The organism is Cohnella endophytica, assembly GCF_003628305.1.
Classification (GTDB): domain Bacteria; phylum Bacillota; class Bacilli; order Paenibacillales; family Paenibacillaceae; genus Cohnella; species Cohnella endophytica.
Genome location: NZ_RBZM01000008.1, coordinates 288,357 through 346,027 on the forward strand (window position 1 = coordinate 288,357; position 57,671 = coordinate 346,027).

Sequence of the window (57,671 nt, forward strand, 5' to 3'; positions counted from 1 at the left end):
ATTCTCCACGGAATCGCCGAAGGCGCCGTGAAAGGTTAGGGTTCGGAGGTTAACATCATGAACGCGGAAAAGGATACTGTCGTTACCGGCTTTCTGAAAGCGGAAGGCCGCAGGCTCGTGAACGGTGAAGGACGCGAGGTTATATTGCGAGGCGTAGGCTTCGGTAGCTGGCTGTTGCCCGAAGGGTACATGTGGAAGTTTCCCGACGCGGGAGACCGTCCTCGCCGCATCGAACGAATGATCGTCGATTTGATCGGAGAGGAGAAGGCAACGCGGTTTTGGGAGACGTATTACGATCGTTACATCGCGGAGGCGGATATTCGGCGTATCGCCGAGGAGGGCTTTAACTCCGTGCGCGTGCCGATCAACTCCCGGTTTCTGTTTGCGGGAGACGGAGATGGCGAATACCATGAAGGGCATTTAGAGTTGCTCGATCGCGTGATCGGTTGGTGCAGGAAGCACGGGGTGTACGTCATTTTGGACTTGCACGGCGCCCCCGGCGGCCAGACCGGCACGAACATCGACGATTCGCCTCGCGATAAGCCGGAGCTGTTCCTAGATGAAAACAATCGTCGGCTGACGATCGCTTTGTGGCGCATGCTGGCGGAGCGTTACCGGGACGAATGGATCGTGGCGGGATACGATCTGCTGAACGAGCCGCTTCCGAATTGGTTCGCGGAGTACAACGACAGAGTCATGCCGTTGTACCGGGATATCGTTCGGGAAATCCGGGAGGTGGACGACCGGCATCTGATCATTCTGGAAGGCGTGCATTGGTCGACGGATTGGTCGATTTTCGAGCCGGGAGAGGACGGCCGCATGATCGACGACAACGTTCTGCTCCAATTCCACAAGTATTGGAACAATCCGGATACCGAAAGCATTCAAACGTACCTCGACAAACGCGACGAGTGGAACGTCCCAATCTTCATGGGCGAAGGCGGGGAAAACAACGTCGAATGGTATGCGGGAGCTTTCCGGTTGTTCGAGGACCATGGGATCTCATGGAACTTCTGGACGTGGAAGAAGCTGGACACGACTAACTCTCCATGCTCCGTGCGTTTGCCCGATGGCTGGCCGAAGCTCGTCTCGTATTTGGAAGGCGGGGAGAAGCCGAGTGCCGAGGAAGCGGAGCGGATTCTGACGGAATACTTGCGTAATCTCGCTTTGGAGCGGTGCGATTATTATCCGGAAGTGGCGAACGCGTTGCTGTTCAAGCCGGGGATTCGCATTCCCGCGATATTCTACGGCTACCGGGGAGAGGGCCTAAGCTTCGGGATAGGCAAGCATGCGGAGAAAAAGATCGGATTCCGCGACGGGGACGGCACCGATATTCGGTTCAAGACGGGCGTTCTCGAGCAACCGAATTACCAGCATGGCCGCGGGGAAGCTTGGACGCCGGACCAGTGGATGTACGTTCGTCTTGATGAAGGAGATTGGCTGGAGTACGAGGTGAACGTGGCTGAAGCTGGATCGGCGGGAATCGAGGGTGTGGAAGAGGCGGAAATGTCCCGCGGGTTGAAAATTGCGCTATCCGTCCGCTCGCCAAACGGAACGGAGCCCGAAGGCCAAGCTGCCGTTTATGTCGGTGAACGGATGATCGGAATCGCGGAGCCGGAAGATGCGACAGAAGACGTAGCGAATTCCGACGGAGCCACATGGCGGGTCGTACGCCTCCGGGAACGGATCTCGTCGGAAGCGGGAAGGTGCCGCATTGTCGTGAAAGCCGTCGGAGGTCCTCTATCGCTCGAGTGGATTCGAGTGGAGGAGTAAGTCGGTCGGCAAATATCGCATCTCTTGGATATGTCACCTTTGCCATAGGCATCGTTTTGATGATAGACTAGAACAAATTATTCTAGTCGAAGCGCTTCTATCCGCGCTGAGCAGGGAGGCCCCCGATGTCGATCGTACCGAGCCTATTGGCAATCAATCAAAAATTCGTTGAAGAAAAACGCTACAAGGATTTTCTGACGGATAAGTTTCCGGATAAGAAGCTCGCCATACTGACTTGCATGGATACAAGACTTAGCGAGCTGCTTCCGAAGGCGCTCGGACTTAAGAACGGCGACGCCAAATTCATCAAGAACGCGGGAGCCATTCTGACCCAACCATTCGGAAGCGCGATGCGCAGCATCCTCGTAGCCGTGTACGCTTTGAATGCGCATGAGGTCATCGTAATCGGCCACCATGGTTGCGGGATGACGGAGATCGATCCGGTCCAGATGGTCGACAAGTTCGTCGCGCGGGGTATCGACCCTCTCGCCATCAAGACGCTCGAGGATTCCGGCATCCGCATGGATAAATTCCTGAAAGGTTTTCAAAGGCCGGAGGAAGGCGTTATGCACAGCGTGAGAATGATCCGCAGACACCCGCTCTTCCCTAAGGAAGTTCCCGTCCACGGCTTCGTGATGGATCCCGAGACAGGAGCGGTTGAAGTCATCGTCGAAGATTATAGGGAAGAGTAGAACCATTAGAACCCGCCGGCATCTGTCTGGCGGGTTTTGTTATGCGTTCCGGCGCGTATCGTTTGCCCTCGCATAGGCAATACAAGGAATATACGAAACTAGCGAGGGAGAAATGATAGATGCACGCGATGTGGAAGGGAACCGTTCAAATCGCCAAAATTCAAATTCCGATCAAGTTGTATGCCGCAACGGAGGACAAGGAACTTTCGCTCAAGCAGACGCATTCGCTCTGCGGGGGCGGCGTGTCCCATTTGAAATATTGCCAGCTTTGCGAGAGCAAAATAGAGCAAGAAGACATCCGTAAGGTATACGACTTGGGCGGCGGCAATTACGTGGAGATTACCGAGGAGGAACTGAAGGGCATCACGCCGCAGGCTTCCAAGACGATGATTATCGAGCAGTTCGCGGACGAGACGGAGGTAGAGCGGCTTCGGCTGAAGAAGCACTACTACGTGGGAACCGACGAGGTCGGAGAAGAGGGATTCAGGCTTCTTCATGCATGTCTCGCGCAAGCGCGCAAAATCGGCATCGGATACTTGACGCTCCGCTCCGTCCAAAGTTTGGCCGCGATCTGGCCGCTTGGGGAAGGACTCGTTCTCTCGACGATGCTGTACGAGGACGAGGTCCGCGCCATGGCGCCCGTATACGCTTCTTCGCCCGCTATGTCCGGCAAATCACCCGTACCTGAAGCTCATATGCTCGTGTTTAACAAACTGATCCATGCGATGACGTCGCCGTTCGAAGGCGCTCGTTACGCCAATCATTACGATGCGGCTCTCAGAGCTCTGATCGACGGCAAAATCACGAAGCTCGCGCCGCGGGTCGCCGCGGATTCCGAGCAACCGGCGCTGCAGCGAGGGGCGTCGAACTTGGAGGATCTGCTAGCCTCGTTGACGACGAGCCTCGATTCGGTCAATGGCGGGAACGACGCGTTCACGCAGTCGGACTTTAATCAGACGCACTGAAGAAGGGTAGAGGGGCGGTTAGGCGTAGCGGCAACACTCCTGGTCACCCAACTTGCAGTACGCTGCCAGCGTGCTAAATAAGTGAAATCGTGCGGAATGTTGGCTGCAGTACGCCGACAGCGTGCTACTCCAAACAATCTGCAGAAAATGTAGGTGCACCACACCGGTAAGGGGCTGTCGCCGAGGTCGTAAAAGACCCGAGGGACAGCTTTTTTGGTTTTTCGCGAACATGCGTCAATAATGATTTTCATTCTCAATGAAAATGTAGTACAATTTAAGCAACAATCAGGGGATGAGGAGAGAAAGCAAAATGAACGATCGGGAAATTCTCGATGTGACGATTATCGGAGGCGGTCCGGCGGGATTGTTCTCCGCTTTCTATAGCGGTTTGCGAGAGATGAAGGCCAAGATTATCGAGTTTCAGCCGTTTCTCGGCGGCAAGGTCAACGTCTACCCCGAGAAAATGATCTGGGACGTCGGCGGGCTGACGCCAACGACCGGTGAACGGCTCATCGAGCAATTGATCGCTCAAGGAAAGACATTCGATCCCGAGATCGTGTTGGGAGAGAAGGTAACATCCATCTCCAAAGATTCGGAAGGGATTTTCGTGTTGCATACGTCATCGGGGCGGATGCATTACTCGAAAACCGTCATTCTCGCCGTAGGCGGCGGCATTCTGAAGCCGACAAAGCTGCAACTGGAAGGCGCGGAGAAGTTCGAGGTCGCCAACCTGCACTATACGGTGAAATCTCTGGGACGCTTCAAAGGTAAAACGGTGCTCATCTCGGGCGGCGGCAACGCGGCGATCGATTGGGCGAACGAATTGGAGCCGATCGCGGAGAAAGTGTATTTAACTTATCGGAAGGATGCGCTCAAAGGGCATGAAGCTGAAGTGTCGCGGCTTCTCGCCAGTTCCGTCGTCTGCCTGTTCAATACCGAGATCGATAAGCTGATTGCCGAAAAAGGCCAAGAAGCGATCGAGCGCGTGCTGTTGCGAAACGTCGAAGACGGAGCGCAGGTCGAACTGGCGGTCGACGAAGTCATTATCAATTACGGTTACGAGCGCGATAAAGATTTGTTGGAAAACAGCGAGGTCCAAATCCGGATGAAGAACGAGTGGGGAATCGCAGGTACTCCGATGAGCGAGACGTCGATCGAAGGTATCTACGCGGCGGGGGATATTCTCGCCCATGAAGGCAAGCTGCATCTGATCGCGGGAGCGTTCCAGGACGCGGCCAACGCCGTGAATAAAGCCAAGCAGTATATTACGCCGGAGGCGGAAGCGTATGCGATGGTATCTTCGCATAACGATAGATTCGTCGAACGGAATCGCGAGCTGAAGAAGCAATTGTTCGGGAAATAAGCCGTTACTTACAAAAGGCCGAGCAGGCATGATACCTGCTCGGCCTTTTGCTATAATACAACCAGAACATCGGAAGCAGGTGAACGAACTCCATGCTGGTCATCACGCAAGCCGAAGTAGCTGAATTGTTGCCGATGCAAGCTTGCATCGGGATTATGGAAGAAGTGTTGGCCGATCTGACGAACGGACAAGCCGTTCAGGCTTTGAGAAGCGTCGTCCCCGTACAAGGGGGCAATCTGATGGGATTAATGCCTGCCTACTTGAAGCGGGAGCATAAGGTAGGCGCCAAAGTCATTACCGTTTTCCCCGGTAATCACGCGAAGCATTTGCCTTCGCACCAAGGTTTCGTGTCGTTGTTCGACGCGGAGACCGGGAAACTCGAAGCGATCGTCGACGGAAAGAAGATCACGGCGATCAGAACGGCTGCCGTGAGCGCCGTCGCTACCAAGCTGCTCGCAAAGCCGGAAGCGACGACCCTAGCGATGATCGGGACGGGAGAGCAAGCGCGCAGCCATATCGAGGCGATGCTGCTCGTTCGGCCGATTCGGCGTATCGTCGTCTGGGGTCCGAACGCGGATCGCGCGCGGCAGTTGAAGGTAGAGACGGAAAACCGATACGGAGCCGAGATCGCCATCGAGGTGGCCGCATCGGTTCGCGAAGCCGTCGCAGAGGCGGATATCGTCTGCACGGTAACGGCTTCGACGATACCGATCTTGCAAGGCGATTGGATTCGTCCTGGCACGCATATTAACGCGGTAGGAGCTTGCAGGGCGCCTGACCGGGAACTCGATACGGAGACGGTGAAGTCGGCCCGTCTGTACGTCGACCGCAAGGAATCGGCGGTTAACGAAGCGGGGGACTATCTCATCCCGCTCAGCGAAGGCGCGATTACGGAGCAACACATCGTGGGCGAGATCGGAGAGTTGATCGTCGGGAGCATACCGGGCAGAAGCTCGGAAGACGAGATTACGCTTTTCAAAGCTCTAGGACTCGCAAGCGAAGATCTTGCGGCCGCGAGTTATATTTTGCGCGAAGCCGTTCGCACGGACAGAGGCACTTATATCCCATTTTAGGAGCGGAATCAGATGAACGAAATCGAAGGCTTGTATCCCTTTAACTTAACCCCTGAGCAAGAAGCGCGCGCGCTTCGCCTTCACGAGAGCAGCATCGTGATCGATCTGTTGTTCCAAGGGCCTCTTTCGCCCAAAGCAATTCCCGAAGCTGTCTCGGAACGCATTCGCGAGACTTGCGAGCCCTACTTGGACGACCCGATGACCTATAGCGCGATGCCGGCCAAGATCATCCACGAGATGTCTTCCCGAGGCGAGATCGCCGAATACAAGGAAGAATGGTATCGCTCCGGCATTACCGCCGGTAACCGTCAGCTCGACTTGTCCAGCATGGAAAAAATCATTACGAGCATGGGAGAGGTACAAAGGCAATTCGATGCGAACGAGTGGTTGGTGAAGGCGACCGATGCGGAACAGATTCGCGAAGCCAAGCGCAACGGGCTGAAAGCCGGCATCGTTACCGCGCAGGAGACGGACGGACTCGGCAAGAACCTCGATTTGCTGGACGGACTCTATCAGTTCGGTTTGCGCGTGCTTCAGCTTACTTACAATAACCAGAATTACATCGCGTCCGGATGCGCGGAACTGGCGAACGGAGGCGTAAGCAACTTCGGCGCCAAATTCATTCGCAGAATGAACGAGCTTGGTATCGTCGTAGATACGAGCCACTGCGGCAAACAGACGACTTTGGATGCTTGCAGGCTTTCCTCGCAGCCCGTCATCGCATCCCATACGGGAGTCGAAGCTCTCTATGGCCACATGCGCTGCAAGAGCGACGAGGAATTGAAGGCAATCGCGGCTACGGGAGGCGTAATCGGTGTCTTCGCCATGCCGTGGTTTATCCACGAGGACCCGAACGACACGACGATCGACCACGTTCTCGACCATATCGACTACGTCGTTAGGCTCGTTGGAGCCGAGCACGTAGGAATCGGAACGGATTGGCCGATGAGCGACGTGGAGTGGTCTTTGGTTTACTTCAAGGAGCATATCGCGACGAAGCTAGGCTTCGCCAAAGGGGACGGACCGTCCACCGAAACGGTAAAAGGCTTGGAGAAATATAGTTACTTTATCAATTTCACGCGTGGCTTAGTAGCCAGAGGTTATTCCGACGAAGACGTCGCGCGCATCATGGGCGGCAACTGGTTGCGCGTGTTCGAGCAAGTATGGCGCTAGGGGGAGCTAAAGGATGAGTATCGAACGGGAAACGGGAATGAAGTTTCGTTTCTATTGCGCCGGCGTATACGAGGGGACGATTCGTTTCGACGGCGAGCAAATCATGCATGCCAAGGTAGATTCCAGGCGGAGAACGCAGATGCAGGAGAACGTACTGTCTGCGCAAGCTACTTACGCCATGCCGTTTAAACATATTAAACAATCCCTGCAACATTACGTTTCCTCGGATACTTGGGGCGAGCACTTGTCTGAGATCGTTCTCGGCAATGGCGACCTGTACCGCCGGCATATCCGTTATACGGCCGACATCGACGGCACGGAACGCACATCCCAAGTCTGGGCGAGGGCGAAGGAGACGGCGCTCGACGTCGTGACCTTGGACGGCTCCTTGATCGCCTTCGTGGTGCCGAACCGCTATGGCATGGAGGTTCTCGTGTTCGAAGGATACGAGGAGCTCACTCCGCTTACAGCGTATGACGATCCACGGTTATCGAAACCGGCATACGGCGTTGAGGAGCTGGGTACCGACTTGGTTCCGATGCGCGATGGCATTCGATTGGCGACGGACGTGTACTTGCCGGAAGGCAGGCAGCCGGGTCAAAAACTGCCGACGATCCTCGTTCGAACCTGCTATGACCGAAATCTGCGGAAGGAATCGTTCAAGCGCTGGGCGAACAAAGGTTACGCCGTCGTTAATCAGGATGTCAGGGGACGAGCCGACTCCGAAGGGGAACTCGTGCCTTTCTACTACGAGCGGGACGACAGCTCCGATACGATCGACTGGATCGTCGCTCAAGATTGGTCGGACGGCAAAGTGGGCATGTGGGGCGCGTCTTATCTGGGTTACATCGTTACCGCGGCTTCGACGAGCGGGCACCCGAACCTGAAAGCGGTCGTGAACGAAGTAAACGTGGGCTCGCCGTTCGTGGACACGGTGCGCAAGGGCGGAACCGTCTGCTCCTGGCCTCTGCTCTGCTGGACGCTGGCGCAATCGGTAGGCACGCGCACGGATTTCGATATTTTTGCGGGCAAGACGGTAAGTCCGGAGAAAGCGGTCGACGCCAGGCCGATTCGCGATATCCCCCGGCAAATGATCGGCAAAACCTCCGGGCCATGGGATTTGTGGAGCGAGCATCCGGAATACGACGACTTCTGGAGAAATTGCACGTTTACGGAGAAGGGCGATCAGGTACGCGTCCCGATGTTCGTCATCTCCGGTTGGTACGACGGCGACAGCGCGGGCGTATCCGAAACATGGAGAATGCTCACGAAGCATGACGTCCCCAATCGCAAAATATGGCTAGGCCCTTGGGAGCACGGTCCCAACAGAGCGCGGGAACTGCAAGGCGTAAGCTTCGGCAACGACGCGGTCGTCTACGACTACGACGTGTCGGTGCTCCGGTGGTTCGACCGGTTCCTCAAAGACGTCCGGAATGGAATAGAGCAGGAACCGAGAGCGACGTATTACGTCGTCGGCGCGAACGAATGGCGGACATCGAACGATTGGACGCCGATAGAGGCGAAGATCGAGAGCTTTTATCTCGGAAGCGACGGGTATGCCAACTCCTCCAACGGGAACGGAACTCTAACCATAATTGCGCCGACGGGCGCCGAGTCCGACACGTTCGTCTACAATCCGGAAGATCCCGTCGCGAGCAGCGGAGAACGCGAACCGGAAAATATGCGCAAGCACGAGCTGCGGAGCGATATTCTCGTGTATACGGGGGATCGCCTGCAAGAGGATTTGACGGTGGCGGGCGAGCTGAGCTGCGAGCTGTACGCGTCGAGCACGGCGGTGGATACGGACTGGGTCGTGACGCTTAGCGACGTGGACGAGCAAGGCAACTCGATTCGTTTATCCGACTATATCGTGAGGGCGAAGTATCGGAACGGGCTCGACAAGCCCGAGTTGCTTACGCCCGGCAAGGCGGAGAAATACGAGATTTTCATGCAAAATATCGCCCATAGGTTCCGGAGAGGACACCGAATTCGGTTCACCGTAACGTCGTCGAGCAAATTCGTTTCGTTCCCGAACACGAACACCGGCCTGAATCCGTATGACGATCCGAGTCCGATCGTCGCTCGTCAGACGATCCTTCATTCCGAACGCTATCCAAGTTGCGTCAAGCTTCCGATTATACCGAATTGAACGAAGAGGGATCCTGGGTCATCTTAACCCGAGGATCCCTCTTTATTGTTATAGCTTCTTATTTTGGGAGAAACTCCACCCGCCCGATACGGGCGTGCCCTTGCCGCCTTTGGAATCCGTCGGGAAGTAAGTGAACTTCAAGGAATCGAATTTGAAGAGCAGCGTTTCGTAAGCATTATCGAAGCTAAAGCCGGCAATGAGTATAGAGTCGAGGTCAATCGTCATAATCGGCGTTGCCCCGTCGCCGAGCGGGACGAGCGCGATCTGTCCGCGTTTGATGGCCGTACCCGACAAGGACGCGAGGAAAATCGGGACGGAGGAGGCATCCGATTTTTTGGTGACGACGAATTGGTTAAGATTGGCTTTGCCGCTACCGCTTCCCGCGCCATTCGCGACCGTAATCGCGTTGGTCACGTCGAATTGGACGCCGGACAATAAGATCCAGTTCTCGTAGCCTCGCGCGGTCGACTCGCCGGATATGCCGTCCAGCTTGAGGTAAGCTTTGTAGCCGAGCGGGGGATGCGAATCGGGAGACGTCTTGGAATCGGTTGCCGCCGAAGCTGCTCCCGACATCAGGAGCAAGAGAATAACCGCGATCGCGAATTGTTTTCTAAATCGTCGCATGAACGGACCACCTTCGTCTTAGTAAGGTTTTGTAACATCCTTATTCCCAATAGGAGACTTCTAGAACGAAGCGAAGTCGCATAAAGAGGCGAGAATACCGACAAAGGCAATCAAGCCGAGGGGATTATTGTCCCTTCTCGAATTAATTCCGATAAAATCGATAGGAAATTGTTTAATATCTATTGACAGTCAAAGGGAAGGGTCTTATTATGGGGATAAGTTACAAGGAAATCACCTTAGCGGATACATTAAAGCAGAAATCTACTGGACAGCCAGAGATTCAACGAGAGCGTGCGAGCAATCGCGCCCTCGTTGAGTCTCTTTTTTTATCCGCGCAACCCAATCAGATGCTCACCGAGCGAAAAGGATGGATCACACAATGAAAAAAATCGCAGCTTCGAAGCTTGGCTTGTCCTTTATTATCGCAGCGATAGCTTTTGCCGTTCTGACGTACGCGGCCGTCTCCGCGAATAAGAAGCCGCAGGATGAACAACCTGCGGTCGCGAGCACGGCGAATGAAACCGTATCGAACGAAACCATAGCTCAGACGCAAACGCAAGCAGCGTCGACGACGGTCGAAGAGCAGTCGCAACAATCGACTGGCGACGTTCAAACTCAAGCTCCGGCAGCGGAATCCGCAGCACCGTCGGAGAATCAACCGCAAGCGTCCGCTCCGGCGACAACGGAACAGAAAAAACCAGAAACAGTCGCGGTGGTAGACAAAGCGGAAAAACCGGCTGCGACCCATACAGAAGCGAAAACGACGACTCAATCGAAATCGGCACAATCCGCGCCGGCTGCTAGCACACCGGCGAACAAAGCTCCGGTAACGAAAACACCGGAAACTACATCAGCGCCGAAACAAGAAACGAAAGCTCCTGCGGTAGCGGAAGCTCCTAAGGCCGAAACTCCGGCTCCAACGGCTCCGGTCGCAAGCGAAGAGAAAAAGAAATCGGTGACGTTCACGTCGAAGTCGAGCACTCAGCCGAAGGCTAGCACGCCTGCCGCATCTTCTTCCGGTTCTTCGTCTAGCTCCTCTTCCAACTCCTCCTCCGGTTCTTCGTCTTCCGCGACTGAAGAGGAATGCCCGACATGAGGAAAATCGCAGCTTCGAAGCTTAGCCTATCGTTAATCGTCGCCATGTTAGCGTTCGCTGTATTGACTTACGCGGTCGTATCGGCAAACAAGAAACCCCAGGAAGAACAACCTGCGATTGCGAGCTCGACGAATGAGGTCGTTTCTGCCGAATCCGTCGTGCAGACGGCTTCTACGAAAGTAGAAGGTCAACCGCAACAGACCGAAACCGTAGTTGCAGACGCGCAAATTCAAGCGCCTGCCGCTGAAACCGCGACACCGGCTGAAAGCCAACCGAAAGCATCGGCTCCTTCCGAACAAGAGAACAAGAAACCTGAGCTTGCGCCTGTCGCAGACAAATCGACCGAACAAGTCGCGACAACGAAAGCTCCGGCACAACCTAAAACGGCCGCAACGGCGCCGTCTGCTAGCGCGCCGGCCCCGAAGGTAGCTGCTAACCAAGCTCCGGTAGCCGTGCCTGCCAAGCAAGAACAAAAAGTAGGCGCCATTGCCGAGACGCCTAAATCGGTAGAGCCAGCTCCAACAGCTCCGGCAACAAGCCCTGAGCAGAAGAAGGCCGGCAATTTCGTGACGAAGCCAAGCGTGCAGCCTAAAGCGAACACGCCGGCTCCTGCGTCTTCCAGCTCTTCTTCCTCTAGTTCATCCTCCGGTTCCTCTTCCGGGTCTTCGACTTCTACGTCCGAAGAGGACTGCGCCGTGGATGGCGAAGGTTGCTAAGAAAAAATTGAGCAGCGTTATAACATACTTTTACGAGAAAGCGAGGGGTATCCTTTGAAAACAATATCGAAACCCAAACGATTATTATCGCTGCTATTGGCGGCATTCGTTGCATTGCCGGCGTTCGGCTTAAACAGCGTACAGGCGGCTGACCCGGTAACCCTATCGGCCACGAGCCCCGCTAGCCACTACGACAATTATTTTCAAGACGTTTATCCTAGCTTGAATGACGTTAATTCGCATGTATTCAAGACCGTAACCTATGAGGATCTCGTTACCCTTCTAGGGAGCAAAGGCACGTTCGCGATTCTGATCGGCGGCTCATGGAGCGACGAGACGAATGCCGACATTCGTTACATTAATGAAGTAGCAAAGGCGAACAACGTTCAGACGATCTACAACTTTGATACGAGATTGGATGGAGTTAATCCGGGATTGGATCTAGCGGTGACCCACCCGCCGTTTACGGCAACGGCAGTGAGCGGCAGCAATGCTACGACCAATTATTTCGATTACACGGAATATTACGTCGAACTGGTCAACAAATATTTAACGAATCTTACGACGCTGTCTTCCGTACCCGCTTCCTATCAGAACAAGTCCAAAAAAGTGGTGAATACCAGTACCGGTACAGAGACGACAGCTTCTACCTTAGTAGCAAGCGGCAGCGCAAAAGCGGTACAGTCGCCTTACCTGCTTATCTATAACAAGGATAATGTAGTCAACGGAGTGAGCGCGCCGGTCGTTTCTTACTTGGAGAAACATGGTTCGGGCAACGCTACGGAATACACTTGGGATAGTTATTTCAAGAATAATCCGACTAACGTAACGAATTATAAAGCTCAAGTGCAGGAGGTGTTCAACCAAGCCGCGGCTGCGGGATATGCTCCGAGCAGCTTCAATACGCTGACTAGCTGGGATTTCATCGGTCCGCAATTCAATAGTCACAGAGCCAGCGGGACGATTGAAATTTTCCCTTCGAAAACGGAAAACGGTAAAGTCGTTCCCGATCTTGGAGCAAATAACGTTAACGAGTTAGATTCAACGCTTGTCTTCGAGCATGTGACCTATCACCAACTGACCAAACTGCTGAATACATCGGGCAATTACGCAATCTTGTTCGGTGGCTCCTGGTGCCCTAACACTCAGGCGGAGATCAGGTGGATTAACCGTTATGCGAAGGCGCATAACATCGACAAAATTTATTTCTTCGATACGCGTTTGGATGCCGGCGTAGGCGTAACGATTCGCAATCCTCTTGCAAGCACGCATGATGACGGCACTACGTTACAAACGAGGGACAACGAAACGGCAAATCCGTTGGCGTACTTGTACGGCGATTTGGTTGCCAAGAATTTGAAAAACATTCAGACTACTTATCTCATAACGGGTTCATCCAGTCAGACTGTCACCTATACGGATCCGACCACTAGTTTGTCCAAGAAAGTCAACAAGCTTCAAGTTCCTTATCTTTTCACTTTCAATAAAGACAATAAGGATACTTCCAATTCGGACCCGGCTACGAATGCGGCACCTATCCTAGGGCATGTCGAAATCATGAATGGTTGGGGCAGCACTTATACCGGTACGGGAGCGATAAATTCACAGTATGCGAAATACGAAGCGGCCGTAAATTCGCTTTTCTCTAGATTGGAGGGAGCGTCTCCTTCCGGATTAACCGTAGTCGGGGCGAGCGCGCTTGCTGCCAATGACGGGCAAATCAAAGATATTTCCGGCGGAGGCATTCTGGAATACAGATTGAAGCCGGCAGACAATCAAGTAACGAGCTTTACGAACGTAGCCGGAACCGCGATTACAGGTTTACCTGTAGGAACGTACCAAGTAAGGTATGCAAGCAAGGGCTTCAATACGGGTTACAACCAGAGTACCGGAGCCGGAACGGTAACTTATGCTGCCGCCAACAGCAATTATAAGGAGATAACCATTAAAGTCTTTCAAGCGGCACCGACAGGATTAGCGGGAGTAGGGACCTCCTCGTGGGATCTCAACGACGGGAAAATTACCGGAACCGTGGCTGGATTGGAGTACAAGCTGCTGACGGCCGACAGTTACTCGGACGCGTCTTTATCGGAAATCACGGGTCTGGCTCCGGGGAAATACCAAGTTAGATTCAAAGCCAAAGACGACTACGATGCCAGCCTTCCTACCGAAGTCGTCGTAACGGGCAAACGACCGGCACCTAGTTTGACGGTTGTAGCGCCTACATCGTCGGACAACGCGGATGGAAAAATTACAGGAATCGTGGCAGGCTTGGAATACAAACTTTCTTCGGCAAGCAGCTACGCGGATGCTCCCGTTCCTGCGATTACGGGATTAGCTTCGGGAACCTATCAAGTCAGGTACAAAGCAACAGACGTTTATTCGGTCGGACCCGATGCGGATTTCGTCGTACTGAAATTCCAAGAGGCTCCAATTGGACTGCATGGCGTGAAACCGACCTCGGCCGCCAATAATAACGGTCAAATTACGATCGATCAACAAACGTCGATAGAAGGATTGACTTTTAATTCTTCGAAGGATGCCGATCCGATTGCCGTAACCGACAGAACGATTACCACGCTGCAGCCCGGAACTTACTATTTCTGGTACGCTGCCCAAAACGGGTTTGCCGCTAGCGCGCAGACCGAGGTCATCGTTCCGAGTTATGAAGAGTTGGCTCCGCCGTCCGGACTTAGCGCGGTCGGGACAACAAATCTGGTTAACAATGACGGTCAAATTACGGGCGTAGCTTCCTCGGAATATACTCTTGAAATTAAAAAACAATCGGATTCGGATTATGCGAATGCAAACATCGTCGATGGAGCGATCAAAAACCTAACGCCGGGTGTCTATCTTGTCAGATTCGGCGCCTATAACGGGTTGCTCGCAAGCCAGCCTATTGCTCTTACCGTTCAGGGTCATCAAGCGGCTCCGTCGGGGTTGTCTGGCGTAGCGCCGACTGCGGCGCTTAACGATGGGGAGATTACGGGCGCGAGTAGCGCATTGGAGTACAGGGTCAAGGATACCGGTAATTATCAGGACTCCCCAGGGTCAACCATCACGGGATTAACAGCCGGCAATTATGAAGTCAGGGTTAAACGCTCCGATCTATACCTTGCGAGCGAACCGACGATTATTAACGTTCCGGCCTATGTAGCGCCAGACACTGGCGGAGGCAATACCGGCGGCGGAAATACGGGAGGCGGCAACACGGGCGGAGGCAATACCGGCGGCGGAGGAACGACAACGCCTACGACACCGACGGATAACGGCGGGATCGTGACGACTCCGGGAACCGTAGCGGTTACCGCTCCTTCCAAAACGGACGCAACTACGGGGGATACGCTTGCGACTCTTTCCAAAGAAACGGTTTCGAGTCTCGTAAGCAATGTCAAAAAAACCGAAACCGCGGGCAAATCTTCCGTGGTGGAAGTGAAGGTCGAAACGACGGAACAGACGAAGTCGGCTCAATTGAGCTTGCCGAAATCCGCGTTTAACGATATCGCAACAGGCACGAACGCTGACGTAAAGGTTAACTATGGCAATATCGGAACGATAAGCTTCGACTCTAAGGCGATAAAAACGATTAACTCGTCTGCGGCTACCGAAGACGTAAGCATCATCATCACGAAGAGCGAATTGACGCCTGAAGGCAAAGAAGTGCTGGGCGACCGTCCCGTGTACGACTTCTCGGTGTTCGTTGGCAATGAAAAAGTATCTTCCTTCGGCGGAGGCAAAGCGAGCATCAGCATTCCATACGCGCTGAAAGCCGGAGAATCCCCGGAATCGGTCATCATCTATTATGTCACCGACGAGGGCGAGCTTCAGACGGTACGCGGACATTATAATGCTAGAACCGGCACGGTCGATTTCACTACGACGCATTTCTCTCAATACATCGTCGGTTACAACGCGATCCCTTTCGCCGACGTCTCCGGATCTTCTTGGTACGGAAAAGCCGTTAACTACTTGGCGGCACGGGATATTACGGGCGGCACGGACAGTTCTCATTTCAGCCCTGATGCCGCGCTTACCAGAGGACAATTTATCGTTTTGTTACTGAAGGCTTATGGCATTCAGGCGGCGGATGGCGGAGCTGATAACTTCGCGGACTCAGGCAGCAACAAATATTATACGAATTATCTTGCTGCGGCGAAAAAGCTGGGTATCGCCACGGGAGTCGGCGACAACCGATTCGCGCCTGACAAAGCGATTACGCGCCAAGAGCTGTTCACTTTACTCTATCGTTCGCTGGGGCTGCTTGGCGAACTTCCAACCGAGAAAACGGGAGCGACGGTAGGCGCTTACGGAGATGCGGGCCAAATAGCCGGCTATGCGCAATCGGCTGTCCAAGCGCTGGTGGAAAGCGGAGTCATAACCGGCAGCAACGCGAAGCTGAATCCGAAAGGCGTGACCACGAGAGCGCAAGCGGCTCAAGTTCTCTACAACTTGCTCTCCAAATGATGATAGGCTTGCCGGAAACGGCATGAAGCCATGGGATTGAGGGGAAATAGGGTAGCCATTACGGCTGCCCATTTTCCTATTCGCGGGATAATCGCTCAGATTGGGGGAACATGGCTTGAATTTGTTGCTGGCTTTTTCCGCTGGTTTGCTTTCTTTTTTCTCCCCTTGCGTGTTGCCTCTCATTCCGGTCTATCTTAGTTATCTGATCGGTTCTACGGCGACGGATATTCAGACCGAAGAAACGAAGAAGCTGCTATGGAGAGCGATCTTGTTCATATTGGGATTCTCGTTCGTGTTTATTCTGTTGGGCGTATCGGTCAGCTCCGTCAGTCGGCTCGTGTCGGAGCATCTCCAAATCGTCATGCGATTCGGAGGCTTACTGATTATTTTGTTCGGTTTGCAGTTAACGGGTGTTCTTAGAATCAAGCTTCTTTACTCGGACACGAGATTTGCTCCTAAACGCACCCAAGCGGGGGCGTTAGGCGCCGTCGTGCTCGGAATGGCGTTCGCGGCGGGATGGACGCCTTGCATCGGGCCTATACTGTCTTCCATTCTTATTTACGCTAGCAGCATGAGCACGATTGGCAAGGGCGTGCTTTTGCTGACCGCGTATTCGCTTGGCATGGCCGTACCATTGCTAATGTCCGCTTTGCTCGTCGATCATATGAGACGCATTTTAAGAAAGATCTCGAGATTCCTGCCGGCCATCTCCATCGTCAGCGGCGTCGTTATGATCGTAATGGGCGTACTGATGTACACGAATCGGCTGGAGTCAATCGTAGGAGCATCCGGATTGTTGAACTTGTAGAGGAGTTCTTGATAATGAAAAAAAATATGATTCTTTGGGGCGTGGCAGCCTTCCTGATTTTATCGGCGATCTATGTCACCAACCGATACAGCTTAAAAGAGAAAATGGAAACCGTGCATACGGAAAGCGTTACGGCTTCGGAGACTGTATCCTCCTCTTCGCTGCCATCCGCTTCCCCGGCTCGTCCAGCTATCGCGGCGAAGCCTGAGCTGGACGGCGCGGAAGACTTTAAGCTGGTCGATCTGGAAGGCAAGGAAGTGTCCCTGACGGATTTGCGGGGCAAGTATGTGTATCTGAACTTCTGGGCGACGTGGTGCAAGTGGTGCAAAAAAGAAATGCCCGATCTGAAAGAAGTTTACGACAATCATCAAACCGACGACATCGTATTCCTCACCGTAAACGTAGGGGAAGATCAGAGTTCTGCATGGAAATACATGAACGACAACGGATATCCGTTTAGAGTGCTGCTCGATTCGGACAAGAGCGTTACCCGAGCATACGGCATTCGTTCGATTCCGGTTTCTTTGTTCATAGATAAAGAGGGGAAAATCTCGCACAAGCGGACCGGAGCCATGAACAAAGAGGAAATGGAAATCGCGATTCAAGAAATGCTCAATCGGTCTTAGCAGGGATAAACAAGGCGAAAAACCTCCAGCCGCCTCGTTAGGAGCGGGTGGAGGTTCCTTAATACCTTTAAGGGTTGCGTTATTATACGACGGTCAACGCGATATCTTCTTCAGCATCGTTCCGGTTAAACGCTTCGCGATCGAATTCACCTTCGGAGCTTGCTACGAGCAATGAAGTTACTGTCGTTCCGGTCGCATTGATTGCGGTGCGGCCCATATCGATAAGCGCTTCAACGCCTGCGACGATCGCGATACCTTCGAGCGGAAGTCCTAGAGCCGTAAGCACGACGGTCGTCGAAATGACGGCTGGACCGGGCACGCCGGCAACGCCGATCGAAGAGATAATGCTGACGAGGACGAGAATGAAGTAATCCGTAACGGTTAGATCGATGCCGAACACTTGAGCGGTGAATACCGCTACGATTGCCGGCCAGACGCCGCCGCAGCCGTTAAAATTCATGGACGCTCCCAAAGGCGCGACGAAGCTTGCGATACGGGGCGAAACGTGCAGTCTCTTCGTAATGACCTCCAGATTGACGGGTAACGTGGCGTAACTGCTTCGGGTCGTGAACGCGACCGCGATCGTCGGATAGATTTTGCGGAAGAAACGAATCGGATTGACTTTCGCTACGAATAACACGAGTCCGCCGAATACGAGGACGAAGTGGATGATCAGAGCGACGTAAGACGTAACAATGACGCTGCCGAGCTCCTGAAGCGTATCCCAACCGTACCTTGCCGTGATGCCGGCTATGAGGGCGAACACTCCGTAAGGCGTAAGGCGAATGACGTATTTGACGACTTGATGCAAGACTTGCGTCAGGGATTGGATCAGGTCGCGCACGGGCTTAACTGCTTCCGAGTTTTTGGATCCGATCTTGACGATGGCCACCGCCAAGAATACGGCGAAGATCAGTATCGGGACGACTTTGCCCTGAGAGGCTTCATTAAAAGGATTGGAAGGCACGAGGTCTAGAATAACCTGGGAGAACGTCGGGATTTCGCGAGCTTGGAAGTCGTCCGGCACGGCTTGCTTTATGCCGCTTCCCGGGTTGAATAGCAGGGCGATCAGCAACCCGATTACGGACGCGATTCCCGTCGTGCCGAGAAACCATGCAAAGGTTTTGAAGCCGATCTTGCGTAAATACTCCAAGCTTGTTAAGGAAGCGATGCTGTTTAACACGAGAACGAATACGAGGGGAATGACGAGCATCCTGATCAAGCTGACATAGATGCTTCCGAACGTGGTAATGCCTTTCGTATCGTAATCCAAGTTTTGAAAGAGAATACCGACGACTACTCCCAAACCTAGGCCGATGATAACCCGAAGGCCGAACCCGAGTCGCTTTTTCGCGAGCGCGAACAAAATGAAAAAGACGAAAACGGAGGTTACGAAGCTGTACCAGTTTGTTTCGATAGCCGAGAGCAAGTTGTTTTGGATATCGCTCATGATTGAATAATTCCTCCTAAACCTATCTTTATAATTGGTATTTATCATTCAATGTACAAACAACAGAACATAATGTCAATCCATTTTTTTCGGAACGCGCTAAAAAAGCCGACCGAGAGGGCCGGCTTCTAAGAGAAGCTGAAAAAAGCAAATAGGCGATGAGGATAATTCGACAGAAATAATAGGATTTTAATCAGGAATACTTAAAAGTAATCCGAAGAAGCTTGTCGTTAGCCGACGTGCGAGGGAGGTCCTCGGCCGTATAACTGTAACCGGAGAGCCCGTCAATGTCGGCGAATGCCTTTTTAAGATCGGTTCGGTACGTGACGCCTCCCGTATATCGGATGACGAGTTCTTTGAGACCCAGCGAGGTCGCGGTACGGATCTTGCCGTTTAGTTCTTTTACGCTCGTTGCCGTATAAGCGTCCGTTAAGTAGAGGAAACCAAGCTCCTTGAACATCTGTTGATAGAAAGTTTTGCGAGCGGCATCCTTAGAGATCAAGGCCGTAAGCGTCTGGTCGTACGGAGTGACGGCCGCGGGATATGCCGTTTGCGGTTTCCATTTGTGGTCCGGCATCAGTTGCGCGTCCGTCAAGTTGTAGTAATTATACGTCGTTCGTCCCTTCACGTCGGGTATGGGATCGTCCCAAGTCGTATCGAGCTGGTACCACTTGCCGCCGATTTGGACCAAGTTCCACGTATGGGCGATACCCCGCGAGGTTCCTTCGACGATTTTCACGGGAATGCCGGCTTGCCTCATCATCTCGTAGGTGAGAAGGGCATAACCTTGGCACACGGTCTTGCCCTTCACGATTCCGTCGTACGCGGAGTAGGAGACGAGGCGCGTATCGTAGGCGACGTTCGTTACGATCCAATCGTGGATCGCTTTTTCTTTTTGATGGTCGTTCATTCCCGGGACGATAATTCGTTTCAGCGCCGCGGCGATACGCGTTTTCACTTCCGTCGTCTGGGCAAGCGTCTCCCAGTACGTGAAGCTGAAGGTGACCGTGGCCTTATTTCCTCTAATCGAAGCGTTATAGCCGTACTTTTTTACGATATAGTGCAAATAGTCATCGGAGCGGACGGCCGAGTCGAGAAGGTCGAGGATTTCGGCTTTCATCGTGGTTTGATTACCCGTGTACGTGATTTGCAAGGTGCCCAGGCGCTGGCTTAGCGCGCTTACGATCTGCTTGCGAAGCTGGTCGTGCGACACCGTTCCCGCAGCCGCTTCCGCGGATGAATTAACGAATTTCGCCGAAACCCACACTCCCGCGGCGACGACCGCTAGAGTTAAGGCGATTTGCAGGGCTGTTCGCATATCCGCCGCCTCCTTGTTTGTTTATATGCTCATGGGGTTCGTTTTTGTCCCGTTTTTCGATCTCTACCTCGAATATAGCATAGTGAGCGATTGTTATCGAATGAATCGGAGGATGGCAAATGTTGCCCTGCGACCGACGGTTTGGTAGGGTTAGGGTAACGGTCCGCATAGGGAATGTATAGACGAGCCTGTTCCATGCGGAAGCTAAACGAGTATCGGATCCGAAAGAGCGAAAGGATGTACGACGAATTGACTAGAGTGGTAGATATTCAAAAGTCGCGAATGGCGAACTTCCTACGGTTCAGAAAAGACCCTCTCGGCTTTCTCGTGGACGCGCTTCCGCTTGGAGACGTCGTATCGCTGCGGACAAGCGCATTTCAGCCCACTTACATCGTGAATTCGCCGGATTTCATACAAGAACTTTTAGTTCACGAAGAAGAAAACCTGCGCAAAGGAAGAAGCTCGAGCGTGCTGCGCAGGACGGTCGGGGATGGTCTGCTGACCACCGAGCAAGAGGAGCATCGGCGACAAAAGCGATATATGATGCCGACTTTCTACAAGGAACGAATCCAAACGTACGCGAGAATCGTAACGGAGGAGACGGAGCGGGTCGCGGATGGGTTAAAAGCGGGCGAGCCCGTTGCCATGCATGATCTTATGATGCGCTTAACGCTAGGCATCATTTCCCGCAGCTTGTTCAACACCGAGCTGGACGAGGAGAAGGCGAAGCTGGCCGATGCGGTGGACGTCACGATCCGCCAGTCCGCCGGAACGATCTTCTCTCCGATCATATGGCCGTTCGCGCTCCCGACGCCCGGGAACATACGGCTCAAGAAGGCGATCGGGACGCTTGAAGCGCTTATTTTCGGCGCGATCGCCGCAGCGAGACAAGCGCCGGAGCGGTACGCGGATACGATGCTGGGCTTATTAATGGATACGAAGGACGAAGAAGGACAGCCGATCCCCGATCAAGAAATCCGCGACCAGATGATGACGATGCTGCTTGCCGGACACGAGACGACGGCCAATGCCTTGGTGTGGGCTTGGTATGCACTGGAACGGGAACCGCAAGCGGAACGTAGGCTTCATGAAGAAGTAGATGCGTTGCGGAGCAAAGAGAGAGCATCCGGCGAACCTTTACCGGCCTATGACCGATATCGCCAGCTTACTTATACGAAGCAAGTCGTCCAAGAAACGCTGAGGCTCTATCCCCCCGCATGGGCGATTCTTCGGGAGACGGAGCGGGAGATCGAGATGCTGGGAGAGCGATTCGAGAGGAATAGCAGCTTTCTGATCAGCCCCTATGCCATTCATCGCAATGCCGAAGTTTTCGGCGATGCGGGCGCGTTCCGTCCGGAACGGTTCGACGAGGGAATATCTCAATGGCCGAAATTTGCCTATTTTCCGTTCGGCGGAGGCTCTCGGGGATGCATCGGATCGCAATTCGCGCTCATGGAGGCAGGATTGATTCTGTCCACGCTAGCCGAGCGATTTCGATTCGTATCCGCGCAAGGACAAGGAGAAGGCGAGCCGGAACCGCTCGTTTCTTTAAGGCTGAAAAATGGACGTTTGATGGTTCCTATAAGCAGGTAATCTGAACGGGATAACCTTTCGAAATCTGCCGTTGACAATTTCCTTTTGCGACCATATATTAGTTGTACATACAAAATAAAATGCGGAGAAGGAGGGGAAATCATGAATGAAGGTTTTCTGGCGAACTGCCTGTTTTTTACGGCAAACCGCTTAAGCCGCTCGGTCACGAAGATTGCTGAGGAGCAATTCGCGGCTACGGGACTGAGCCCGATGTACGGCTATTTGATCTTGTTGGTGAACGGAACCCCCGGCATTACGCAGAAGGAGTTGGCCGAGGCGCTGTACGTGACCCCTTCTACGCTTACCCGGTTCATAGATAAGCTCGAAGCGAAGCGTCTGGTCGAGAGGAAGGTTCACGGGAAAACGGTGCAGGTATATTCCACCGACAAAGGCATGGAATTGGAGGATACGATTCGCCAAGCTTCCAAGAATCTTCAGAGTAGGTACCGGGAAATTCTCGGGGAAGAGAGCAAGCAATCCCTCAACGGGGAAATTAAGTCGGCAAGCGAGAAGCTAGAGAAGAAGTAGAACTTCCTATAGCGACTCGCGAGCTCAATTTATATATTGTATGTACAAACAAAATAAGGAGTGGAAAACGTGGAGAATGAGAGACTTAAAAAGTCTTCCAAAACTTATTACGGATGGATCGTTCTCGCGATTACTTTCGTTACTTTGCTAGTGTCGGCGGGCATACGTTCCATGCCGAGCATTCTCATGCTGCCGCTGGAAAAAGAGTTCGGCTGGAGCAGAGGGGGCATATCCGGCGTCGTATCGGTGGGTATTTTCCTCTATGGTTTGGTAGGTCCGTTCTCGGCCGCTCTATTGCTGCGTTACGGCATCAGAAGGATGATGACGGTTGCGCTCGTCGTTCTAGGGGCGAGTCTCGCGATCACGCCGTCGATGACGGCATTGTGGCAGTTCCAGTTGCTCTGGGGTCTCGTCGCGGGACTCGGTACGGGCATGATGGCCAACGTGCTTGGCGTAACGGTAGCAAACCAGTGGTTCGAGAAAAGGAGGGGGCTCGTAGTCGGCATACTGACGGCTAGCGCGGCGACCGGCCAATTGCTGTTTATGCCCTTGCTGGCCAAGATTACCGCGGATGCCGGCTGGAGATACTCCATATATACGGCGGTAGCTGTCATCGCCGTGCTGATCGTAGTCGTTTCCTTATGGATGAGGAACCACCCGCACGATCTAGGCTTAGCCCCGTACGGCTCGGATCAAGTCGTTCCCCCGTCTCCTTTTCGCGGGAATCTGTTCCTGACGCCCCTGCGCGTGCTCGGAGAAGCGGCGAAAGAAAAAACCTTCTGGCTGCTCGCGGGTACCTTTTTCTTCTGCGGCTTCTCCACGAACGGTTTGATCGGCACGCATCTGATTCCCGCTTGCGGCGATATCGGAATTACGACGGTAGTCGCTGCTGGATTTCTTGCTCTCATGGGGTTGTTCGACTTGGTCGGAACGACGCTATCGGGCTGGCTGACGGATCGTTTCGATAGCCGTTGGCTGCTGTTCTGGTATTACGGTCTACGCGGATTGTCGCTCGTTTTCTTGCCGCAGGCTCTTCACATGGGCTATACGGAAATGATGATTTTCACCGTTTTTTATGGACTGGATTGGATTGCCACCGTTCCTCCGACCGTAAAAATCTCCTCGAATGTATTCGGCAAGACGAAGTCCGGCATGGTGTTCGGCTGGATCGTCGTTGCCCATCAAATAGGGGCATCGGTAGCCGCTTACGGCGCGGGAGCGATGAGGGACTGGTTAGGCTCGTATACCGTGCCTTTCATGTCGGCAGGGTTCGTTTGCTTCTTCGCGGCGTTAATGGCCGTTAGAATCGCGAGGACGACCTCCGCGAACCCGACAACGACAGCCTCCGTCTAAACATTCCCTATGCGGAATGTTATATTTAATAGAAGAATTCGGCGCAAACGAGGAGGACTATCGGTGAATCAACCCCTAACGACCCCCGACCTGGGAGCAAGGCCGTTCCATTTGACCGTGGAACGGGAGATGGATGCCTCTCCGGAAGCGATCTACGAAGGATGGACGGAGAGGATAGACCGTTGGTTTGCCGCCCCGGGAACGGTGCTGATGCGTCCGGAAGTCAATGCCGCGTTTTTCTTCGAAACCGTACACCGGTTCGAGAACCAGGAAAAAGCGGATCGTTATCCCCATTACGGAAGATTCCTGAAGCTGGAGAAGGCTCGGCTGCTCGAACTGACGTGGGTGACCGGACCTAAGGGAACCAAAGGCGCGGAGACGGTCGTGACGGTAGAGCTGTATCCTCGCGGCGGCGGAACGCAATTGAGGCTTTCGCACGCGGGATTCCCCGACGAGGAATCGCGGGATCAGCATGCGGTCGCTTGGCCGTACGTGCTGGAACAATTGGATAATCGCTTGAAGTAAGACGTCTAAATCTACGAACTTCTGGCTATTCTAGTAAGAGAACTCGAAAGATAGGGTGATCGAGATGCTCTTATTGGCAATCGTCGGAATCATGACGACGATGGCTTGTGCGTCTTCCGTGTCGACCGGCATGATGTCGGGGCTCGGGAAGGTGTTGGCGTTCGTCGTTGCGGTCATCGGAATCACGCTGGGTACGACGATCGGCACGATTATGGCGAGCGCGGGCTCCACGGCGAAAGCTTACATTTCCGTCGCGGTGATCGCGGCGGCTTTGACCATGATCGTCGGCAACCGGAAAGCGCGGAAAGCCATTAACAAGGCGAATATACAACGCGATTTATAATCGTCGAACAGAACGGACGAAATAAGGGCTGTCTCCAAAGGTCGTTGACCTTGGGACAGCCCTTATTTCTGCTTATCCGACGATATCGCGCCGAAGCGTGAACAAATCCTTCAACTCGTCCGTCGACAGCTCGGTTATCCAGCCTTCGGAGGAAGAGATGACGTTGTCGCTGAGCTGCTGCTTGCTTTCCAGCATCTCGTCGATCCGCTCTTCGAGCGTGCCGAGCGAGATGAATTTGTGCACTTGGACGTCGCGGGTCTGGCCCATGCGATAGGCGCGATCGGTCGCTTGGTTCTCGACGGCCGGATTCCACCAACGGTCGAAGTGGAACACGTGATTGGCCGCGGTCAGGTTAAGCCCGACTCCGCCCGCTTTCAGCGAGAGGATGAATACGCTCGGCGGCGTCTCTGAGGGAGGTAATCCTTGGATGGCGTCCTTGCCCGATTGGAACTGTTCGATCATGCGATCGCGGGCAACCTTGGACGTGCTTCCGTTTAAGTAAAGCACAGGCTCTTGAAGCTCATGTCCCAACACGAGCTTAAGCATTTCTCCCATGCCGATGTATTGGGTGAAGATCAGGCAGCGGTCGCCTTCCTCCCTTAACTCTTTGACCATATCCAGCAGGCGCTCCAGCTTCGACGAGCGGCTGATGAGCGTTTCGGCATCAAGAGGCTTGCCTTCCGCGATTTCGGGCAGTTGCTCTTTCGTAAGCAAGTTCGGATGATCGCATAGCTGTTTGAGCTGCGTAAGCGCGGCAAGGATAGCCCCTTTGCGTTCGATGCCTTCCAGCTTCTGCATTTTCTCCATCAATTCGTTCACGGTTTGCTCGTAGAGCGCACCTTGCTCTGCCGTCAGATGCACGTAAGTCTTCATCTCGTTCTTGTCCGGCAAGTCGAGCTGAATCGCGGGATCCTTCTTCTTGCGCCGGAGCATGAACGGCTTAATAAGCTTCTGCAGATCGGTTGTCGTCTGCTCATCCTTATCCTTCTCGATCGCCGCGGCAAAACGGTTGTTGAACTCGCGCGAGTTGCCAAGGTAACCGGGGTTAATAAAGTCGTAGAGCGACCAAAGCTCCGCTAGACGATTCTCGATCGGCGTACCGGTCAGAGCGATCCGGTGCCGGGCGGGTAAGCTGCGGACGACCGTCGATTGCCTCGTTTGGGCGTTCTTGATATTTTGGGCTTCATCCAAGCTGATGGAAGTCCAGGTTAAGCTTTGCAGCGTCTCTTGATCAAGCGAGCAAGTCGCATAGGAAGTAAGCACGACGTCCGCTTGCATGGCCTCCTCCAAGAAAGCCTCGCCGCCGAGCCGTTTGCTTCCGTAATGAAGCATCACCTTAAGCGGCGGAGCGAAGCGGCTGATTTCCTTCTGCCAATTCCCTAGCACCGAGGTTGGGCAGACGATCAGGGAGGGAGGCGAATCCTTTGCCGTCTCTTGGATGCGCAGCAAGTACGCGATGAGCTGAACCGTCTTGCCGAGTCCCATATCGTCAGCCAAGCATGCGCCGAGTCCGAATTGGCGAAGGAACGAAAGCCATGCGTAACCTTCCTGCTGATAAGCCCGAAGCTCGGCCCGCAATCCGGCGGGAACGGCCAACTTCGGCTGGTCCGCTTGCTGGTTTAATTGGGCGATCAGCTTGACAAGATGCTCGTTCAGTTCGACCTCGAGTCGGATTCTTTCGGCTTGGTCGGCATCCTGCTCGGAATTATTTTCGCCGTCCAGGTCCGTTCCTTGGTCTTGGCCGCCTAGAAGGTGCAGTTGCAGCACATCCTGGAAGGATAGCCCTTTGCCTTGGCCGACGCTGGTCATCGCCCGGCGAATTTGCGCGAGCAAGGCCGGATCCAGTTGAATCCATTGTCCGCGGAAGCGCACAAGCCTTGCGTTACGGGCAACTAACTCGGCGAATTCGGCTTCGGATAGATCGACATCGCCGATGGCGATGCGCCAATCGAAGTCGATGAGCGAGTCGAGACCGAACAGTGATCCGCCTGCTCGGCTTCCTTCGCCCTCGCCGACTTTGGCGCGCAGGCGGGGTTTCTTGCGGCGAGCCGCTTCCCACCAGGCGGGAAGTAGCACTTGCCAGCCCGCCTCCAGCAGACGCTGGCTATCCCCCGTCAAGAACCGCCAAGCGGATTCGTCATCCAGAGGCTGTGCGAACAATTCGCGGTTCATGCCGAGTTGCTCGGCGGGCAAGCTGGAGCGAAGCCTTTCCAGCCAGCTCGCGGAACGCTGCCGCACGTTCGCCGACCAAGCGCTAGGCCACGAGCCGAATGCTTCGCCTTCCTCGTTTAACCTTACGGGCGCAAGCGCGGAGGGGTCTCGCTTATCCTGAAGCACGAGTCGGAGCCGCCATGCGTTCTCCTCTTCGTCCGGCTCCAGCAACTGCAACGCGGGCCTGAACGGGGCATTGTCCGCTTTCCAGCCGATCGCGACCAGCCAATCCTTCACGTCGATTCCTTCTTCGACGGGGCGATTTTTCGCGAATAGCAGCGGGAATTCCCTTCGCAAATCCGAAGCGGCAGCTTCGGAACCGTAATGGGTATGGAAGATTGCGGCGGAAAAAGCGGCTCTCAGTCCGGCGATGAATTCCATATCTTCATCCTCCCGGCTTTCTTCGCGATCCTCCGCGAACGTATCCGTCGTCAAGCCGTAAGATTCGACGACGTCACGTTCCTCGGGAGCCAGCGCCTCCTCGTCCCAAGTCCATTGCAGCTTTCCGGAACGGAAGGCGGCGAGGCTAGGAACGTAATTTCCGTTCTCGATGCATCGCGCAAGGACCGAGGCGGCCTTGATCAGACGGCTTGTTCTGTCGTCCCATACCCACTCGATATGCCGGAGGACTTTCAACTCGCCGAAGAATGGAATGACCATCTCCGCGGGGAGCAGCACGAGTTCCAGACCTTCGAGCTGACGAATTTCCAGGTCCGTTCCGTAGAAGGAAGCGTCGTGCCAGGCGAATAAGCCTTGCTTTAAACTCAATCCGGTAGCGGAACGATATTCGTTATAGTAGCCGTGGATGAGCGCGTCGCCGTATCCGCCTAGAAGGACGCGAATATGCAACGTATCGGTATGTGTATTCATGGCAGCAGCTTCCCTTTCCGGAGTTCTTCTTGCAGCGCTCTTAATCGGCTATGACGACTGGCGAACGCATCCAGGAATAACTCCCAGCGGGGCTCTTGCTTCAGCTTTTTGTATAGCTTCGCTAACCTCTTCATCATTTTGACCGCCGTTTTGTAACCGTCCCTGTTTTTCAGCAGAACATATCTTTCCACGGCTTGATGGTAGAAAGGGAGCAACAGTTCCGGCGCGTTTTTCTCCAAAGGCTGAAGATCCGTCACGCGAAAATCCATCGGATCGCTATCCATGCTCAGGTGGTAATCCATCCAGCGTTTCCATTCCCCGCGGGCGAGCATTTTTTCCTCATAGAGGTGCCTGGAATGAGGGAGCAAGGAAGCTAAAGCGTCCCACATGCGAGTTTCGGCTTCGGGAACGTGGGGAATGGCCATCTCCCAATAGTCGGCGTAGGGCCGCAGATTCTGATTCCGTCTTAGGGTGAGCCACGGCGCGGAATGAATTAACCATGAAATCAGGCGCTCCCATTGCTCTGTTCGCGCCAGGAATACGAAGAAGTAGCCTAGCGCGTCGGTAGGCAATTCGGAAGATTGCCTTGCGCTCTCCAAGAGCGTCCACGCTTCTTCGTCGTTGGACAGATAGAGCTGCATCGCGGCTTGGGCAATCTTTGCCGTTAGCGAAGAAGCCGCGGATTCCAACGTATCGGCAAGCTCCGTTAGCCGCACGAGTTCCTCGGAAAATAGGGAAGACTCGCTGTCGAACGGATTGCGCCAGTAGCACCAAGTCGCAAGATAATGGTATAGGAAGTAGCGATTATCGTTTTTCTCGGCCAGCATCATCGTCCGCAAGTAAGAGAGCGTCCGGTCGACTAGCGATGCATTTTGCGGGTCGGCAGCGAGCTCGGAAGAGTCCATGATCGCCTGCACGATCGTTTCCTGCAAATCCGATGCGGCGTGATGCGTGTGGAAGGCGAGATAAGAATAGACGTATCCGGATTGGTCTTCGGGTTGCTGCGCAAGCTTCGACAGAACGAACAGCCTCGCATGCAGGTAAAAGAAGCTTTCGGTAGCTTGCGGAAGAGCGGGCTTGTACTTAAGAATCGATTCCATCGCGTCGTTCACGAATTGCGTATTTCTGGAGCTTTGCGTTAAGGGTTCGGTAATCTGATCGAATAATGCATGCCACTCATCCACGCTCATGGAAGCGATCCGTTTGGACTGTTCACGCAGTCGCGTCTCCCGTTCGACCGCTTTTTGCGCCGCAAGCTGCTTGGCTTGGTTATACGTTCTTGGAAAAGCGGAAGACTGGGACGACGATTTCATCGATGCAGCCGTCTTGGCGTTCACGAGCGAGTGAACCGGGCGGTTATGAAGGTCCGCGTACTTCAACAATGCCGCGAATTGGTGCTTGCAGTGGCTGTTGACGGGACAATCGCAGCGGCTTGCGCCGAAGTAGTCCAAATTAAGCTCCAGATGGTAAAGCTCCGAGCCTTCCACAATCGCTTTTACGATACTTGGGGCAGGAAGCGTCAGCTTGACGACGCGGCCTTGCTTATAATATTGGAATCCCCGGCTCAAGGTCACGTCGTCGAAATGCTCCGCCGCGTTCTGAACGAGAAGTTCCCACTGATTATCGTCTAATTGATAGGTCGTATCCATTCGCATAACCCCTAAACCTTATTCCATGTATTCGAATTGTATTATTATATCATGATCCTCCGCTCAATCACTCCTAGGGCGCTAGAACACCCGTTTTGGTTGTTGGTTCGTTGTCGCGGGATAAATATCGAGATAAATATACCTCTGATACAGGATTTTTATTAAATAATCCCCTTGTATGAGGATAAAATTTGATTCGCGCATTGCTTACCCTCTTAATTGAGGTGATGAGATGTCGGATTTTCTCAGGCTCGTAGGCGAGCAACTTAGGTTGATCATGAAAGCGAAGGGTTTAACCCAAGAAAAGGTTGCCGAAAGAAGCGGAATCAAGGTAACGAGAATATCGGATATCGAACGGGGCCAGACGAACGCTTCCTTGAAGACTTTGGAGAAAATCATCAATGCCCTCGAGATCGCGCCCAATGAGCTGTTCAATTTTCAGAAGCTGAATATGGCAGAGGGAATCGAAGATAAGCGGTTGATGGTCGAGATTCACAAGTCGTTATTGCTGGAAAGAGGGATCGATGACGTCAAGTACGTAATCGGATCCGCCAACAGTTATTTAAACGCGGTAGATGCCAAGAATCCAACAAAAAACCGTAGGAAAGACTAGGAGGCCGAAACGATTGAGTCTCGCGTTGCATTTGGCGTACCAGTTCATCCAGCATGAGCTCCATTCGCTTGCGCATACTCATCTTAGCGTCCGCATCCATAAAAGCAGCTTCATTATTTACTCCATAGAGTCGGATCAAATCGCGAATCGGGCGATATTGACGCCTTTTCCGGGTAACGAGTACGTGTTAAGCATCGCCAGTCCCCGGGGCAGATGGCAACTGATTCCTTACGCCGGACAGCTCTCCGAGCAGATGTCGATTTTGACCGGCAAGCTTGCCTTTTCTCTTACTCGGTGGCACTAAACCGGGTTGGGATTCGATTACATTTCTGTATATTTAGTTACGGTCGGGTTGTGTTATAATTACTTCATACGCCGATACGGAAGCACCGATGGTTGATGTTCATGGACGAGAAGTTGTCGGAGCAAAGATTAAAGGAGCTGATAGCCATGGATCCGGTTATCGGAAAAACAGAAGAACATTTGGAGTTGCTGAGTAGCGAAGATTCCGTTCGCGAGCTGGCGGAAGCAAGGGAAAACGCCCAGAGAGATTGGGTTTCCTCAATGTCCGGAAGCCGTGACGAAGGAATCGCTATCGGCAAAGCTGAAGGCAAAGCAGAAGGCAAAGCCGAAATGGTACTCAAACTGCTGTCCAAAGGGATGGATATCGCCTGGATTGCCGAGGTAAGCGGCATGACCGAGGAACGGATTCGTCGTCTCGCGGAATCTTCCAAACCTAATATCGAGGAATAACGCAAGAGCGCTCCCGGCCAATTCGGGGCGCTTTTTTTGCCGAATAGGCTCGACCCGTCCGAAACCGTACTTAACCCTTCGCGTAATACATGAGATAATACGAATAGAATCTAACTAGCCTAACTCAAGGAAGGGAAGTATAACTTTGAATAAATCTCGCAACCGATCGATTTGGACGGGGATCGGAGTGTTTCTGCTAGCGAAGTTCAAATGGGCGTTTGCTCTGCTGAAGTGGACGAAGTTCGGCGGTACATTCATAACGATGATGGTAAGCATGGGGGCTTATGCCGCGATTTATGGTTGGAAATTCGGCTTGGCTATCGTTTATTTGTTATTCGTGCACGAGATGGGACATATTATCGCTGCGAAACGCAAAGGCGTGAAGACGTCGCCGGCTTTCTTCATTCCGTTCGTTGGCGCGCTCATCTCTTTGAAGGAACGACCGAAGGACGCGGCAACCGAAGCTTACCTGGCCTACGGCGGGCCGCTTGCCGGCCTCATTTCGTTCTTGCCGGCCGTAGCGTTGTATCAGGCGACGGAGGATCCGTTCTGGGCGGTCGTTATTTTCGTGGGGGCGATGTTGAATTTGTTTAACCTGATTCCGGTCACTCCTCTTGACGGAGGCAGGATCGTTTCGGTTCTCTCCACGAAAATCTGGCTGATCGGACTGCTAATTCTAGGCGCGTTCGTCGTCATCTCGCCAAGCCCGATTCTTATTCTGATCGCGATCGTCGGCTTGTTCTCTTGGTGGAATCGCGGAAAAGAGGGCTATCGGAACGCCGTTTACGCGTACGAGAAACAGAAGCTGAGCGAATTTCGCGAGGAAATCTCGCGCTGGCCGAATTTAACGAGCACTTGGGAGCTCAAGCAAGCCCTGTCCGCGAAAGCCGCCGTCGCTCGAGAAGCTGCCCAGAAGGATACGGGGAGGTTGATTCCTTACCTGAACGACGAGGGCAGGATCGCCCGCGAACAAGTGAAGATGGACGAGCATTTCGCGAATCAGACACTGACGTTATTGCAGGAATGGGAGCATCAGCCGGTAGAATACGAAGAATCGGACCCGTCCCGCCCGATCCCGTCCCATTTGTTAACCGGGGCCATTCGGCATGCTGCCGATAGAATTTCGCTGCTGAACGAGGAATTGGAGCAAAACAGGGCGTATTATGAAGCCCCGGCATCTTTGAAATGGAAAGTGCTGGCTGCCTATTTGTTGTTGGCGGGCGCGCTTTCGCTATTCATGCTTTACGGCCATCGTTTGATGGAGCTATATCGCTAAGCGATCGGTTAGGGGACGAATCCCTCCACTAATGGTACAATGTACCAAGAGCGGCGTTAAGCTATACGGCCAGCATTCAGTCGACAGGGTGAACAGAGATGGAATTGATCAATTGCGGCAGATGCGGGAAGCTTCAAGTCCAACGACCGGATACGCTATGCTTGGATTGCCAGCAGATCTACATCGCCGAATCGCAAGCCGTCAAAGAGTATATCAAGCAGAACCCGGGTTCCTCGATGCTGGACGTCGTGAGAAATACGGGGTTATCTATTAAGAGGATCAACGAAATCGTTAGAGAATAGCGGCAAAAAGTGCCTGCGATTCTATTTTTGCCGATCAAACAGTAAAAACATCGAGGCTCCGAGAGGTTATTTTACCTCTTAGGAGCCTCGTTCGCGTTAGATTTGGCGGTCGTAACGATTGAACATCAGGTGGTAGAGCACCGCGGACAGCACCGCGACTCCCGCGAGCAGCCAGAACGTCCACTCGAAGCCGATGAGGCTCGCAAGCGGGATCGACAGCGGGGCGATCGTGCGGCCTAGCGTGAAGCGTAAGCTGGAAGCCGCGAAGTATTGGGCCCGCATATGATCGGGCGCGAGGCGGGATACGAAAGCTTGCTGCGGACCGGCCGACATAAGCTCTGCTAGCGTGAAGACGACAATCGCGGCGGAGAAGCCCCAGAACGTACTCATTTGGCCGAACATGGCGATTCCGATCCCGTAGAATAGCGCTCCTCCGATGAAAACGTAACGATCCCGGAAGCCGAGCATCCAGCGGGTTACGACGACGGTAAACAGCGCGACCAATAGGCCGTTCTCGGATACGATCAAACCGAAAAGCTTCTCGCCCGACAGTTGCCAGATCCAATCTCCGTAAGAGAATAGGGTCGTGAGCGGAACGGTTTCCTTCAAGAAGACAGGGAACAGCAAGTCGAGCTGCATGAAAGTCTGCGATAACAACACGCCGGCGATTATGAATAATAGAAACACGCGATCGGATGCGATCACCCGGTAATCGCGCAGTTGGTCGGTAAGGAAACGATGCCAAGGCTCCCCGTTCTTCTCGCGCGTTCGGTCGGCTATGTCGGCGGGGAGCGTCTCCCGAGTGCGACTGTTAAGCAATAAGGCAAGTCCAGCGCAGAAGACCGAGGCGGCGAGCAACACGGCGAACGGATAACCCAAGAAAAATGCCGATCCGATTAGCGGGCCGATGACGACGGCGATGTTCGCGGCCGTGTAGAAAATGGCGAACACGCCGGCTCGATGCTTTTCCGGCACGACGTCCGCAACCATCGCTTGGCTGGCCGGATAATAGAATGCGCCGGATATACTGGCCAAGCTGAATCCGGCGAACGCGACGATGGGAACGGGTAATAACGGGGACGAACCGAGCGCGAATATGCCATAGCCAATCGCTTGTCCGGATGCCGCGACGACCATCATCCGCTTGCGACCGAATCGATCGGCGCAGTAGCCGCCGGACAAGTTGGCGATGACGGATAAGATCTGGGACAGCATTAATAACGCTCCCGTCAGCCCTTTGCCGAACGATTCGGCGAAGAAAATCGACAAGAACGGAAAAAACGCCCACAAGATCACGTTAAACGAAAATTCGCCCGCGAGCCTTATTTTTAAATTAATATCCCAATCTTTTATTTTCATGGCGTGAATAACCTCTAGGTGTAAAGTATCCAACCATCTTACCGTCTATCCGATGCGCTCGGCAAGGTGCCATGGATGGCAAGTTTATGCTCCAACCAAAAAGGGATAGTCCGTCAAGGCCTTGAGCGGCCTCTGAAGGACTATCCCTTGCTTCGTTAGCTGAGCTATTGGCGAACGACCAGCTGATCTTTTATAGCGCGCCATTCTGCCAGATGGCGTTCAAGGTCGGCAACGAGCGTGTCCACGTCCCGGACGAATTGCTGCCTTTCAACCCCTTCGAGATGAGGCAGGTCGCTCGCGGCCAAGGCAACCGGCGTCGGCAAGGAAGAGAGCATTACGTTCAGCATCTCTTCGATCGGATTATAAGTTCCCGCATCGTCTTCTTCCCACTCCGTTTGTACGCCGATTCCCTCCATGCGCGTAAAAGGCTCCGGTGGTTTGTTGCGGGTTCTCGTGACGGCAGCGGCAGGGGAGGGCTCTGCTGGAGAGCCTGACGAAATGTCTGCCTGCTGGCGTTCCTTACTTGCCTGGTTGCCGTCGGCAACGGTCTCCTCCGGAGCCGCGACGCTCTTGGCGCGTTCCTTCTTATTGTGTTCGTGCGTGGACCACGTTTCCAGCAACTGCGGTCCGGTCTTGAACAGGAGCTTGCCCTTCGTGGCGTCGGAAATCTCCTTGTCCTTGAACAGCTTCGCGATGCGCTTCACGTCGGATACCGGCATCTCGTCCGATGCCATGACGAGCGCCAACGAATCGCGGTATTCCATCGGCAAGTCCTTAAGCGGCATCAGTTGATCTTCCGTGAGCATATCCTTGCGAATATCGGTGCCCCCGACGATGAGCTTCCGCACGGCCGGACTGAACTTCAGCAGATCCAGCTTGTTCTTGATGTAGGCTTCCGGTTTGCCCAGCTTGCTGGACATATATTTCGTCGAGCTGCTGAACTTCGGGTCGTTGAGCAGCTTATTGAACGCTTCGGCTTCTTCGATCGGAGAGAAACCTTCGCGAGTCAAATTTTCCGCGATCTGCTCGAGATAGATTTCCAACTCGTCCGTTACCGTAGAGACGATGCAAGGAATCGTTGGCCGGTTAAGCATGGAGCAAGCTTTGTATCGGCGGTTGCCGTAGATGATTTTGTACCGTCCGTCGCCCGTCGTGCGGACTTTAATCGGAGACAGAAGGCCGAGTTCTTCGATACTCTTCATTAATTCTTGCAGTTGCTCTTCTTGGAACTGATATCTAGGTTGATCTTTATCTTCATCGATGAGATGGGTAGGAATTTGGATAATGTCCATGAGGGTCTCCTATCGTTTGTGGTCGTGTAAGGACGCGCCATTGGGAACATATGTATTATATAACAGCACGCCATTCCTGGGAACCAAGGGAATCGCTGGCGGGGCGTCCGCTTATTAAATATTGATGTATGAATTGTATATATACTATGATGGTAGAATCGTAGAAATCGGAGGATGTGGGAAATTGAATCAACCTGTCATAAAAATGGCGGCGGACGTGCGTCCCAAAAGGTCGGGCGTGGCTTGGATCGTCATTCTGCTCGGATCTCTCTCGGCGTTCGGACCGTTATCTCTGGATTTGTATTTGCCGGCATTGCCCAAGCTGGCGGACAATTTGCATACGAGTTCATCTTACGCGCAATTAAGCTTGACGGCATGCATGATCGGCTTGTCGGTCGGACAACTTTTCGCCGGCGCATTAAGCGATTTTCGCGGACGAAGATCGCCTTTGCTGATCGGACTGTTCATTTATGCGATAGCATCGGTTTTGTGCGCTTTCAGTCCTTCGATCGAAGTGCTCGTGGCGTTACGTTTCGTTCAGGGCTTGGCCGGTTCGGCCGGCATCGTCATTTCCCGGGCCGTCGTTCGAGACATGTACTCCGGACCGGAGCTGACGAAGTTTTTCGCCATGCTCATGCTCGTTAACGGGGCAGCCCCGATCCTATCTCCCGTCGTCGGAGGACAATTGCTCAAGACGATGCCATGGGAAGGTTTGTTTATCGTGCTGGCGGGCTGGGGAGCGTTGACGCTCTTCGCCGTGTTGTTCGGTTTGCCGGAAACATTGCCCGTCCACAAACGGATGACCGGGGGATTACGACAGACGTTGTCCACGTTCCGCAAGTTGATCGGAGATCGTACGTTCATGGGGTATGCCCTTGCGCAAGCTTTAATAACCGCGGCAATGTTCGCCTATATCGCAGGTTCTCCTTTCGTGCTTCAGAACATATACGGCGTATCTCCCCAAATGTTCAGCTTGTTCTTCGCCATTAACGGCCTCGGAATCATTATTGCCGGACAAGTAACGGGAAGGCTGGCAAGTAGAGTCGGAGAGAAAAAACTATTTCTCTGCGGGCTGTCGATCGCGTCGGTCGGCGGTACGATGTTGCTGCTTATGATTATGCTCTCCGCAAGTTTGGCGGCGATCTTGATTCCGTTGTTCTTCGTCGTGGCGAGCGTCGGGATCGTGGGCTCGACCGGGTTTTCCTTGGCCATGCGCAATCACGGCCATGCGGCGGGGAGCGCGTCGGCACTGCTTGGACTGCTTGCCTTTTTGCTCGGCGGCGTGCTTGCGCCCGTCGTCGGGATTGCGGGCGGAGAGAATGCCCTTCCGATGGGAATCATAATCGCTTCGACGGATATCGGAGCGCTCGTCTGTTATTTCGTCATGATTAGAAGAAAGAAAGCAGGTGCCAACCAATGACGATACAATCCCAGCACGATGTCGATCAACTCCTGAAGATCGGCCGAATCGTCGCGTTAACGATCGAACGCATGAAACAAAGCGCCCGGCCAGGCATGACGACGAGAGAGCTCGATCTTATCGGGCAGGAAACGCTCGCCGAATTCGGCGCCGTGTCCGCGCCTATGAAAGACGTAAACTTCCCCGGATACACCTGCATTAGCGTAAACGAAGAGGTTGCGCACGGAATTCCCGGAGACCGGGTGTTTCGCGAGGGTGATCTCGTGAACGTCGACGTGTCCGCCGAACTGAACGGTTATTACGCGGATGCGGGTCAATCGTTCCAACTACCGCCGGTCACGGATCAAGTGAATCGCCTTTGCCAAGCGACGCATGACACGATGATGAAAGTGATTTCAAGCTTGAAGGCGGGCGTGAAGCTGAACGAAGTCGGTCGCATCATGCAGAACGAAGCGGCAAGAAACGGATTCAAGATCATCGAAAACCTTTGCAGCCACGGCGTCGGCAAAGGGCTTCACGAAGCGCCCTTCGAGATTTTGCCTTATTACGAGGCGCGGGACAAGAGAGTGTTGAAAGCCGGCCAAGTCATTACGATCGAGCCGTTCTTGTCCACTGGCGCGTCCTACGTTAACGAACAAGAGGACGGTTGGACGCTTATGGCTCCGGATGGAAGCCGTGTCGCCCAGTTCGAACACACGATCATTATCACGAACCACAAGCCTATCATCGTTACCGCGTGTTAACAATAGAGCGCAGGTCTCCGACAGGAGAGCCGGGCGCTCTTCTCTTTTCCCGACATCGGATGTAATATTATGGGACACCGTTCCAAGTACGAGGATACTTGCTTGTCCGAGCTATTATTGCTTTACTAGTTAAATAAAAGCATGAGTAACGATATCGAAAGAGGTTGAACATAGATGGCGGCTAAGCAAAAATATTACGTGGTATGGGTGGGAAGAAAACCCGGCGTGTACGCGAGCTGGGCGGATTGCCAGGAGCAGATCAATAAGTTCGACGAGGCGAAGTTCAAGTCTTACGAGACGAAGGCGGCAGCCGAGGTCGCTTACAAAGAAGGCTGGAAGAAACACTGGGGCAGCGGAAAAACGGCGGGCTCGGCAGGAAGCTTCAAGCCGAAGGCGATTGCCGCGGCTGTCGACTCGACCGAAGAGGTCGATTACGACAGTATTTCCGTCGACGTCGGCACGAACGGCAATCCGGGGCCGGTCGAGTATAAGGGCGTCGATACGCGGACGGGAGAAGTTATTTTCGCGAAGGGGCCGATCCGGAAAGGGACGAACAACCTCGGGGAGTTTCTCGCCATCGTTCACGGCTTGGCGTATCTGCAGAAGATCGGCAGCGACAAAACCGTGTACAGCGATTCGGTCAACGCGTTGAAATGGGTCAAACAGAAGGCGGTGTCTTCGACGCTGCCCAGGGACGAATCCACGCAGGAAATTTGGGACTTGGTCGACCGGGCTATCCACTGGCTGAAGACGAATTCCTACAAGAACAAAGTCGCGAAATGGCAAACGAAGCAATGGGGCGAGATCAAGGCCGATTACGGCCGCAAATAAACGCGATAAGCAGGGAATTAGAACAGGAGCCTTCGGCCGCGCAAGCGGTCGGGGGCTCTATTTGTTATCGCGCGAGATCGAATATTTTACTATTCTCTATCGATTTAACAAACAATGCCATTTTCCTTAATCCCACGGAAATAGTGAAGCTTTATTGTGAGTTTAGGCAGGAAACAACAAGAATAAAGACACATCCCACAATTTTTTGTCGCGCGAAGATTACGGGTACAAGGGATCTTACAAGATGGGGGAGAGGTAACGATGATCGGGAATCGGATGAAGAAACAATGGGCGGTGGCGTTAATCTTATCCTTGTTCGTGGCGCTTGTAGCCGCTTGCGGCGGAGCGAACGACAAGGGAAATCAGGCGACGGGTTCCAAGGAGCTAACGTTGTCCGAGATCGAAGCAAAGGCGAAGGAAGAAGGATCCGTCGTCAGCGTCGGAATGCCGGATTCGTGGGCCAACTGGAAAGACACGTGGGCGGATATGAAATCGAAATACGGGTTGGCGCATACCGACACGGATATGTCGAGCGCGGAAGAAATCGCCAAATTCGACGCGGAGAAAGACAAGCCTACGTCGGATATCGGAGATGTCGGAATCGCATTCGGTCCGGTCGCGATCTCCAAAGGCGTTACGCAGCCGTACAAGACTTCGCATTGGGACGAAATCCCGGCATGGGCGAAGGACGCGGACGGACACTGGGTCATCGGATATCAAGGGACGATCGCGTTCATGACGAATACGAAGCTGGTGCCCAATCCGCCCAAAAGCTGGGAAGACCTGAAGAACGGCAACTACAAAATCGTCGTGGGCGACGTTACGAAAGCGGCGCAAGCTCAGATGGCCGTGTTGGCCGCTTCGATCGCGCTCGGCGGGGACGAGAAAAATATCGAACCGGGTCTTGCTTTCTTCGAGGATCTGGCGAAAAAAGGCCGCATCGCCAACGTGGAAGCGACGCTTGCCAATATCGAAAAAGGCGAAGTCCAAGTGACGCTGCTGTGGGACTTCAACGCCCTTAACTATAGCGACCAACTGGGCAAAGACCAGTATACCGTAACGATTCCGAAAGAAGGCAGCGTCGTGAGCGGATATGCGACGATCATCAATAAGTTCGCTCCGCATCCGAACGCCGCCAAGCTGACCCGGGAATATATTCTCAGCGATGCGGGTCAGATCAATCTGGCCAAAGGTTACGCCAGACCGATCCGAGACAGCGTGAAGCTTCCGGACGACGTGCAGGCTAAGCTGCTGCCGAAGGAAGAGTACGCGAACGCTAAGCCGGTCGGCGATTACAAAGCTTGGGAAGAAACGGCGAAGTCGATTCCCGAGCAATGGCAAGAACGCGTCCTCGTTCATATCAACTAAATTTCAAGAACCGTCAACGTAACGACAACGGAGCGCCTTCGTCCTAGAGCCGAAGGCGCCCGTTTTATTCCAACCCGGGAGAGTGGCAGGCATGAAGAACAGGAATCGCTGGATGCTGCTCGGTTTGATTCCCTTCGCGGTCATGGTGCTGGCGTTCCAAGTCGCGCCGATCTTGTCCATGTTGATGGGGAGCTTCTCCAAGAGCGGCGGATCGGGGTTTACGTTCAAGCAATACGATAAAATCCTGCACAGCGCCTTTTATTTGCAAGCGATCAAGAACAGTTTTCTGATCTCCGCTTATTCCAGCATTGTCGGCATTATCGTCGGACTCCTCTGCGCGTATTCGATTACCCGTTTCTCGCCGAGAATCCGCGACAGGCTGCTGATGCTTTCGAATATGACTTCCAACTTCGCGGGAGTGCCGCTTGCATTCGCTTATATTATCCTTTTGGGCAACAACGGGGTGTTCACGCTGCTATTCAAGCAATGGGGCTGGAGCGTGTTCGCCGACTTCAATCTCTACAGCTGGACGGGGCTCGTGCTCGTATACGTGTATTTCCAGGTTCCTCTGGCCTTGCTGCTTCTATATCCTTCCTTTTACGGAATCCGGGATCAATGGAAGGAAGCGGCTTCCTTGCTGGGCGCTAACCGCTGGCAGTTCTGGAGATCGGTCGGCTTGCCGATGCTGACGCCCGCGATTTTCGGCACGCTAGGAATTTTGTTCGCCAACGCGATGGGGGCCTACGCGACGGCTTATGCGCTCGTCGGCGGCAACTATAACCTCCTTGCCATCCGAATCGGATCCTTGGTCGCGGGAGATATCGTCAATCAGCCGGAACTGGGCAACGCGCTTGCCGTTCTGCTGGCATTATCTACGCTGCTCGCCGTATTCCTGAACCACAAAATGACCAAGCGCTCGCTTGAATTTACTTCGGAATACAGGTCGAAGCCGAGCGCGAAACGTAGCCGCGGACGCCTCACGGGGACGAACGCGAACGCCGGAGCAAAGGAGGAAGCCGTATGACGACGCAACGGAAAGCGCGATGGCCGCATCGCGCGCTTATGCTGCTGCTCATGATTTATTTGCTGCTGCCTTTGCTCGGAACTTTCTTGTACGGGTTCGCCAAGGAATGGCAGACGACGATATTGCCTCAAGGGTGGACCCTCGAGTGGGTCGCGGGCATGTTCCAGGATGTGCGGTTTCTCGAAGCTTTGTGGACGTCTCTCTACTTGTGTTTAATCAGCGTAGGATTAAGTCTCGCCGTTATGCTGCCGGCCGTCTTCGTTATTACGGTCTATCTGCCGAAGTGGGAATCGTTCATGAAAGGGCTGGTCGTGCTGCCTTATGCCGTGCCCGGCGTCGTGGCGGCGGTCGGACTGATCCGAACGTATTCCTCCGGACCGATCGACCTGGCGGGAACCGCCTACTTGCTGATCGGAGCTTATTTCGTCGTTATTCTCCCTTATATGTACCAAGGGATCCGCAATAGTCTGCTCACGGTGTCCGCGGTCGAGCTGCTCCATGCGGCGGAACTGTTGGGAGCCAAGCGCATGAGGGCTTTCCTGACGGTTATTCTGCCTAACATCTGGCCGGGAATCATGATCTCGACGCTGCTTTCCTTCTCCGTCCTCTTCGGGGAGTTCGTGCTGACGAACATGTTGGTCGGCGGCCACATCCTGACGATCCAGGTGTATTTGTACCAAAGGGTGGCGGAGAGCGGGCATCTGGCTAGCGCGATCGCGATTACCTATTTCATCTTCATACTCGCTATATCGACGGTATGGATGAAGCTGGGCAAAAAGTTTAATGGGGAGGTGCGCGGATGAACGCATCGTACTTGGAGCTTCAAGGCATTCGTAAATTATTCGGCGATCAGCCCGTTCTGAACGACGTGGACCTCACGATTCGCGAGGGAGAGCTAGTCACGCTGCTCGGACCGTCCGGCTGCGGCAAAAGCACGCTGCTTCGCTGCATCGCGGGCTTGACCGAGCTGGACGGAGGACGAATCAGGCTGGGGCAGCAAGATCTGTCCAACCTTCCTCCCCGCAACCGGGAGGTTGGGATGGTATTCCAATCTTACGCGTTGTTCCCGAACCTGACCGTAGCCGACAATATCGAATACGGATTGAAGATGCGCGGCGTAGCCAAAAAAGAACGCATGCTTCGCTGCGAGGAATTGCTCGCGCTCGTCGATCTCGAGGATAAGCGGGGCGCGTACCCGCAGCATTTGTCCGGCGGACAGCAACAACGCGTCGCGCTGGCCAGGTCGCTTGCCGTTCAACCGAAGCTGCTGCTGCTCGACGAGCCGCTTAGCGCGTTGGACGCGAAAATTCGCAAAAACCTCAGAACGGAAATCCGCCAAATACAGAAGCGGTTGAAAATGACGACCATTTTCGTCACGCATGACCAAGAAGAGGCGCTTACGCTTTCCGATCGGATCTGCATCATGAACCATGGCCGCATCGTGCAGGACGGATCGCCGGAATCGATCTATTCGGCTCCGCGTACCGAATTCGTGGCCCGTTTTATCGGCAGCTATAACGTGCTATCCCGGGCGGAAGCTTCTCGCCTGTTCGGCGAAGGGATCGGCCAGGCGGATAGCTTCGCGTTGCGTCCCGAATCGGTAAAGCTGCTAATGGATCGATCCGACGCGGAAGAGCTGGCGGCAGCCCCTGCTAACGCGAGCAAGCGAACGATTGAGGGAACGATCGATTCGATCCATATTCTCGGGAACGTCATCCGCTACTTCGTTGACGCGGCGGGCATTCGGTTAACGATCGACAGATTAAACGACGGACGTTCCCTGCGAGCGAATGATCAAAGCGGGGTCCGTCTGGTGCTCGATCCTTCCCAGTTGCTGCAATTGGAGAAGGAAGGGGCTTAAAGATGTCGATCTCGTCCGAACGGAGAAAGAAGATTATTCTGGAGCATCTGAGGCTGGAGGGACAGGTAAAGGTGCCGGAGCTTTCGCGGCGCTGCGCCGTTTCCGAAGAGACGGTCCGCCGCGATCTGCTGCAGCTCGAGGGGGCGGGACTAGTGAAGCGGGTGTACGGCGGAGCGATCCTGGATAAGCCCGCGAATTACGAGCCTCCTTACCTGCATCGCCAGAAGGTCATGGCGGAGGAGAAGGCGTTGATCGGCGGCAAGGCGGCCGGATTGATCGCCTCCGGGGATACGATTGCCATCGATGTCGGCACGACGACGCTGGAGCTGGCCAAAGCGATCTCCAATCGGGAACGGCTAACCGTGCTCACCCATTCGATCGCGGTAGCTTATCATCTCATGCAGTCGCTGAACGAAGGGCGTTTCTCGGGCCAGATCATCGTGATCGGCGGTCAATTGAACCCGGAGCAGCAGTCGTTGACCGGCGCGATGGGAGAGCACATGATGGCCCAGTTCCGGGTGGATAAAGCTTTTATTTCCATCGGCGGCTTGTCCATGAACAGAGGCATAAGCGATTACGATCTGAACGAAACGATGCTGTCGCGGCGCATGGTCGAGGCCGCCTCGCAGACGATCGTCCTCGCGGACGAATCCAAGCTGGATAAAGAGGCCTTCGTTACGATCGCTCCGATACGTAATGTCAAGACGATCGTCAGCAACGTTGCCGCTCCCAAAGATTGGACCGCGGCATTGAAATCGAATCATATCCAATGGATCGAAGCCAGAGGAAAGGCGTGATACGGATGGAGCAAAAGAATGCATCCCGCAAGCTGATCGTGGTCGTATTGGACGGGCTTCGTTATGACGCGGCCCGCAGCTATTTAGGGTTCATGGAGCATCTCGTCGAACAGGAGGAGGTAACCTGTTACTCGGTCAAATCCGAGCTCCCAAGTCTATCTAGGCCGCTCTACGAAGTGTTGCTGACCGGAACGCCGGCGTTCGTCAACGGAATTACGGCAAACCACGTCGCGAGATTAAGCCATCAGCAAAGCGTGTTCCATCTTGCCGCGGAAGCGGGCTTGAAGACGGCTGCCGCGGCCTATCATTGGGTGAGCGAGCTGTACAATTCGGCTCCGTTTAATCCGGTACGGGATCGTCATCAGCATGACGAGAGCAAGCCGATCCAACATGGTCTCTTTTACTTCGAGGACCATTATCCGGACAGCCACCTTTTCGCGGACGCGGAGTTTCTGCGCTTAACCTACGATCCTCATTTTCTGTATATCCACTCGATGAATATCGACGACGCCGGCCATAAGTTCGGAGGGGAAAGCAAAGAGTACGAAGGCTCCGTTCGCATGGCGGACGCCATGCTGGCGACTTTGTTGCCGACATGGATCGCCGAAGGCTACGACGTCATCGTTACCTCGGACCATGGCATGAGCGCGAGCGGACAACACGGAGGAACGGCAATGGAGGAAAGAATGGTCCCTCTGTACCTTACGGGGGAACTTCTGGTCCCTTCGCGAAAAGGCGAGCCGATCGCCCAGCTTCAGATGGCCTCCATCATGTGCCGATATTTAGGAATCGATCCTTCGGTTGCGATGAAGCTGCAAGGAACGCCGCCTTTCGGACTCGATCGGACCGTGTCGCGGTGGGAGATGGACGATGAAGGTTGATCTGCATTTTCATCTGGAGGAAGGCCCGTATTCCTTGCGTTGGTTATCGCGGACGCTTCAGGCGCTTGCCTCGACCGATTCGGATATCGGGAACGGAAAGGCTATGCATGCTTCTCTCGGAAACGCAGAGGAGTTAACGGAGCATCTCAGTAAACGGATGCGTAATGGTTGCTTTAGCGAAGAATGGCTGGATCGGTATTTGACGGTCGGACGTTCGCGGGGAATCGGGTTGTTCGGCGTGGTCGACCATCTCTATCGCTTCCGGGAGTGTCGAAGTTATTACGAGAAGCATATGCTTCTGGACGATAGCGAGATCGGACGTTTGCAGGAAGCGTGGTTGAACCATGTTTGCGTCGCTTCGTTGGAGGAATACGTCGAGTTCGTCGTCAAGGCGAAGAAAACGCGCCCCGATCTGTTGCTCGGAGTGGAGGCGGATTTCTTCGAGGGAGGCGAGGAGGAGCTCGGATCATTGCTTCGGGGCTACGATTGGGATCATGTCATCGGGTCGGTCCACTTCATCGACGGTTGGGGCTTCGACAATCCGGACACGCAATCGCGTTTCGCGAAGTTGGAGCCTTTGGAAACCTATGGCCGGTATTACGGCTTGATGCGGCAAGCCTGCGAGTTCGGGCTGTTCGATATTCTCGCCCATCCGGACAATCTGAAGGTGTTCGGTTTCCGGCCTGCGGACGAGCGCGAACTGCTCCCGTTCTACAGGCAATTGGCGGAAGAGATGATCTTGAACCGCGTGGCCACGGAGATCAACACCGGGCTCGCTTACCGGTTTCCAGTAGCCGAAGCTTGTCCGAGTCCGCTGCTCTTGTCCGTGCTGGCAGAGCACGGCGTGCCGATCGCCCTCTCCTCCGATGCCCATTTCCCCGACGATATCGGCATGCTGCTGGATGAAGCCCGGGCGTCGGCCATCCGTGCCGGCTATAAAGAGTTAACCGTATTCGAAGGCCGACAAATGCGGCGGATACCGATTGGAAAGACGGAAGCGGATTAACGGACATAGAAAATCCCCCTTAAGCGGCGAGCGATTAGGCTACCGCGCCCAAGGGGGATTTTTATTACGCATGAAGAGAAACGATCGATTTAATTAATTGACCTTCGTAATGCGGTTTTCGACCTTCGCCGATATCGTGCCGTTCGCGGATTTGGATTTCAAATACGCGATCGTGGCGTCTAGATCGACCGGTCCGGCTTCGCGGTTCGTGCCTTGAATGAGCAACGTATAACCGTCGCCGCCGGTTGCCATGAAGTCGTTCACGACGATCGTGTAGGGTGCCGCATCGTCAAGCGCGGTACCGTCGGCTTTCTTGATCTCCACGATTTTCTCGCCGGCAGGCTTACTGTCGTCGTACTTGTAAGTAAAGCCCGAGATTTGGCCGATCTTCGTACCGGTTGCGCCCCATTGCTGGTTCATCAATTGTTTCATTTGAGCGCCGGTCAGCGTCATCTTCACGAGCACGTTGCCGAAGGGCTGAACGCTGAACATGTTGCCGTAAGTAACGTTGCCTTCCGGAAGATCGTTACGGACTCCGCCGGAGTTCATGAACGCGAAGTCCGTCTTCATCGCTTCGCGCATGCCGTCGGCGATCAGGTTGCCGAGCGCCGATTCGCCGGAGGCGTTGGCCGTGCGCGTAATCGCCGCATCGGTCTTGCCGACCGGAGCGTTCATGACCGGTGCGTTCAGATCTTGATAATCCTTGATCATTTGGGTAATTTCCGCATCCGGCGTAATGGCTTCGCGTTTGACGTCGACCACTTCGCCTTTTACGGAAATGACGTTCTGGGTCGCGCGATCGATGACCAGATCGACGTCGGAGAATGCCGTGCCGTACGAGTAGGCTTCAATGACGAGCTTGCCGTCGATCATCTTGTTCACGGCGCCGTGATTGTGCCCGGCGAAAATGACGTCCACGTCGTCGTCCACGCTGTTCGCCAGATCCACGACTTCGCCCGTCGGAGCGTCGCCTGTGCCTTCGAACGGATCGTGCGCGAGGATGACGATCGTATGAATGCCTTTGGCTTGCAGCTCCTTGACCGCCTTATTAACGGCAGGAGCTTGTTCGGTGAACGTGATGCCCTTGATGCTCTCCGCTTTGACGATCGAAGGCGTGATATTGGTCACTACCCCGATGAATCCAATCTTCGCGCCGCCTACCTCAAGGACCTTGTAGGCATCGAGAATTGGTTTGCCGTCCGCGCCGACAACGTTTGCCGCGACGTAAGGGAAGTTTGCCCCGGCGAAGTCCTTGCCCGTCTTCGGGTTTTTGCCGCCGTTGATCAAGCGCAGCGCTTCGGTTACGCCCTGATCGAATTCGTGGTTGCCGAGCGTACCGATGTCGAACCCGAGCCGGTTCAGGAAATCGATCGTCGGCTCGTCTTGAAGCAGGGCGGATACCGGAGCGCTCGCGCCCACCGCGTCTCCCGCATGCACGAGCAACGTGTTCGGGTTCGCGGCTTGGCGTTGCTTCAGGTAAGCTGCGAGATAATCCGCTCCGCCTAACGAAGATACGACTTTGCCGGTTGCGTCCTTCACGTCTTTCTTATAATCCAATTGCCCGTGGAAGTCGTTAATGCCCAGCAACTGCACGGAGATATCGCTGATTAGCGTATTTACGGCCTTCGCCGCTTCGGCACGAGTAGTGGACGCTTTAGGGACGAACTTCCCTGCGCCGCGTCCGCTCATGACGCCGCGATCGACGGCGACGTTCACGCCGGCTTTCGCCCATGCGCTGATCGAAGATCCGTCCGCGAACGCTTTACCCGCTTCGGCCGAAATGGCTTGTCCGGCTTTCAGCTTAAGCGCGCTGCTCGCCATGACTGCCATCTGTTCGCGGGTAATTGTGTCGTTCGGCGCGAACTTGCCGGGGGCAACGCCTTGAACCAAGCCGTTCTCGTTCGCCGCCGCGATCGTTGCCGCGTACCATGCGGTTGCGGGAACGTCCTTGAACGCGGCAGGCTTCTTCGCGGTTAATTTCAACGCTTTGACCAACAGGGTCGCGAACTCCGCGCGGGTGACGTTGGCGTTGGGATCGAAGATCGTATCCGTCTTGCCGGTGACGATCTGTTTCGCGGCGAGCGCGTTAATCGCCGAAGCTGCCCAATGCGCGGAAGGCACGTCGGAGAAGGTGCGGCTCAGATCCAAGGAGAAGATGCCGAAGCCTTTGTCGTCGACTTTGCCCAAGTAACGGATGTTTTCCGTAGCCTTGGCGTAATCCGCCGCTTTCGGAGAAGACGTAAACGTGACGTGCACGTCGCCTTGGATCGGCGCGATAGACCAGTTGTGATCGATCGAAGGGTTGATTTCCTTGTTGGCGCTAATATAGTCCATCAAGATTTGGCGGTTCTCGTCCGGCGCGTCGATGATGTACTTGCTGCCTTTGACGCCCGGGAAATTGCCGCCGCCGCTAGCGCGGTAATTGTTCGTCGCGATAATGAAATCTTGGTTCGGATCTACGGGTTTGCCTTTGTAACTAAGCTTGATAATCCGACTCGAAGTCGCGTCGTTGATCGTGCCGTCGATCTTGTACTTCGCGGGTTTGGTAACGTCTACTTGGTACGTCACGCCGTCGATGACGTCGAAGTTGTACACCTGGAACGAAGGGTTAAGCAGCGCTTGCTCTTCCGTCTTCGTCGGATCGATCCGGTTGAATTTTCCGGCCGACATCTCGAGCCATTCTTTGACGACCGAGCCTTTGACCAGAATCGCTTTAAGCGTGTTGTCGTAGAGATAGAGATCCCCGGCGCTCTTGATCGCGAGCGGTCCCGCTTGGATATCGGTGTATTCCTCGACTCCGTTGCGACCGGCTTTGAATGGAGCGCCGACGGACAAGACGGGAATATCCTTATATTGAGGCAGGTTTTGTTTGATGTAATTCTCGACGTAGAGCTTCTGCGCGGTCGTTACGATCTGGATGGACGGATCGTCCTGAACGAGCGCGAAGTAACTGTGGATCGGCTCCGTCGTCGTTCCGATCGGATTGTTCGCGTACTTGATCGTCGCTTCGTGATCCGCCTTGACGGCATCGACGATCGCTTGGTCGGGTTCCGCGAGCGACTTCTTGGCGACGCTATCGTAGATAGCTTTGGTAGAAGACTGGGAAGCGGCGACCTTCCATTTGCCGTCCTGTTTCTCGAGCGTGAGGTCGATGAGGCCGAGATTGCTGCCGCCGTAGCCGGATTGCACGGCAGGAACGCCGTTGATCGTGCCCTTGGCGTTGTCGACGCTCGCGTACACTGTGCCGGAGGCATCCTTGAACAAAGCGTCTAGCGATTTCTCGTCCGCGGCAGGGAACACCTTGTGGGTGTGGGAGAACGTGATCGCGTCGATACCCGGCACCTTGCTCAGCAAAGTAACGGCATCTTCCGCGTTCGTATCCGGCTGCGCGTTGCCGTTAAAGCCCGTGTGCGCCATGGCGATGACGATATCGGCGCCTTCCGCGCGCATCTTGGGCACGAATTTCTCGGCTGTCGCGGCAATGTCTTTGGCAATGACTTTGCCGTCCAGCCAGCTTTTGTCCCAGTTGATGATCTGCGGAGGAGTGAAGCCGATGACGCCGATCTTCAACGTTTGCTCTTGGCCGGATTCATCCGTTACTTTTTTCGAAATGATCGTATACGGCTCGAAGCGGTTGACGTCGTTGTCCGGGTTGCCGTCCTTGTCGTCTATGTACACGTTCGCGTTTACGTAGGGGAAGTTCGCGCCTTTCACGGCTAAATCCAAATAGTCGAGCCCGTAATTGAATTCATGATTGCCGAGGGTAGCAGCATCGTAGCCTAGCAGGTTCATGGCTTCGTACACGGGATGAATCTCGTCTCCCTTGATCGGGGCGACCACTGCCTTGTAAGTGCCGAGAGGCGTTCCTTGGATGAGATCCCCATTGTCTACGAGGAACGTGTTCTTCGCTTCCGCGCGCGCGGTTTTGATCAGGCTGGCCGTCTTGGCCAGTCCTACGGCGGTGGAGGAGGCGTCTTTGTAATAGTCGTAAGGCATGAGGTTTGCGTGAATGTCCGTCGTTTCCATTACTCTGAGCTTTACTGTGGAGCCTGCGTCGGCTGCCGCGGCGAACATGCCGTTGAACGGCATGGACAGCAAGGCGAGCGTCAGAGTCGAGACGGCCAACGTTCGCAGTGCCTTCTTCTTTTTCGGGTGCGTTTCGATCATCATTCCATCTTCCTCTCGCGTTAGGTATTCTAACATAAGTAGAATAGAGCATGTTCTATCGAACTTCTAGGGTAAGATTAGAAGTTTGATAGAATAACACCAATAATAATGGATATTTGGAAAAACAAACAAAGCAGGAAGTCCGAGTACTTGAGTAGGATAAAATGTCGCGCTCTCCGTCGAAGGTCATGCATGGGGACGGAGCGTTCCGAATGGCGAGAGTTAAAATGAGGAGGAATCCCGGGATTAAGGGAACCGTTTCATCGCCTCAACGAATTGCCAATGGCGAGGTCCTCGCGGTCAAATCGGCTCCCGTGGCCGAGAAAACCAACAATGGCGAGGCGCTCGCTTTGGCTATTGTCTAATAAACTAGCGATTAAATTTTGAAACAGGGGATGTCGGCGAAGGGGAAGGGAGGGGAGAGCATTATCGTTTCTTCGTTGTTTTGTTCTTTTCGTGAATGGTGTTTCTTTCCCAGAACACACCTTCGGAGTAGCCTTGGATCGAAGCGTCGCGGCTTGCTAGCTCGAGTCTTTTTTCCGCGAGGCAGCAGTAGGTCTCGTCGAGCTCGACGCCCACGTAACGGCGGTTAAGCTTCTTCGCGACGACGGAAGTCGTTCCCGCGCCGCCGAAGGGGTCGAACACGACGTCGTTCTCGTCGGAACTGGCGAGAATGAGCTTGGCGAGCAATTTCTCGGGCTTCTGGGTCGGATGGTCGGTGTTTTCGGGCATCGACCAGAAAGGGACCGTCAGGTCGGTCCATAAATTAGAAGGATGCGTCAGCCTGAATTTCCCGTCGTCCCCGTCGTTCCAATCTTTCGGATCGCCCTCGGCGGTTCGGTAAGGCGCGATGACCTTCCGTTTGACTTTGACGCGGTCGACGTAGAACTTGTAATCCGCGGACTTCGTGCAATGCCATATATCCTCGGAGGCGTTCTTCCAATTGGCAAGCGCTCCCCGGCCTTTTTCGCGTTCCCAGGTAATGCGGTTCAGGATATTGAAGTATTTCGAAGCGACCGCGTATATGGAGTGGCCGGAGCGCCAATCGCCGCAAATGTATACCGTCGCGTTAGGTTTCAAGATACGAACGAGCCGCGATAACCATTCGTCCATCCATTCCGAGTAACGGGCGGGATCCATTTGGTTAAAAGTGTGGCCGTTAAACGATTTGGTTAAATTGTAGGGAGGGTCGATGAATAGCAGGTCCACGAATTCGTCGGGCAAATAATCGAGCGCCTCGAATAGATCCTGGTGGATGGTGCGGTCGAGGATTCTCTCCGGCGTGATTCTCTCGGCTAACGTAATCAACTTGGCGCCGTAGGCCAATCTTTCGGATTCGTTCAGCGTGATTGTCCGGTTTCGTCCCGCCCGGCTCTTTTCCTTGTCTGACATCTGAACACCGCCCTGATGGATTAACTGCATGATAGATTCATTATAATAGAATCGCCTGCCGCTTTCACGGATCGATTATTGAACGTTTGGCGCATTCGCTTCGTCTATATGGAGTAGCTTCCTGCAGCTAACGATAGAGAACCCGCAGACCAGACGAGAGGATGATGCATAATGGAATCGACGAAACGTAAAATGGGAACGAAAAGCTTAATCGCGCTCGCGTGCGCGGCCGCCATCGCAGCGACTCCGTTATTTTCGCCCGCGCGGTATGCCAGTGCCGCGACGCCTTACAAGATCATTAATCAAGCAATCGAAGTTCAAGGGGCACGCAGCGATATTGCCGCGTTAAACGCCTATAACACGACCTACATCGCGATTCGCAGCCTGAACAAAAGCATCGGGCTGAATACGCAGTGGGACAAATCGAAAAATACGGTAACCGTAGAAGGACGCGGGCGCACCATCGTGTTCGATCTCGGCAAAGGGACCGCCTCGCTCAACGGGCAAGCCGATTACAGATTGATGCCGATCGTGCAGAACAATACGACTTACGTGCCCCTTCGTTACCTATTGGAGCAAATGGGCTACGGCGTCTCGTATGACGGGGCTTCGAAGCGGATCGGCATCGAAGCGATCGCGGAAAACGACCTGAAGATCTCGAATGTAACGATTAAAGAAGAGAAAGCCAAGAAGTCCATCGTCGTTAATTATCCGCAATTGTCGGGGGGCGCCAACGCGGATGCGGAGAAGAAAATCAACGCGTTGCTGAAATCGGAAGCCGAATCGAACTTGAAAGCCGGCCGGAAGTCGTTAGATGAAGCATTAGGAGACGGTACTTACGTTCCCGAGAATCCGCTTGCTTTCGAGGGGAGCTATACGATTACCTATAACGAGAAGGGAAAACTGAGTCTTTTCGTCGATTATTATATTTATACGGGCGGCGCACATGGCTCGGTAGCCCGTGTACCGTACACGTTCGATCTTTCGACGGGCGATCGGATCTCATTAAAGGAAGCCGCCGGGAACAACGCTAAATACGTCTCGATTATCAACTCGTATATTTTGGGCCAGATCAAAGCGCGCGGCATCGGATTGCTTACTCCGTTCAAAACGATCGAACCGGATCGCGATTATTTCCTGAAGCATAACGGAATCGTCGTTTATTTCGGACAATATGAATATACGCCTTATGCCGAAGGGATGCCGGAGTTCGAAGTTCCTTTCAAGAATTTCCAGTAGAAGACATGCAATTCTCCTCGTTCGTATCACATGAATATGACGTAATGGGCGCCGAAAACGGCGCCTATTTTTAAATTCAAAATCTGAAAGCGTTTTACCCGTGTTATTTTAAATAACATTGATGGAAATTTTCTATTGCCAAGCTTCATTGCCTCCTGCTAAACTTTGAATAAATTGGGTACGTACCTGGGAGGATGCGGAATGAGGAAAGTAGGATTAGGCGCAATAATCGCGAGCTTGGCGCTGGTGCTTGTTCTGTCGGGATGCGGCGCGAAGAACAAGGCTGCCGGCAACAAGGATGCCGCCGAGCCGGTGAAAGTGTACCGCTTCGCATCGGACGGTACTTATCCTCCGATGGAGAATATGGACAAGGACAAGCTCGTCGGCTTCGATATCGATTTCTTGGCCGCGGTCATGGAGGAAGCGGGACTGGAATACGAAGTCAAAAATCTCGGCTGGGATGCGCTGCTAGAAAGCGTCAAGCAAGGCAAGGAATACGATGCCGGCATCTCCTCGATCACGATCTCGGACGATCGCAAGAAAACTTACGATTTTACGATTCCTTATTTCGAATCCACGAATATGATCCTGACGAAGGAAGGCAGCGATATCAAGAGCGCGGCCGACCTGAAGGGCAAGAAGGTAGCCGTGCAAGGGGCGACGACCGGGGATAAGCTGATGACCGGAATTATGGGCGAAGGCAATAAGAACCTGAAACGTTTCGAGAGCAACGCGTTGGCGCTACTGGAGCTGTCCAGCAACGGGGTGGACGCGGTAGTGGCGGATATCGCCATCGTGAACGAATACGTGAAGAACAACCCGGGCAAGAAGTTCGTCGGCATTCTCGACAGAACCAACTTCGAATCGGAATATTACGGAATCGCCTTCCCTAAAGGAAGCGAGTTGAAGGAACTGCTTGATCCCGCGATCAAAACAGTGCTGGAGAGCGATACTTACAAGGAGATCTACGCGAAGTGGATCGGCGGGGAACCGGATATGACCACCTTGCTGAAGTCGGAATAGAGTAGCTCGGCAGGCATGCGTAATGACCACATTGCGCATGTTTTTTAACGATTGGGAAGCATGAGTGATCGAATTCCGAACGGATAGAGGGGAAACGGCGTGTCAGACTTCAATTTCGATATCATTTGGGGATATTTCCCGTTGTTCATGCGGGGGACGTTATATACGATCGGGATTTCGGTGTCCGGCATCGTGCTCGGATCGTTGCTTGGCCTGATTATCGCCATGTGCAACATGTCCCGCTTGTGGTTTCTGAAATACCCGGTGCAAGGCTATATCCATTTCTTCCGCGGGACTCCGCTAATGTTGCAAATTCTTATCGTGCATTTCGGAGTCGTCTACAGCATTCTGGGGACGACCAATGCGATTGTCGCCGCCATCACCGCGCTCGCGTTGAACGCGGCGGCCTACACGGCGGAGATCTTTCGGGCGGGCATTCAATCCATCGACAAGGGCCAATCGGAAGCGGCGTATTCTCTCGGCATGAAGAAATGGCAAGTGATGAGGTACGTCGTGTTGCCCCAAGCGACCAAACGGATGATCCCGGCGTTCGGCAACGAATTTATCGTGCTGATCAAGGACTCGTCCTTGGTCGCGGTCATCGCGGCCCCGGAGCTCATGTATTGGGCGAAGGCCGCGAACGCTCAGTACACGAGAGTTTGGGAACCGTACCTGACCGCGGCATGCATCTATCTCGCGCTGACGTACTCCTTGCACAAATTACTGCAATATATCGAAAGGAAAATGTGACGCCATGGAGCCGATCATCCAAGTCAAATCGCTCACAAAGTCCTATGGATCGAATACCGTCCTCGCCGATATCGAGTTGGAAATCGATCGCCGGGAGGTCGTCGTCGTAATCGGTCCGTCCGGTTCGGGCAAATCCACTTTCCTGAGGTGCCTGAATTTGCTAGAAAAGCCGAACGGGGGCGAGGTCCTCATCGAAGGACGCTCCCTAACGGGGAAGGGTACGAATATAGAGGAAATCCGCGCCGAAGTCGGAATGGTGTTCCAGAATTTTAATCTGTTCCCGCATATGAAGGTCATCGATAATATCGCCCTGGCTCCGGTAAAGGTGCGAAAGTGGTCGACCGAGCAAGCCCGCAAGAAAGCGATGGAGCTGCTATACAAGGTCGGTCTCACCGAGAAAGCCGAAGCCTATCCGGGCTCGCTCTCGGGCGGACAAGCCCAACGGGTGGCGATCGCGCGCGCTTTGGCCATGGAGCCGAAGATCATGCTTTTCGACGAGCCGACCTCGGCGCTCGATCCGGAGATGATCGGAGAGGTTCTTGCGGTCATGAAGGATTTGGCGCGCGAAGGCATGACGATGGTCGTCGTCACGCATGAGATGGGTTTCGCCCGCGAGGTCGGGGATCGCATCGTCTTCATGGAGCAAGGACGCGTTCTGGAGATCGCCAAGCCGGACGAGCTGTTCGACCATCCTAAGCACGAACGCACGAAGGAATTCCTATCGAAAATTTTGTAAAAAATTGTTCGGACGGGCTAGGTTCCTTATGCCCAACTACCTGTTTTTATAGTACAATTTTCCTATTGGGCTTAATAGGGAGATGCGTCGATCGTGTTTAATCTGATTTGGGGAAAATCGGACGAGGATAAAAGGGAGAACGCCCGAGTGATCGGGTTGTTCTTCTATTTGTTTTGCGTAGTTTCGGCATCGACGATCGGGAGGACTGCGGCGGATACGTTGTTCCTGTCGCGCTTCGATTCGTCCCAGCTTTCGTTTATGTATTTGCCGCAAGCGGCATCGCTCATTCTTGCGGGATTCTTGTTTCAGCGCTATGGCGGCAGGGTTCGCTTAGACCGTCTGATTCTTTTCCTGATCCCGGCGCTCTCTGTGCTTGTCGCGCTTAGCCGCGTCGGCGTCGGACTGGATTTCATCTGGGTATATCCCGTTATCTACGTCGGATACGACGTCATCAACTTCCTTATGATCGTATGCTTCTGGCAATTCGCATCTTCCGTGCTTGATCAGCGCAAAGTGAAGAAGACGATCCCGCTCGTCGGGAGCGGAGGCATCGTCGGGGGCATCGTCAGCGGTTTCGGCTTGAAGTTGATCGCTCCGCTCGTCGGAACGGCCAATCTCATTTTCTTCTACGCGGGACTTCAGGTGCTCGCCCTGCTCGCGGTCGTCCTGGTCCGGCGCATGAGCGCGAACGCGGAAGAGATGTTCGATGGTCCCAAGAAAGCGAAAGCTCCTTCCGGCAGCGGCGCCAAGGAGCCCGGTTCCGGACTGTTCAAGAACGTCCCCCATTTGAAATACGTGGCAATACTGTCCGCGGCTCTCGTCCTCTCGCTGACTTTCGTCGACTATCAGTTCAAGGTTATTTTGAGAGGCACGCTGCAAAACGACGCCTTGGCCGGATTCATGGGAAGCTTCTACGGATTCTCGGGATTATGCGCGCTAATCGTTCAGTTGTTCGTGGCGGGCAAGCTGGTTAGCCGGTTCGGCGTCATGACCTCGATTCTGGTATTCCCGCTTGCGTTGCTCGCAGGAAGTCTCGGCGTTCTCTTCGTACCCGTATTGGCAATGGCTATCGTCGTCAAGGGCAGCGACAAGGTGCTCGGGGATACGATTAATTCCTCCGTGAACCAACTGATCATGTTTCCGATTTCCCCGAAATGGCGGAATCGCTCCAAGAGCTTTCTAGATGGCGTTGTCCGTAACGGAGCCAAGGGCCTGGCGGCCATCAGCCTGATTATCCTCTCGCCGATCTTAAGCGCGAGAGAGTTCAGCTTTGTCGTGATCGGTCTGCTCGGAATCGGGATCTATGCGGCCGTTCGGGTAAAAGGCGCGTATTTGAAAATGCTCTTATCCACCTTGGAGGAGCGCGGCAACGATCTTCAAGAGGATGAGCTGGATTTGATGGATCCGGCCAGCCGGCAGTTGCTGATCGACGCGCTGGGTAGCCCGGACCGTCAGCAGGTACTTTACGCATTGCGGATTCTCGGCAACATGGGATCGTTCGACCTCGCTCCGTACGTTCCGACTCTGCTGCGTCATCCGTCCGCGGAGGTGGGCGTCGAGGCGCTGCTCTACGCGGAACGGACGAAGCCGGCGGGAATGGAAAAAGAGCTGTTGCCGATTCTAGACTCCGCGTCTTCGCACCCGAAAGTGATCTCGCAAGCGCTCATTACGCTTTCCGCGTACGCCAAGGAAGATCATCTTGAACGGATATCCGGCAAACTGGAAGCCGAAGATATCGAGATTCGCGCCGGGGCCATCGCCGGGCTGATCAAATATTACGGCATCGAAGGCATGTTCCGCGCCGTGGGTACTCTTAAAGCGCTGATCGAGAGCGCCAGCGAGGAGGAGCGGACGGCCATGGCCTCGCTCTTCGGCCGAATCGGCATCCGAGAGTTCTATAAGCCGCTTATCCCGTTGTTGCAAGATTCATCGGCGGATGTACAGAAGTGCGCGCTTCAGTCCGCCGGCAATCTGGGCGTGACCGAGCTGGTCGTCCATATCGTTCCCTTGCTGCAGGAAAGCCAGACCCGTCGCGAGGCGATCGAGGCTCTGGCCTCGTACGATGCCAAAGCGATCTTGCCGATGCTGGAGCCGTACCTGGACGGGGACAAGCCGTCCTTGCACGTCCCCAAAGTATTCGAGCGGATAGGAAATCAGGCCGCGTTCTCGCTCTTGTTCCGCAAATACGACGCGGTGAGTCACGGTATGCGGGACAAGCTGCTCGACGCGTTAGTCGGCATTAAGAACAAGGACATCAAGGCCGATTACAAGGAAATCGAACGATTGGCGCTCATGGAGCTCGATAGTTACGGGCGTTTCGCCGAACACAGCGCTTGGAACGCGGAGCATGCTAGAGACGAGGAAGTATTGGACGCGGCCGGCCAATCCCGTCTGACGATGATTAGAAGGGTCTTTCAACTGCTGGGGTTGGCTTATGATCCCAAAACGATCGATGCGGTATACGTCGGTTGGTCCGAAGGAGACGCGAGACGGCAAGCGAACGCCGCGGAGGTCATGGACCAGATGCTTCAGGGCGAGCTTCGGACGGAGTTGACCCGATGGATGCTGGCTCCTAGCGTTACGACTGCCAAAGGCGGCAAGACGAAGAGGGAGCAATTGGAATGGCTGTACGAGCATGGGGACGAAGGATTGCGGGAGGTAGCCCGGTATGCGATCTCCGAAGAAGAAACGGAAGCGGCGTCCGTACAATCCGCGGGAAGGGTCGGAAGCTACGCCGACGAAGCGGACGGGGATTTGCTGCGAGAGAGAATGTGGACGATGCGCGCGCTCAAGAAGGCCTCTTTGTTCGAAGGGTTTACGAGCAAGGATTTGCTCCCTATCGTTCGTTACTTGAAGCCGGTCGATGTTCCGGCGGGAGAATTCGTGTTCCAGGCGAAGGATCCCGGCGATTCGCTTTACCTAGTGAGAGAAGGAAGAGCGGGCGTGTACCGGAACGGAATCAAGGTGGACGAGAGAGAGGCGGGCGACAGCTTCGGCCAAACCGCCGTGCTGACGAGAAGGCTTCGCACGGCCGCCGTTCGAGCGGAAACGAATATGCGTTTATTGCGATTGGACTCTGCCGACTTCTACGAGGCATTATTCGATCGGACGGAGCTGGCGCTGGAAATGATGAAGAGATTATCTCGCAAGCTTCGCTCGGCGATGGCGAATCAAGCGCCAACGCAGCAGGGCGGAAAGGACGATTCGAGCGGGCGCTTCTCGGAAGCGGCGGCGACTGCCGAAACGACGGGCATCGCGAGCGAGCCGCATAATCAGGTCATTTTGCGACGCGTGCTTGTTCTTCAGAAAATCGAGCTGTTCGCCCACTTGTCGCAGGACGATTTCATACGTTTGGCCCATCGGGTCGAAGAGGTCGTATATGAGCCGGGAGAAGCGATCTGTCGCATGGATGAATACGGCGATACGATGTTCGGCATTATCGAGGGCGGCATTCGCGTGCATAGGGGGACGGAAAC

Annotated in this window: 48 protein-coding genes (2 of these 48 cut by a window edge); 39 read left to right on the forward strand and 9 right to left on the reverse strand. The window is 54.2% G+C overall.

Annotated features, from left to right (window positions below):
* From D7Z26_RS19445 to D7Z26_RS19480, 8 genes are all read left to right on the forward strand, one after another.
* On the forward strand, positions 1-39 hold the 3' portion of the coding sequence (locus D7Z26_RS19445; protein ID WP_120978677.1) for a carbohydrate ABC transporter permease. Its footprint begins 801 nt before the window's first position; the window shows 39 of its 840 coding nt (coding positions 802-840); the start codon falls outside the window, past its left edge; it ends in the stop codon at positions 37-39.
* An 18-nt stretch (positions 40-57) separates the two neighbouring features.
* Positions 58-1,773, forward strand: coding sequence for a cellulase family glycosylhydrolase (locus D7Z26_RS19450; protein WP_120978678.1), 1,716 nt, complete (start codon positions 58-60; stop codon positions 1,771-1,773).
* A 125-nt stretch (positions 1,774-1,898) separates the two neighbouring features.
* Positions 1,899-2,465: a beta-class carbonic anhydrase gene (locus D7Z26_RS19455; protein WP_120978679.1), complete on the forward strand. Its 567-nt coding sequence runs from the start codon at positions 1,899-1,901 to the stop codon at positions 2,463-2,465.
* A gap of 119 nt (positions 2,466-2,584) precedes the next feature.
* A complete protein-coding gene (gene ku, locus D7Z26_RS19460; RefSeq protein ID WP_120978680.1) occupies positions 2,585-3,430 on the forward strand; it encodes a non-homologous end joining protein Ku in 846 nt (281 codons plus the stop codon).
* 310 nt (positions 3,431-3,740) lie between these two features.
* Positions 3,741-4,793 carry an NAD(P)/FAD-dependent oxidoreductase gene (locus D7Z26_RS19465; RefSeq protein WP_120978681.1) on the forward strand — a complete coding sequence of 351 codons (1,053 nt, stop codon included), beginning with the start codon at positions 3,741-3,743 and terminating at the stop codon, positions 4,791-4,793.
* Between the two features lie 92 nt (positions 4,794-4,885).
* Complete coding sequence (locus D7Z26_RS19470) at positions 4,886-5,866, forward strand: ornithine cyclodeaminase family protein (protein ID WP_120978682.1); 981 nt, start codon at positions 4,886-4,888, stop codon at positions 5,864-5,866.
* A gap of 12 nt (positions 5,867-5,878) precedes the next feature.
* Entirely contained in the window at positions 5,879-7,039 is a 1,161-nt protein-coding gene (locus D7Z26_RS19475) for a dipeptidase (RefSeq protein ID WP_120978683.1), read from the forward strand.
* 13 nt (positions 7,040-7,052) lie between these two features.
* Positions 7,053-9,188 carry a CocE/NonD family hydrolase gene (locus D7Z26_RS19480; RefSeq protein ID WP_120978684.1) on the forward strand — a complete coding sequence of 712 codons (2,136 nt, stop codon included), beginning with the start codon at positions 7,053-7,055 and terminating at the stop codon, positions 9,186-9,188.
* A 48-nt stretch (positions 9,189-9,236) separates the two neighbouring features.
* Here D7Z26_RS19480 and D7Z26_RS19485 read toward each other — a convergent pair whose 3' ends face one another.
* Positions 9,237-9,812: an Hcp family type VI secretion system effector gene (locus tag D7Z26_RS19485; RefSeq protein ID WP_120978685.1), complete on the reverse strand. Its 576-nt coding sequence runs from the start codon at positions 9,810-9,812 to the stop codon at positions 9,237-9,239.
* Positions 9,813-10,191: 379 nt separating this feature from the next.
* Here D7Z26_RS19485 and D7Z26_RS19490 point away from each other — a divergent pair, with 379 nt between their 5' ends.
* From D7Z26_RS19490 to D7Z26_RS19510, 5 genes are all read left to right on the forward strand, one after another.
* The gene (locus D7Z26_RS19490; protein WP_120978686.1) at positions 10,192-10,908 is read left to right on the forward strand and encodes a hypothetical protein; all 717 of its coding nucleotides are present in this window, start codon (positions 10,192-10,194) and stop codon (positions 10,906-10,908) included.
* The gene (locus D7Z26_RS19495; protein ID WP_120978687.1) at positions 10,905-11,624 is read left to right on the forward strand and encodes a hypothetical protein; all 720 of its coding nucleotides are present in this window, start codon (positions 10,905-10,907) and stop codon (positions 11,622-11,624) included. The genes D7Z26_RS19490 and D7Z26_RS19495 overlap by 4 nt, the downstream gene beginning before the upstream one ends.
* A 54-nt stretch (positions 11,625-11,678) precedes the next feature.
* Positions 11,679-16,088 carry an S-layer homology domain-containing protein gene (locus D7Z26_RS19500; protein WP_120978688.1) on the forward strand — a complete coding sequence of 1,470 codons (4,410 nt, stop codon included), beginning with the start codon at positions 11,679-11,681 and terminating at the stop codon, positions 16,086-16,088.
* Between the two features lie 115 nt (positions 16,089-16,203).
* Positions 16,204-16,896 (forward strand): cytochrome c biogenesis CcdA family protein, encoded by a 693-nt coding sequence (locus D7Z26_RS19505; protein WP_120978689.1) that lies wholly within the window; start codon positions 16,204-16,206, stop codon positions 16,894-16,896.
* 14 nt (positions 16,897-16,910) lie between these two features.
* Positions 16,911-17,522 (forward strand): TlpA family protein disulfide reductase, encoded by a 612-nt coding sequence (locus tag D7Z26_RS19510; protein ID WP_120978690.1) that lies wholly within the window; start codon positions 16,911-16,913, stop codon positions 17,520-17,522.
* 82 nt (positions 17,523-17,604) lie between these two features.
* Here D7Z26_RS19510 and D7Z26_RS19515 read toward each other — a convergent pair whose 3' ends face one another.
* Complete coding sequence (locus D7Z26_RS19515; RefSeq protein ID WP_199731741.1) at positions 17,605-18,972, reverse strand: dicarboxylate/amino acid:cation symporter; 1,368 nt, start codon at positions 18,970-18,972, stop codon at positions 17,605-17,607.
* A 193-nt stretch (positions 18,973-19,165) separates the two neighbouring features.
* Positions 19,166-20,290 carry a transglutaminase domain-containing protein gene (locus D7Z26_RS19520; protein WP_120978691.1) on the reverse strand — a complete coding sequence of 375 codons (1,125 nt, stop codon included), beginning with the start codon at positions 20,288-20,290 and terminating at the stop codon, positions 19,166-19,168.
* Positions 20,291-20,485: 195 nt separating this feature from the next.
* Here D7Z26_RS19520 and D7Z26_RS19525 point away from each other — a divergent pair, with 195 nt between their 5' ends.
* The 5 genes from D7Z26_RS19525 to D7Z26_RS19545 all read left to right on the forward strand — a co-directional run bounded on the left by D7Z26_RS19525 (position 20,486) and on the right by D7Z26_RS19545 (position 24,632).
* Complete coding sequence (locus D7Z26_RS19525) at positions 20,486-21,883, forward strand: cytochrome P450 (RefSeq protein WP_158602378.1); 1,398 nt, start codon at positions 20,486-20,488, stop codon at positions 21,881-21,883.
* Between the two features lie 102 nt (positions 21,884-21,985).
* On the forward strand, positions 21,986-22,411 hold the full coding sequence (locus D7Z26_RS19530; protein WP_120978693.1) for a MarR family winged helix-turn-helix transcriptional regulator: 426 nt from the start codon (positions 21,986-21,988) through the stop codon (positions 22,409-22,411).
* Positions 22,412-22,480: 69 nt separating this feature from the next.
* On the forward strand, positions 22,481-23,764 hold the full coding sequence (locus D7Z26_RS19535; protein WP_233567058.1) for an MFS transporter: 1,284 nt from the start codon (positions 22,481-22,483) through the stop codon (positions 23,762-23,764).
* A 63-nt stretch (positions 23,765-23,827) separates the two neighbouring features.
* Complete coding sequence (locus D7Z26_RS19540) at positions 23,828-24,289, forward strand: SRPBCC family protein (protein ID WP_199731742.1); 462 nt, start codon at positions 23,828-23,830, stop codon at positions 24,287-24,289.
* A gap of 64 nt (positions 24,290-24,353) precedes the next feature.
* Complete coding sequence (locus D7Z26_RS19545) at positions 24,354-24,632, forward strand: hypothetical protein (RefSeq protein WP_147423874.1); 279 nt, start codon at positions 24,354-24,356, stop codon at positions 24,630-24,632.
* Between the two features lie 72 nt (positions 24,633-24,704).
* Here the strand turns inward: D7Z26_RS19545 and D7Z26_RS19550 are convergent, their stop codons facing one another.
* Together D7Z26_RS19550 and D7Z26_RS19555 are read right to left on the reverse strand one after the other, a co-directional pair.
* Positions 24,705-27,713: a DEAD/DEAH box helicase gene (locus D7Z26_RS19550; protein ID WP_120978697.1), complete on the reverse strand. Its 3,009-nt coding sequence runs from the start codon at positions 27,711-27,713 to the stop codon at positions 24,705-24,707.
* Positions 27,710-29,362, reverse strand: coding sequence for an SWIM zinc finger family protein (locus D7Z26_RS19555; RefSeq protein ID WP_120978698.1), 1,653 nt, complete (start codon positions 29,360-29,362; stop codon positions 27,710-27,712). The genes D7Z26_RS19550 and D7Z26_RS19555 overlap by 4 nt, the downstream gene beginning before the upstream one ends.
* Before the next feature lie 232 nt (positions 29,363-29,594).
* Between D7Z26_RS19555 and D7Z26_RS19560 the strand changes: the two genes are divergently transcribed.
* The 5 genes from D7Z26_RS19560 (at position 29,595) to D7Z26_RS19580 (ending at position 32,306) form a co-directional block, all read left to right on the forward strand.
* Positions 29,595-29,975 (forward strand): helix-turn-helix domain-containing protein, encoded by a 381-nt coding sequence (locus D7Z26_RS19560; protein WP_120978699.1) that lies wholly within the window; start codon positions 29,595-29,597, stop codon positions 29,973-29,975.
* Between the two features lie 13 nt (positions 29,976-29,988).
* Entirely contained in the window at positions 29,989-30,279 is a 291-nt protein-coding gene (locus tag D7Z26_RS19565; RefSeq protein WP_120978700.1) for a hypothetical protein, read from the forward strand.
* Positions 30,280-30,380: 101 nt separating this feature from the next.
* The gene (locus tag D7Z26_RS19570) at positions 30,381-30,728 is read left to right on the forward strand and encodes a hypothetical protein (protein ID WP_147423875.1); all 348 of its coding nucleotides are present in this window, start codon (positions 30,381-30,383) and stop codon (positions 30,726-30,728) included.
* A gap of 145 nt (positions 30,729-30,873) precedes the next feature.
* Positions 30,874-32,004: a site-2 protease family protein gene (locus D7Z26_RS19575; protein WP_325050463.1), complete on the forward strand. Its 1,131-nt coding sequence runs from the start codon at positions 30,874-30,876 to the stop codon at positions 32,002-32,004.
* Positions 32,005-32,102: 98 nt separating this feature from the next.
* A complete protein-coding gene (locus tag D7Z26_RS19580; RefSeq protein ID WP_120978703.1) occupies positions 32,103-32,306 on the forward strand; it encodes a hypothetical protein in 204 nt (67 codons plus the stop codon).
* A gap of 96 nt (positions 32,307-32,402) precedes the next feature.
* On the opposite strand, the gene D7Z26_RS19585 is transcribed toward D7Z26_RS19580, so the two are convergent.
* Positions 32,403-33,665 carry an MDR family MFS transporter gene (locus tag D7Z26_RS19585; protein ID WP_120978704.1) on the reverse strand — a complete coding sequence of 421 codons (1,263 nt, stop codon included), beginning with the start codon at positions 33,663-33,665 and terminating at the stop codon, positions 32,403-32,405.
* A gap of 164 nt (positions 33,666-33,829) precedes the next feature.
* Positions 33,830-34,957, reverse strand: a complete 1,128-nt coding sequence (locus D7Z26_RS19590) for a ParB/RepB/Spo0J family partition protein (RefSeq protein ID WP_120978705.1) — start codon at positions 34,955-34,957, stop codon at positions 33,830-33,832.
* Between the two features lie 205 nt (positions 34,958-35,162).
* On the opposite strand from D7Z26_RS19590, the gene D7Z26_RS19595 reads away from it, so the two are divergent.
* The 10 genes from D7Z26_RS19595 (at position 35,163) to D7Z26_RS19640 (ending at position 44,888) form a co-directional block, all read left to right on the forward strand.
* Entirely contained in the window at positions 35,163-36,377 is a 1,215-nt protein-coding gene (locus D7Z26_RS19595) for a multidrug effflux MFS transporter (protein WP_120978706.1), read from the forward strand.
* Complete coding sequence (map, locus tag D7Z26_RS19600) at positions 36,374-37,120, forward strand: type I methionyl aminopeptidase (protein WP_120978707.1); 747 nt, start codon at positions 36,374-36,376, stop codon at positions 37,118-37,120. Before D7Z26_RS19595 ends, map begins: the two co-directional genes overlap by 4 nt.
* Positions 37,121-37,294: 174 nt before the next feature.
* A complete protein-coding gene (gene rnhA, locus D7Z26_RS19605) occupies positions 37,295-37,951 on the forward strand; it encodes a ribonuclease H (RefSeq protein WP_120978708.1) in 657 nt (218 codons plus the stop codon).
* A gap of 261 nt (positions 37,952-38,212) precedes the next feature.
* Entirely contained in the window at positions 38,213-39,319 is a 1,107-nt protein-coding gene (locus D7Z26_RS19610) for an extracellular solute-binding protein (RefSeq protein WP_120978709.1), read from the forward strand.
* Between the two features lie 91 nt (positions 39,320-39,410).
* Positions 39,411-40,343 (forward strand): ABC transporter permease, encoded by a 933-nt coding sequence (locus D7Z26_RS19615; protein WP_120978710.1) that lies wholly within the window; start codon positions 39,411-39,413, stop codon positions 40,341-40,343.
* Entirely contained in the window at positions 40,340-41,146 is an 807-nt protein-coding gene (locus D7Z26_RS19620; protein ID WP_120978711.1) for an ABC transporter permease, read from the forward strand. The genes D7Z26_RS19615 and D7Z26_RS19620 overlap by 4 nt, the downstream gene beginning before the upstream one ends.
* Positions 41,143-42,204, forward strand: a complete 1,062-nt coding sequence (locus D7Z26_RS19625; RefSeq protein WP_120978712.1) for an ABC transporter ATP-binding protein — start codon at positions 41,143-41,145, stop codon at positions 42,202-42,204. The genes D7Z26_RS19620 and D7Z26_RS19625 overlap by 4 nt, the downstream gene beginning before the upstream one ends.
* A gap of 2 nt (positions 42,205-42,206) precedes the next feature.
* The gene (locus D7Z26_RS19630; protein WP_120978713.1) at positions 42,207-43,001 is read left to right on the forward strand and encodes a DeoR/GlpR family DNA-binding transcription regulator; all 795 of its coding nucleotides are present in this window, start codon (positions 42,207-42,209) and stop codon (positions 42,999-43,001) included.
* 5 nt (positions 43,002-43,006) lie between these two features.
* Positions 43,007-43,882, forward strand: a complete 876-nt coding sequence (locus tag D7Z26_RS19635) for an alkaline phosphatase family protein (protein WP_120978714.1) — start codon at positions 43,007-43,009, stop codon at positions 43,880-43,882.
* Positions 43,872-44,888, forward strand: coding sequence for a PHP domain-containing protein (locus D7Z26_RS19640; RefSeq protein ID WP_120978715.1), 1,017 nt, complete (start codon positions 43,872-43,874; stop codon positions 44,886-44,888). The genes D7Z26_RS19635 and D7Z26_RS19640 overlap by 11 nt, the downstream gene beginning before the upstream one ends.
* A 93-nt stretch (positions 44,889-44,981) precedes the next feature.
* On the opposite strand, the gene D7Z26_RS19645 is transcribed toward D7Z26_RS19640, so the two are convergent.
* Positions 44,982-49,055, reverse strand: coding sequence for a bifunctional 2',3'-cyclic-nucleotide 2'-phosphodiesterase/3'-nucleotidase (locus tag D7Z26_RS19645; protein ID WP_233567071.1), 4,074 nt, complete (start codon positions 49,053-49,055; stop codon positions 44,982-44,984).
* Between the two features lie 212 nt (positions 49,056-49,267).
* Between D7Z26_RS19645 and D7Z26_RS27330 the strand changes: the two genes are divergently transcribed.
* On the forward strand, positions 49,268-49,420 hold the full coding sequence (locus tag D7Z26_RS27330) for a hypothetical protein (protein WP_158602379.1): 153 nt from the start codon (positions 49,268-49,270) through the stop codon (positions 49,418-49,420).
* Positions 49,421-49,481: 61 nt separating this feature from the next.
* Here the strand turns inward: D7Z26_RS27330 and D7Z26_RS19650 are convergent, their stop codons facing one another.
* Positions 49,482-50,447 (reverse strand): DNA-methyltransferase, encoded by a 966-nt coding sequence (locus D7Z26_RS19650; protein WP_120978717.1) that lies wholly within the window; start codon positions 50,445-50,447, stop codon positions 49,482-49,484.
* A gap of 171 nt (positions 50,448-50,618) precedes the next feature.
* Between D7Z26_RS19650 and D7Z26_RS19655 the strand changes: the two genes are divergently transcribed.
* The 5 genes from D7Z26_RS19655 to D7Z26_RS19675 form a co-directional block, all read left to right on the forward strand.
* On the forward strand, positions 50,619-51,686 hold the full coding sequence (locus tag D7Z26_RS19655; protein ID WP_120978718.1) for a stalk domain-containing protein: 1,068 nt from the start codon (positions 50,619-50,621) through the stop codon (positions 51,684-51,686).
* A 201-nt stretch (positions 51,687-51,887) separates the two neighbouring features.
* Positions 51,888-52,709, forward strand: coding sequence for a basic amino acid ABC transporter substrate-binding protein (locus tag D7Z26_RS19660; RefSeq protein ID WP_120978719.1), 822 nt, complete (start codon positions 51,888-51,890; stop codon positions 52,707-52,709).
* 147 nt (positions 52,710-52,856) lie between these two features.
* Positions 52,857-53,459 (forward strand): amino acid ABC transporter permease, encoded by a 603-nt coding sequence (locus D7Z26_RS19665; RefSeq protein WP_120978847.1) that lies wholly within the window; start codon positions 52,857-52,859, stop codon positions 53,457-53,459.
* 13 nt (positions 53,460-53,472) lie between these two features.
* Positions 53,473-54,195: an amino acid ABC transporter ATP-binding protein gene (locus D7Z26_RS19670; RefSeq protein WP_120978848.1), complete on the forward strand. Its 723-nt coding sequence runs from the start codon at positions 53,473-53,475 to the stop codon at positions 54,193-54,195.
* A gap of 93 nt (positions 54,196-54,288) precedes the next feature.
* Positions 54,289-57,671, forward strand: the 5' portion of a protein-coding gene (locus D7Z26_RS19675; RefSeq protein WP_120978720.1) for an Npt1/Npt2 family nucleotide transporter. The gene runs 205 nt beyond the window's last position; 3,383 of the gene's 3,588 nt are visible here — the first part of the coding sequence; its start codon is at positions 54,289-54,291; the stop codon falls past the right edge of the window.

Coding starts and splice junctions, on each gene's coding strand:
- D7Z26_RS19610 (WP_120978709.1), top strand. CDS start 38,213: ATGATCGGGAATCGGATGAAGAAACAATGGGCGGTGGCGTTAATCTTA.
- D7Z26_RS19515 (WP_199731741.1), bottom strand. CDS start 18,972: ATGAGCGATATCCAAAACAACTTGCTCTCGGCTATCGAAACAAACTGG.
- ku (WP_120978680.1), top strand. CDS start 2,585: ATGCACGCGATGTGGAAGGGAACCGTTCAAATCGCCAAAATTCAAATT.
- D7Z26_RS19640 (WP_120978715.1), top strand. CDS start 43,872: ATGAAGGTTGATCTGCATTTTCATCTGGAGGAAGGCCCGTATTCCTTG.
- D7Z26_RS19650 (WP_120978717.1), bottom strand. CDS start 50,447: ATGTCAGACAAGGAAAAGAGCCGGGCGGGACGAAACCGGACAATCACG.
- D7Z26_RS19520 (WP_120978691.1), bottom strand. CDS start 20,290: ATGCGAACAGCCCTGCAAATCGCCTTAACTCTAGCGGTCGTCGCCGCG.
- D7Z26_RS19510 (WP_120978690.1), top strand. CDS start 16,911: ATGAAAAAAAATATGATTCTTTGGGGCGTGGCAGCCTTCCTGATTTTA.
- D7Z26_RS19620 (WP_120978711.1), top strand. CDS start 40,340: ATGACGACGCAACGGAAAGCGCGATGGCCGCATCGCGCGCTTATGCTG.
- rnhA (WP_120978708.1), top strand. CDS start 37,295: ATGGCGGCTAAGCAAAAATATTACGTGGTATGGGTGGGAAGAAAACCC.
- map (WP_120978707.1), top strand. CDS start 36,374: ATGACGATACAATCCCAGCACGATGTCGATCAACTCCTGAAGATCGGC.
- D7Z26_RS19475 (WP_120978683.1), top strand. CDS start 5,879: ATGAACGAAATCGAAGGCTTGTATCCCTTTAACTTAACCCCTGAGCAA.
- D7Z26_RS19525 (WP_158602378.1), top strand. CDS start 20,486: ATGCGGAAGCTAAACGAGTATCGGATCCGAAAGAGCGAAAGGATGTAC.
- D7Z26_RS19585 (WP_120978704.1), bottom strand. CDS start 33,665: ATGAAAATAAAAGATTGGGATATTAATTTAAAAATAAGGCTCGCGGGC.
- D7Z26_RS19485 (WP_120978685.1), bottom strand. CDS start 9,812: ATGCGACGATTTAGAAAACAATTCGCGATCGCGGTTATTCTCTTGCTC.
- D7Z26_RS19665 (WP_120978847.1), top strand. CDS start 52,857: ATGCGGGGGACGTTATATACGATCGGGATTTCGGTGTCCGGCATCGTG.
- D7Z26_RS19470 (WP_120978682.1), top strand. CDS start 4,886: ATGCTGGTCATCACGCAAGCCGAAGTAGCTGAATTGTTGCCGATGCAA.
- D7Z26_RS19465 (WP_120978681.1), top strand. CDS start 3,741: ATGAACGATCGGGAAATTCTCGATGTGACGATTATCGGAGGCGGTCCG.
- D7Z26_RS19655 (WP_120978718.1), top strand. CDS start 50,619: ATGGAATCGACGAAACGTAAAATGGGAACGAAAAGCTTAATCGCGCTC.
- D7Z26_RS19450 (WP_120978678.1), top strand. CDS start 58: ATGAACGCGGAAAAGGATACTGTCGTTACCGGCTTTCTGAAAGCGGAA.
- D7Z26_RS19615 (WP_120978710.1), top strand. CDS start 39,411: ATGAAGAACAGGAATCGCTGGATGCTGCTCGGTTTGATTCCCTTCGCG.
- D7Z26_RS19530 (WP_120978693.1), top strand. CDS start 21,986: ATGAATGAAGGTTTTCTGGCGAACTGCCTGTTTTTTACGGCAAACCGC.
- D7Z26_RS19660 (WP_120978719.1), top strand. CDS start 51,888: ATGAGGAAAGTAGGATTAGGCGCAATAATCGCGAGCTTGGCGCTGGTG.
- D7Z26_RS19545 (WP_147423874.1), top strand. CDS start 24,354: ATGCTCTTATTGGCAATCGTCGGAATCATGACGACGATGGCTTGTGCG.
- D7Z26_RS19635 (WP_120978714.1), top strand. CDS start 43,007: ATGGAGCAAAAGAATGCATCCCGCAAGCTGATCGTGGTCGTATTGGAC.
- D7Z26_RS19590 (WP_120978705.1), bottom strand. CDS start 34,957: ATGGACATTATCCAAATTCCTACCCATCTCATCGATGAAGATAAAGAT.
- D7Z26_RS27330 (WP_158602379.1), top strand. CDS start 49,268: ATGGCGAGAGTTAAAATGAGGAGGAATCCCGGGATTAAGGGAACCGTT.
- D7Z26_RS19595 (WP_120978706.1), top strand. CDS start 35,163: ATGGCGGCGGACGTGCGTCCCAAAAGGTCGGGCGTGGCTTGGATCGTC.
- D7Z26_RS19630 (WP_120978713.1), top strand. CDS start 42,207: ATGTCGATCTCGTCCGAACGGAGAAAGAAGATTATTCTGGAGCATCTG.
- D7Z26_RS19555 (WP_120978698.1), bottom strand. CDS start 29,362: ATGGATACGACCTATCAATTAGACGATAATCAGTGGGAACTTCTCGTT.
- D7Z26_RS19490 (WP_120978686.1), top strand. CDS start 10,192: ATGAAAAAAATCGCAGCTTCGAAGCTTGGCTTGTCCTTTATTATCGCA.
- D7Z26_RS19560 (WP_120978699.1), top strand. CDS start 29,595: ATGTCGGATTTTCTCAGGCTCGTAGGCGAGCAACTTAGGTTGATCATG.
- D7Z26_RS19625 (WP_120978712.1), top strand. CDS start 41,143: ATGAACGCATCGTACTTGGAGCTTCAAGGCATTCGTAAATTATTCGGC.
- D7Z26_RS19550 (WP_120978697.1), bottom strand. CDS start 27,713: ATGAATACACATACCGATACGTTGCATATTCGCGTCCTTCTAGGCGGA.
- D7Z26_RS19455 (WP_120978679.1), top strand. CDS start 1,899: ATGTCGATCGTACCGAGCCTATTGGCAATCAATCAAAAATTCGTTGAA.
- D7Z26_RS19480 (WP_120978684.1), top strand. CDS start 7,053: ATGAGTATCGAACGGGAAACGGGAATGAAGTTTCGTTTCTATTGCGCC.
- D7Z26_RS19495 (WP_120978687.1), top strand. CDS start 10,905: ATGAGGAAAATCGCAGCTTCGAAGCTTAGCCTATCGTTAATCGTCGCC.
- D7Z26_RS19645 (WP_233567071.1), bottom strand. CDS start 49,055: ATGATCGAAACGCACCCGAAAAAGAAGAAGGCACTGCGAACGTTGGCC.
- D7Z26_RS19570 (WP_147423875.1), top strand. CDS start 30,381: ATGGACGAGAAGTTGTCGGAGCAAAGATTAAAGGAGCTGATAGCCATG.
- D7Z26_RS19580 (WP_120978703.1), top strand. CDS start 32,103: ATGGAATTGATCAATTGCGGCAGATGCGGGAAGCTTCAAGTCCAACGA.